Consider the following 57,671-nt stretch of genomic DNA (forward strand, 5'->3'; position numbering starts at 1 on the left):
TTAATTGTTGGTCCTAACAACAAATGTAGGTGTTCTAAGCACGTAAGGTGAGCCAAGAGCATTTCTATTTCCTGGTCTTCGAGTACATCAATCAGTTTTTCTACTAGATTGAGTTGTATACAAGCTTCGAAAAATGCGAAGAAAACTTTTTCTTCTTCTGTCAATTGACTCAGATGCTGACGCGCGTTTGGCAACTGCTCACAAGAGCATCGGATTTGCTTCAGAAGTTCATCCGGTTCAACTTTATCTATCTCGAGCAGAAGATAGAAGAAGTCTGTTAAATGCTTTTCGATTGGATCTACTAAACTCTGGTGTTTAAAGTTCGCAGAAAACTTGTACTTGTCAAAAAGTGCACGGGTGTTTTTGTAATTCGCGTAGATTTCTCCGCCAAGTCTATTTTTGTGATTTTCTGAAAGCCTTCGAGCGCAAGAAAGGCTATTACCTAGGACTTCTTCAAACACTCTTAGGAGGTCTCTTTCTGAAGCGTACCTTGTGTTTCTCTTCCAAGCCTCTAAATCTTCTTCGAGCTTGCAAGAATCAACAAAAAGTTTTCTTTCTAACTCCAGCTGAGGATCTAACATAAGCTCTTCGAAAGTATTGTCAGTTTGGAGCGCGAGAGCCAAAGCGAAATTCTTAGATTCAAGATAGTATGGTGAATCAGCGCCCCAAAGTGGATTTTTTCCTAGGTACAGTTCCAAGAGATTGATCTCGGTGATTCGACATATGTCTAACTTTTCTTCTGCACAGTGTTTCAGGTAAGGTATGAAGAGATTTTCGAGCAAATCTTTGCTTCCAAGAATCGTTGTGTCTCGAAGTATGCGAACCGACTTTTGGTAGCGTTCTTCCAAATGTTGTATGTAAAAATACTCTTGAAAGCGCCTGTGTCGATAAACATAGGTAGGCTCAGAGCCGTTCTCGCCCTCGCAGTCGAAAAACAGAGAGGCGATATAGGAGAGTACATCATTTGTAGAGCAGTAATCATTCCTCGGATATCTATCGAGAAGTATCTTTTGGATCTCGTACTGTGGAAATCGAAACTGATAGCTCTCTTGAAATTTAGTCGAGATTTGACGATTAATACCAAGAATTTCTTTTTCTTTAGGGTAAGGAAGACTCAAAGAGGCGAGTTGCTTATGGAGTTCGGTTGCATAGAGCAAATGCCGAATATGAATGTCTAACAGTTCAAAAGCGCTGCTACGCTCGTCGAGTTTTTGAATTTCTTCCCAAAACAAATTTAGAATCAACACATCTCTGATTTCGTCGACAAGATTTGGATTCGTTTCTTGCAACGATTTGAGCTTTTCTGTCTTCTCCTTGTTTTCTCTCTTCTCGAAAAATGTTGTCACATGGTCACGATTAAGCTGACCAATGTTGACCTCATTCAAATCCGGGAAATAAGTTCTGGCTCTTGTCTTATTGCGATTTCCCGTCCGGCACGAAATAAGAATCTTCGAGACATTATCTCTGTCGCAGAGCTCCTTAACAAAAGATAAAGTGCGATCAGCTACATCTTCTGCCAATTCGTCTAATCCGTCTAGCAAATAAAAGAAATTATATTTTGCACCTTGGATCTCACATTCATTTTGTCTTTGCGACAAAATTGTTTCGAGGCTAGATGAAATGCAGTTTTTTAAGTTTACGATAACTGGAACGCCATGATTCAACATTTGAGTGTTCCAGTTGGAGGACCCATCGGAAAATCCAGCTAGTTCTCGAAACAACTTATGAACAAGAACGCTTTTACCGGAGCCAGGGTGGCCTGTAAGCATCATAAGGGTAGACGAAGAACCTACCAATGAGTCCTTCAAATTTCTAATCACGCAATTATCTGCGCTAATCGGTAGATCGACAAAATGTTTGGATGCAACTAGAGTCTGGTATGGTGGATGAGTACTATTTTGGATAAATTTTAGGATATCTCCTTTTCCAAAGTACAAGCTTGCGAGGTCAAGGTTACTTGGTTTGTTCAGTAGGGATTGGAAGCAGCTCGGAACTATCCATATGATATCTATCTTGTGGTTTTTACCAAGTTTATCAACTTGTTTTTTTTTCTTATTCCTAAAGCTGTTTCCGGGAGCCCGATTCGTGTAGACCTCGATGTGATCTAGTTGTTTTGGGTATGCATTGATTGCTTTGCTTATCGAGTCCTGAATTTGATCGTAGTCGATCTTGGTGTCGAAAAACTTTGCTTGGAATCCGTACCACTCCCCATTTACACAGATCGGTTCGGTTTCTAGGCCAACCTGATTGAAATCCGCATAGATACCTTTACTTTGTCTATGTTCCCTGCAAAAAAGATGATAGCAAAGCTGCTCGAAAGCCGAATGGTAGGCTTTGTTTTTGGCTTTAAACGAATTCCAATCTATTTCGATCATTATGTTCTTTGGTGTCTGATGCTTACTCTCACTTCTAATGGCTGACTTTCCCTGAGGAATGAATTTGATTCTAGCGAAGAACCATTGATGGTATTGGTTTTTGCTATCAGAAGGAAAATGCTGCGGGACAATGATGTAATCAGTTCATTCGGTTCTGGACATTGAGGCAACAGTGTCTTGGCTGATGGCTTTATATAATGGCAGCAAACAGTTATTTTGCTAGTTGGAATTTAACCGTGTGTCCTAAGGCGAACAGCTAGCATTAATCTTCTTACAACTAGTTTTCTTTTTCCCCATCCTCCTTGAGTTTCGTTATCCGAGCCGGCACCCATTCTTTATCTAAGGCGCCAATTTCCAGCTTGGCTGGCGACTGAACAGCGTCTTTTGTCTGTCGGTTTTCCAAAAGCCGCATGAGCTCCTTCATTTCTTTTGCCGCACGCTCACGTTTACTTGGTTCTGGTATATTTCCTAGGTTTACGACCACTTTGTCTTTTTCCGGTTTTACAATTCCTGAGTTTAGGAAAAAGGAAGAAAACCGCCCTTTTATTTCGAATATTTCTTTGGTTAACTCGCGATTGTTCGCACGGATTTCTTTGTGGACACCATCCATGTGGAAATAAAGTCCAAAAAAGCCGGAAAGCAAAAAAAATCCAATAGAAACCACTTGTGCCCAGGACAGGCCAATTGTTTGTTTCATGTAAAAACCTCTCAATTGTTCTGACAAAATTCGTAAGTTAAGTTTGCTTATTCGCCACAATAACCACCGCCATTGGGACATGGGGCGCTTACTGTACATTGAAGGCTATCTCCACAAAGATAACTGCATCTTGTAGGTGCTCCATTCACAGTCCTACAAATTGCCGCCGTTGTGGGAGTCGGTGTGCCGTCAATGATGCACTCGCCATCTTGAGTACATGTTTTGTTGAATGCTAGCATAGCGTCGCAGGTATTTAGATCTTCACTAATCCCGCAGAACTGTTCTGGAGGATCATTTTCACTAGTGAGAACGCTTCTTTTAGTGATAGGTACTTGATAAGGTTCAGCACAACCTGCACTCAATAGCTTCATGCAAAACGTACCGTAGTCTGCATCTTGGTAGAGCAATGGTACACACTTGTGGTTGGCAATGCATTCGGTGTCGGTGACGCAGGGTTCGCAGGTTCCTACGTCGTTTAGTTTTGTGGTGGTGCAGGCGAAGGTGTTGGGGTTGCAGCTGTTGCCGTCGCAGACGTCTTCGTTTTCGACGGTACACTCTACGCAGGTTTCGTTTTTGCAGAAGGGTTTGCCGGTGATGCCATCGCAGTCGGCGTTTTCGGCGCAGCCGGTGCAGGTGAAGGTTGTGGTGTCGCAGACTGGGGCTTCGGGGGTGGTGCAGTGGGTTGAATCAATGCACTGGACGCACGTTGATGAAGCGGTGTCGCAGTATTTGTCATCGCCCATGCATTGGGCGCTTTCTAGGCATTCGACACAGGTGTTGTTGGGGATGTCGCAAACGGGTTTATCGCCCGAACAATCGTCGTTTGTGTAGCATGTGAAACAGCCGGCAGGAGGGTTATCGCTTGTGCACAGGTCGGTTTTTTCACATCCGATAAAGGTTGTTGCTGTCAGCGTTGCGAGAGAAAAAACAAAGGCGATAAAAAATGTTTTGCTTTTATTTAGACTGTTAAGCATTAAAACGTTCCTGCTAGTTCGATAGATGTTGGGCTAAGACGCACTTGAATATCGTTCGTGGTTTGTTTTTCTGTTGGAGCACGTGTTTGGTATTGGCCGATGAAAAACCATACGATGCCTGCGGTAATGGAAGCTGCACCTAAACCGAGAGATGTCCAAGCAAGAGCAGGAATAGGTTTTGACGTTTCTAAACAATCTCCAGTAACAGCATCGCTTCGAGTGCAGCTGTCTCCCTTTGCAAGCCCGATAATTCCAAGTGTGCTCAATGCTGCACCCGCTCCCACGAGCACGCCCGACATCAGCCACGGATAGTGCGTCTCCATGATGGGCTCTAGTTTGGCTGATACAGTGCGCTCGAAGCTTTTGTCTTTGGGGATGGTGAGGGTTGTGCTGAAAGTCTCGTAGCCGTTGAGCTCGACGGTGATGTGGTGCTCTCCTGGCTCGATGTGTTTGTGATACGGGAGGATGCCGGTGGGTATGGTGTCTATTAAGAGGCGGGCGCCGTGGGTGCCATCGACTTTGATGAAGGGGCCTGAGCCTTTTTGGAATTTGCTTAGGGCCTCTTTACAGGCTTCGCGAGCTGCAGTAGCGATGTCGCTACCCGAGATGTCGTATCTTACGGCGTAGTTTGAAGCTGAGGGGGCGGTGAGATTTAGCGCGATGGAAGTGGGCACAGCTTCTTGGGACCAAAGGGTCCAGCTTAGAGCGGCATCGGCGCCTGCATGCTTGGCTGCATCATCGGCGCAAAGCACCGCGGTGCAGCGCCTGTCCTCTTCACTTAGCTTGCGCTTGAGGCGTCTGTCTGAGACGTGAAGGACGGTATGGCCGTAAGAGCTTAGGGTCTTTTGGATGGACTCAAGCGCTTTTTGATAGTGCGCTTCTGTGACTTGAGGATTATCGGCATGCTGAAGAACAAGCACGGTATCAGCATAAGCGCTTTGCGTGAAAAAGCAAAAGCCAAGGAAAAGACAAAAGGTAGCGCTGTGAAGCTTCAGCATAAAGCTTGGAATGAATCGCTGCGGCAGCTCCGTTTTCGGACATAACTTTGCGCGAGGTTTTCGTAGCTTCGAGCGCACGTGAAGAGCGAGGAGGCACGTACGACTGTACTTGCCGACGAGCGATGAGCCTGAAAGCCGAAGATGCGGAAACCTCGCGTAAAGCCCTGGCATGACTAAAACCTGCCCGACAAAGACAACATAAAACCATCACGGCTGGCGCGCGCTGCTGGAAGAGGGGCATCGTCGCTATCATCAAAGAGCGCCCGAATAGCGTAGATGAAGGGCACGGAAAGAAGCGGGACGGCGTGCTCCATGAGTAAACCGCCTAAGGCTTGAGTGTCGCGCGTATTGGTGCAGACGCGTCCAACGCAATCTTCAGACAGCATCACCACAGCGCCCGTGGCCGCAAGGGCAGCTCCTGCTCCAAGAAAAGCAAAACTCCACCACGGAAGCGAGTCATCGCTGGGCAAAAACATAGGCAGCGCAAGAGTCGTGAGCAGCGCGCCCGAGCCGCCAATCAACAAAGGCGGAAGCACGGAGTTATTGGCGCTGTTTTGCAAGGATAAGTAATTCGTATCCGACGGCAGAGCTTTTTCAAAGTCGCTGACTTTGGATGCGGCGATGCCGTAAAACACCCAGCTGCTTGCAAGCGCAGCTAAGCCAAGGCCTCCAAGCACATAGCCAAGCACACCGGGCGAAGAGTCGTCTTCAGGAAGCGAGCCATCCTCACTAAGCTCCGAGAACTCAAGCGGGCCATTCGGCTGCCAGGTCGCGGTCTCTTTGGGCGAGGGGCCGGTAAAGTCCATCGAGACTTCGTCTTTCAGAGCCTTGGCCACTTGGCTAAGCGAAGGCTCGGAAGTATCCGAAGTTCGAAAGACCACCGAGGCCAAGACCTTGGCATCACTGACATCAATGCGGTCAATGCGAATCACCGTCGGTGTAAGCAAGGTCGCAATGAAGACTTCTTTGGCCTCAAGCGAGCGGCCCAAAGAAAGCGCATCGAGCATACGCATCTCATCTTCTTCGTTCACATTATCGTAAGTCAGATGAAGGTCACCGCGTGTGCGCACATGCGCATCCACACGCGTATCAATGTGCACCGTCATATTCTCTGCCGCCAAAAGCACCCGATGCACCCGGCCCACCTTGCCCTCTTCACACTCGACTTGAAGGCGGTATTCACCCGGCATCAGATTTGGCTCGGTCATCGGCGTTTTGCCAAATCGGCGGCCATTGAGATAAGCATCGCAGCCCGATGGGGTGCTCTCGATGCTCAGGGTGCCATGCGGCTCTGCGGCAAGCTCGGCCTCGGCCTTTTTCAGCACCTCCAAGACTTCCGGCGGATGCTCAATGTAATCGGCTTCAACATCCGGCACCAAGGTCCTGCACTTTTTCGCCTGAACAATCGCGCCGCCCTCATCGCCGTTTTCCACCATCGCGCGCGTGAGATACATGCAGCTATTAAACACATTGCGAGCGTTTTCAAGCTGACGGTTCAGCGACTCAAGCGTCAGGTCTGCCTTGCTCAAAATCTCCAGGACCATTTCCCGGGCGCGGTCATAGCGCTGCATCGCCACAAGCTCCATGGCTTTATTGGCATCGCGCGCAAGCTGGTCGACCTCGGTCTTTTCAATCGGTGTCGATTCGAACGATTCGCGAAGCTCGTACTGCGCCCGCACTTCATCGGGCTGCATGATGGCCACGTTTTGGCGGCGCAAAACAATCGCGAGCTTGTTGATGGCGTCGGCGCCATCCAGGTTTGATTCATGCGGCAAGGAGCGCACAATAATCGAGCGGCCAAAGCGCTGCGCTTGGGCACTTAAAGGAAGCAGCCAGGCGACGCAAAGCAGCCCACAAGCCATAACCACAATCAGGCGTTTCATGAGTGCAAATGCGGAGGGGGCCCATGCAGCTGGGGCTTTTGGCCGGGTTTTCCGGCGGTGGGCCGCGGCGCCGCGCGGGGGGACGGGGGCCCTCGGGCCCGAAAAACCGGTGGGGCGCCACCGCCGGAGGGGGGGGGGAGGAGCATCGTACGGTTAGGGCGTAAAAACAAGGGTATACTGCATAAAGCATACCCGGTTATCGGTGTTTCCATTGGAATGTTGCGGACAGAATAGGGGGCGGGGTCTCAAAGGCTGGCGAATTCCGAACGATCCAAGGAAATAGAGGCAATTGGCTGGTACGCTCCCGTCAGCTGGGGCTCTTAGGCAGTGTTTGGCTTGGCGGTCAGCTACGCCATCTTGTCGTCAGAACTCGCGATCGAAGCTGCCGTCGTGCCTGTTGTGCTGGGTTGGCTGGACGATGCACGATACCTGGCATCTGACTGCGTGAATAGGTGGGGAGTTCTTTGCCTGCCAGCAACCAACTTTGTTTGGCTAGGGGCCACATCATGGCGAGCCGCTGCTCGGCGGTGTTTGTGCTGCAGGCGGGCAGGTCGGGCTCCTCGCCGAGACGATAACGCCGAATGGGCCAGTTGCCTCGTTTCTTACGCCGCGCGTTGCTATCCATCTGTTAACCATAGCGCATCTTTTTTAATTGAAACCAATCGACTGCTCAAAAACGCTGGGATTTCGGCACTCGTAAGCGTTGATGTGGCATGACGCTATTTTAGCGTGTTGTTCAGAGTCCAGCGGCAGCGTTTGCTGATGCTTTTTTCGAAGTCATCGTAGACTTGGTTGTCGGCAAAGTGCTCGGTGAACTGGGCGCGTGCTTGCTTGGCTAAGCTGGGCAGCTCGTCGGCCATATGGCGAAGTGTTTCAAGCAGTGTTTTGGCGGGAACCTGGATGGATTTTGCAAAAAGCAGCCAATCTTCTTTTGAGATTTGTTCAGGCTCGGCATGCTCGCCTATCAAAAAAGCAAGCGAGCGATCAAAACTAGTCACGCCAATGAAGTTTAGAAACTCGATGCAAACCAAGTCGTAAAAAGGAGCAAGTTCGGGCGTGCTGCGATTCGGTCGATAGAGCAGTGAAAGGTTTTTGGCGTGACCATCGGAGTTGCCCACTAAGTAGTTGAAGATCTGCCATGTGCTAAGCCGCACGATGTCGCGTGCGGGCTGATCACAGTGCTCACGAATGACAGTGGCGATTTGAGCAAGTGATGGTCCACCATCTTGCTCGTATTTTGTCTGGCTCGGATACCCCATCGCTTGTGCGAGGTCTTCTTGATGCAAGCGCTTTATGTTTCCAGAGGATGGATGTTCGCGATCGTAGCGTGAAATGCGTAGATAGGGCATCTTCTCGTGTTCGCAGTAGGTGATTTCGGCTGTGGTAAGTTTCAGGGACCGTGCGAGTTGATGGGCCATGTATTCAGCAAAGCACACCCATCGGATCGTTTCGAACTTAATAATGTGGGTGGATGGTTGATAGGCATTGGGCGTGAACAAGCCGTTGTTGTTGATGATTACCGCTATTTTATCTTGCGCTCCTGCGATTGAAAAACGCTGCGGCGCAGCAGAAATAGAGCTTTGTCCGCGGCTTTGCAGCAAGCGTTCAAGATCATCGAGGCTGATGGGCTGAGCTTTGAGCTCTTTGGTTGATGGCGACTGTTCAGTCGGAAGAACGCTGAGCGCTCCTGCGCAATCACCACCGATTCTGAGAAGCAAACCAAGTACATCGTGCGTTGAGAGTTTGTACTGCCGCGATAAGCGTTGCCGAGTTGCACCTTCGGGGAGTAAGCCTTCAAAAAAAGCATGGGCCGCAGAAGTGTGTTCCTCACGATCAAGCGGTAGGTTAAGCGAAATTGGAAAACCACTTTCTAACCAGCTTGCATCATATGAAAAGCAGAGCTGGCCTCTGGCGTTTTCGCTTAGTTCCCCAACCAGCTTTGTTTCATGCCAGACTTTTGCTTCTCGTTTTCTCATGGCTTGCTTTTGGAAGTGTCATGAGGCTCAGAAGAATGCTTCCATAGACGAAGCAGTTGTTGCGCCTCGTTGCGCGGGAAGACCAACACGTCAAGACCCAAGCTTTGAAGGGCAAGCAGGGCCTTACTGAGTGAGACGTGCTCTTTGCCGTGCTCGAACTCAGAAAGGAAGCGCGTGCTTAGGGCAGAGCTTGTATAGAGGTCGACTTGGGTAAGACCTTGGCGTTTTCGCTCAGCGCGACACAACTGACCCGCATCTTTGGCAGATCGGATTTGACCATAGTGAGGAAGTTTGGAGCTGGCTTTCATAAATTTTACCAATTCGTAAATTACTGGCTTTGATGAGCTATTTCAAGAAAATTTTACCGATTCGTAAGTACATGCATTTTGACAGCTTTATCTATAAATTTACGAATCGGTAAAATTTTACTCCTCGAAGCGCGTTGACGCAACTTGCTTGGCGGCTGGTCGATACAGGTGCATGGCGCAAAGAAAAGAGCAGTCGGCTGAGCCCCGGGCGAGGCTTTATCAACATACTTCGCCGGCCGAAGTGCATCTTTGGCGCTTGCTTCGCAAAGGACAACTGGGTGGCGTGCTCTTTCGTCGCCGGCAGCCGATTGGCCCGTACATTGTTGATTTCTATTGCCCGGGCGCTTCATTGGTGATCGAGATTGATCTGAGCGATGCAAGTTCGGCGCTTGCGGTGCAGCGTGCGGCGCTCCGACAGCATGCACTTGAAAAACGTGGCTTTGCGGTGCTGCGTATCAAAGCGGCCGATGTTTTTTTTCGCACATCCTATGTGCTCGAGCAGATTGCAGAGGCTGCCGGCATCGAATCGAGCGGCTTGCACAAGCGCTGAGCTTTGAGCTTTTTCAAGACCGTTGCTAGGACGAGCGGTGGGCCGCTTTTCGTGGTTTCGAAGCGCTTTTGCCCTTGGGGCGTGGGGGTTTGCCGCCACCGACTGGTTTTTTCCTTGGACCGCCCTGGCCTGGCCGAGGGCCACTGCCGGGTTTTTTGCTTCCGCTTCGCCTGGGGCGATCATCGGGGCCGCCAGCGCGACGTGGAGGTCCTGATCTGCCCGGTCCGCTTCGGCGTCCGCGGGGTCGTTCTGAACGTGGTTCGGCTTCAAGCTCGCCGATTTCTTCAATCGGACGTTCGTGCTCTTCTTTGCGCGCTAGCCATAGCGCTGCGGCAGCAACATCTTCTGCGCTGTGCCCGTCGTGCATGAGTTTTTCAACGAGGCCTTTTTCAAGTGGCACGTCGCCATCGTTGAGGATGGCGCTGATTTTGTCTTGCCAAAGTTTGTTGCGGTGCTTGCGAATGGCTTTGACGGTCGGCAGGCTGCCTTGTTCAAGCTCGCCTTTGGTGTAGCGCTCAATCATCATCAATCGACGTCGCTCACCCGGCGTGAAAAGCGAAATAGCAATGCCGGCGCCGCCTGCACGGCCGGTGCGACCGATGCGATGCACGTAGATTTCTGGATCGCGCGGTACATCAAAGTTGATGACGTGTGAGACGCCATCGATGTGAAGACCACGCGCTGCAACGTCGGTGGCCACAAGGATTGAAATGCGCTTGTCGCGAAAGCCTTGCAGCACGTATTCGCGCTGGGCTTGTGATAAATCGCCGTTGATGGGGGCGGCCGAAAAACCGCGTGTGTTTAGACCATCGGCGATTTGTGTGGTGGCTGCGCGCGTATCGCAAAAGATCATGGCGCGATCGAGGTTTTCCATTTCAAGCACACGCACCAAGGCGCGCTTTTTGTCGCGGCTGGGCACGACCACGTAGCGCTGCTCAACGTTCTCGGCAGTCAGCTCGTTTGCTTTGACTTTGATCATTTCTGGATCGGTCAAATAGTTTTTCGCGAGCCGTTGAATCTCTTTGGGCAAGGTGGCCGAGAAAAGCGCCGAGACTCGTTCTTTGGGCGCGCCTTTGAGGATCTCTTCGATGTCTTCGATGAAACCAAGGCTTAGCATTTGGTCGGCTTCATCCAGCACCAAAAAGCGCAACGCTTCGAGTTTGATGACTTTGCGATTCACCAAGTCCAAAATACGACCGGGGGTTCCGACGACAACATCAACGCCGGAGCGAAGCTCACGCAGCTGCGGTCCGTAGGCTTGCCCGCCGTACACGGCTGCGACGCGTATTTTGAGAAAAGCTGCGAGATTCGTAAAAGAATCGGCGACTTGTAGCGCAAGCTCGCGCGTTGGGGCCAAGATTAAAGCTTGCGGTGGTGGATGGCCTTTTTCAAGAAGCTGTAAAATCGGAAGTGCAAAGGCAGCTGTTTTTCCGGTGCCGGTTTGTGCTTGGGCGATCACGTCGCGTCCGTCACAAAGCAGAGGAATGACCGAAGTTTGCACTGGGGTGGCTTCGGTGAAGCCAAGTTTATCGATAGCCTTTATCAGCGCGGGCTGTAGACCAAATGTGGAAAAATCCTGAGGCATGAACGGCAGCACTGTGACACAGAAACGCGCCAATGCATGCCCCATTTTTCAATTTTAGCAAAAAACAACGAAACAATGGGTAAATGCCCGAGAATGCAACGTTCAAGCCCAAGAGAAAATGGATAAAAAGACATTGAACGGGAATATGACATCGTAAATCGCTCCGATTAGACTCAAAACGCATGCGTCGTAACTCTGTCTTACTGTTCTTCCTACTACTTTGCTTGAGCGCTGTATTTGTGTTCTCGCTCTACCTTCGGGACAACTATGTCCTTGATGATGCCTTTATCTATCAAAACTACCTGCGTTCGATCTTAAATGGTCATGGCATTCAGTATGGTCCGGGAACGGTAGCCGAGGGCTACAGTTCGCCGCTCTGGCTTTTTGTGTTGGTTGCCTTTGGATGCTTGGGTGCATCGGGAATTCTCTGGGCGAAGGCTTTGAGTGCACTTGTGGGTTTGGCGACGGTGCTGCTGCTTAGCGTCTGGCTCTATCGCCGGTGTGGGCTTTGGCAAAGTGCTTTGCTTGGCTTTTTGTGCGTGCTTCAGCCGGCGCTGCTTTGGGTTTCTTTCACGGGCATGGAAAGTGCGCTTTTCATGTTTTTGCTTACCGCTTTTGCAATCGCACTTTTGGATCGTTCGCAAATCGGGGTGGTGCTGAGTGCAGGCTTGCTTGCGGTGGTGCGCCCAGAAGGGCCAATGTTTCTTTTGCCAGCGTTGCTTTTTGCGTACCGTGAATACAAAGCTGGAAGGCTAAAGCTTGATCGCTTTGTTGGTCTTGGGTTGCTTGCTTGTTTGCCTTTGCTGAGTTGGCAATTGTTTCGTTGGGTTCACTATGATGCACTGATTGCCAATAGTGCATACGCCAAGATGGGCCCGATTATGAGTCGGGTAAGCCGCTTTCGTGGCGTGCTGTACATTGTACACTCTGTCCTTCTCATGCCAGCTGCATGGATTTTGCTTGTCGCAGGACTTGCTGCAGTCATCGAAAAGCGCAGCCATCTATTTAAAGATGTGAATAGTGCACTTGTATCTTTTTTTGTTCTGCCTTTGATCTTTATTGTCTCTGCGAAGGGCGATTGGATGCCGTGGCTGCGCTTTTTGGTGCCGCTTCTGCCCGCTGCGATGTTGGTTGGTTTCGTGTTGTTGCATGAGCAATGGCCTCAGCAAAAGAGCTGGATCATCGCGTTCTTTGTGCTTTGCTTTTTAAGTACGCTGACTTTGCAGGCGCGTGACTGGGAAGAAATTTATGCAGTGCATTGGCCGAGCCATCACAAGTTGCAGGCCAAATGGCCCAGCAAAGATCAGCCTTTTGTGCATGCTGTTGAAGCCGACCGTGGGGCTCATTTTTATGCGCGGAATATCTATCGCTATACCAAGCCAGGGGAAGCTGTGGTGCATATTGATATTGGACAATCCGGATATTTGGCCGGTGACATCCATCTGATGGACTCCTACGGTCTTGTTTCGCGTTTTGAATGTGAATACATGCACGGTCGGTACAGTGACCAAGCGATGCTGGAGCACTTTCGTCAGCAAAATCCAAGCTTGGTATTTTTCCTCTGGGACGAGGAAGAAAAGCGTGCGGTCATGCCTGCGCAAAGACCTTTGGTAAAAGAAATTAACGCGCGTTATCAAGAAGTGGAGCATGAGATTTGGTGGGGCGATTACACCATGCGCGCGATGGTGAGACGCGAGCTGTTGGAGCGCAAAGGCGATCCTGAACGTCGAAAGAGCTGGGAGGCTGCTGCTCCTGGACTGCACTTTAGCCCAGACTGGTGTCACAAAGCCGAAAAAAAATTGGAAGGCTCGGTATGCAACACGCCGTAACATTGCCTTTTCAGCTTGGCAGTTGTTCATTGTCTAAAATGGTGTTGCTGGCACCCTATTCCGGCCCACTATCGTCCGCCGTGGACATTTCACATGCCAACGACAGGATAAACTTGTGCGCGGGGTAAATTTGACCCCACCCAGTGCGTAGTACAACCACCGATATCGCGCTTATTGCATACTTTGTCATGAAATATTGATCCCGAAATCCCCGTCTTTTTTTGTCCAAAATGGAGAGAGCTCTACCTTGTAGACGATGGCACTTAAATTGCAATTGAACAAAAGATGCACGCAGCGTTACAGAGAAAGTTGGTTCTATTCGCAACATGTGTGCTCACCGGTTGCATTCCTTTGCTCGGCGAGGATGTGAGCGACGATGGTTCTGCCTCGCAGTATAAGCAATACCCCGCGTGCGAGATGGGTATGCATTCGCAGTGTGCCGCGCTGCGCGAAGGCGAAGCGCCAAGCGTGTGCACGCTGGTTTCCGAAGATCCCGAAGCACCAGAGTATCGCTGCCTTCCAGGAGATGGTAGCGCCGCGCAAATCGTCTTCAAAGATGCTTCAGAACTTCGCGCTGAGCTTGCACCGCCACCATTGCACCCTGTGGCGATTGAAGCGGGCATCGTCGATGAGCAAGAAGTCATCCTCAAAGAAATAAACGATATCAATCAACGTGAGGACCAAAGTGAGTGGAAGATGGGCGCCACGATGCGCTATGTCGAGTTAACGGCTCGCTTTGCGCTGCCCCTGCTTGCCAAAGAAAAAGAAGCAACCGCGCGTTTCGAGCAAGAGCTTGCCTATGCGGCGCGCGAACGATATGAGCCCTATTTTGAAGATATCGCCGAGCGGATGATGCAACAGTACCATGCGCAGCAAAAGCACGATGCGTTTTTGCAGCCAGTGGTAAGTAGTCTCGAGGAGCAAAGCACAAACGGCAGTAGGTTGCAGCAGTGCGCCGATGCTTTTGAGATGGACGCCATCAATATTGGCTCAGCGGAGCTTCAGCGCTGCAGCGACTTTTTCACCAGGCTGCTGCCTAGGCTTCAGAACATCAACGCCAAGCGCGGTTACTTTGAGCTCGGGGTGCTTGACCACTTGTATGAAAGCGCTTTTTGGCTCAGAGAACGCACATCCAGGCTTGAGGATGATTATAGCATCCCCAACACACAAACTGCACTGTATGCACACCTGCGGCAGCTCGCTGCCGAAGTGCTCGCAGTGTACCACACCATCATCGACTCAGAGCTAGCAGGAGCAAACATGTACCCGCACCTGCGCATGCACGTCAGCCAAGACATTCCGCGCAGCCCCGATGAAGGCGCCATGACACAGCCCACCATTTGGTCGCTCGGCATGTGGGCGGAAATAGCCGTCTCGGCGGTGGACTATAACGGTCATCCCAAATCAGTGCGCGTGAGCTGGTTTAAAAAGGCATTGGCGGACGTCATCGCGCAGCTCAAACTCAACAACGCCGAAGCCGCCAAACTGGTCACGCCAATTTATACGGATGTCCCTGAAACCATGGAAAAGGCGTGGAAGCTTTCCTACATCATCGAGCAGAGCGGACTGCTCTCGGTCTTTGGCGGCTACGACGAAGAAGGAAACCCCAAAGGTTTTCAGCGCATTCATGATGAGCTTATTGCTGAAGCCAGAGCCAAAGAGTTTGCGGCGCCTTGGGCAGGCTTGATTTCAGCGGGCGCGTGTATTGGCGCTACTTGGTACCTTGGGCCCACAGCTTTTCCTGCGCTTTTCGCCTGTGGTCTTGCAACCGGAGTGGGCATCTACCAGTACATGCGCCTTGCCACGCTCTCTGCCGCCATGAACACCTTTGCCTATGTGGGCATGGACGATGCCTTAGTGCCCCCAAGAGAAGCGAAGCGCCTTTCAGCGCTCACTTCACTCACAGGAACCCTTGTGGTCATCGATGTGCTGTTTTTCGCCATCGATGTTGGCACCAAGCTTTCCGAAGTCTACGATGCGGCCAAAGCAGCAGGCCTGCTCGATGAAGGTGTTGACCTTGGGCGCATCCGCAGAGCTTTGAACGATCATGTGCGCAGCATCCTGCGCTCGGGTGATATTCCGGTGGCATACGCAAGAGAGACAGATTTGCTTTTGCGCGATACCAAGCTGCGGCAATTCGTCATGGAGTGGGAACAATCAAAAGTCCCGTTTTATTTTGAACAGATTCCTAACTCAGCAGAAATACTCGCGGAGGGAATTTGGAAGAGTGCGGGTGAACTAAGTGGAACGCAAGTTCGCGATATATTCACGAATGCACGCGCGGAACTCAATGTGGTTGAATACCTCGACGAAGCCGCAAACTACGATAACATCGACCACTTTGAAGCTGCTTCCGCACTACTGGATCGTCACGGAATCGCAAATATCCATACTGCGACGAACCTTGGTGATGGAGTTTTTGTGTCGGTGCCGCGCAGACTTCCAAGCGATCTCTCCGTGGAATTGATTGTTGATGGTAATGAGCGGCTCCTTATCACGGGCTATTATGCGCATCCCGATATTCATATGCAGTATTGGGACGCCTTAGCTGAAATCTTAAATGAACTTGTTGATATCAAGCGTTCCGGTGCACGGGATTTAGATAGGATTTATGATCTGCTAGCGGATTACACACTGATAGCTACCGGGTTTGATCCCTATCTCAGCTTAAATTTTGGCTTATTCTATCAAATCAATCTCCAAGCACACCAGCTCTTTGGACTTCCGCTCCAGTATACCTATGCACTTGACCACCTTATGTGGGCCAGTCTGGACGTCGATACTGGCCGGCAGATCTACCGAGCCTGGGCAACAAACCCAGATTTTTTGGAGGACGTCAAAAACACGCCTGTTTTGTTTTCAAGATACAGCCAATAATTCCTTCTTCAGTTGAAACATGGGGATACTTTGGATTGAAACCGATGAGGTTGACAACACATTTTCTACGACTTGTGTTTTCTTTGAAACTATTCCAAGTTTTCTCTTGGACTCTGATTGAAACGCCTTTTCAATAGTTCCCTGATTTGGTGGGGTGATTACACCATGCGCGCGATGGTGAGACGCGAGCTGTTGGAGCGCAAAGGCGATCCTGAACGTCGAAAGAGCTGGGAGGCTGCTGCTCCTGGACTGCACTTTAGCCCAGACTGGTGTCACAAAGCAGAAAAGAAGTTGGAAGGCTCGGTGTGCAGCGCCTCTTGGCGTTCAGCAGGTTCTCGTCGCGGCGAACGCTAGAATTCATTGCATATATCAAGTATCTGCGAGCTTCCTTGAAAACGCCTTGGCACAAATTCCCGGCACAAATTACCTTGAAAACGCCTTGGCACTGAGGTAGGCACTGAGGTAGAACCATTATCCACCGAACCATGAAACGTGCACTCGTCACTGGCGCCTCAAGCGGTATCGGAAAAGTTTTTGCGCAGAAGCTCGCTGAGCAAGGCTCAGCGCTTACCTTAGTTGCCCGGACTCAAACAAAACTCGAAGAGCTTAAGACAACTTTGACCGGAGAAGGCCATGAAGTTTTGACCACGGATTTATCCAAGCCAAATGAAGTCACAGCGCTTTGCAAGCATATCGAGCAACGCAGGCCTGGGCGTTTATGGCGATTTCCCGGAAAGCAGCCTCGATGATCTCATGTTCATGCAACGGGTTAACTGTGATGCGCTGCTTTAGTTAACGCACGCTTATTTGCGTAGCGCTGGGCGCGGCGGCGCGCTGATCAATGTAGCATCGGTGCTAGCGTTTTTGCCCTTCCCCCACGGTGGCGCCCTTTATGCTGCCACCAAAGCTTTTGTTAGCTCCCTTTTACTTGCCCTTTGGGAAGAGCAGCGCGCGCGGGGGGTGTATGTGATGGGCCTTTGCCCGGGCGCGACCTCTACTGAGTTTTTTGACCGCGCAGGCGGCGATCCAAACGAGCCGCCACCCGAGGCCATCATGCAAACTCCGCAGCAGGTGGTTTCCGAAGCGCTCCATGCACTTCACCGGCGAAAAAAACCGATTGTGGTCACCGGCGGGATGAATCGTGTCTTTGTATTTCTCTCCCGACTCATGAGCTTCCGCACCCAAACCAAAATCATGAAGAAAACAGCACCCAAAAAGCGTTAGAAAGCAGATTTTGGAGGGGAAAGAAATCCCAGGAAAAGCAATCTTTGCCCATGGTGCAAAGCGAAATGGTGTTTTCGCACGTGCCCAGTGCAGAGTTGGGTCAACGGCTCATCGAAGCAATTGCATCAAAAAACATCTTGAGGCCTGAAACAGTCAATGGTCGTCTCGATTCGGAAATTGGACTCCACCAAAAACCGCTCGGCGTGAAACACATCTAGGTTGTATTCATTTCCTGACTCGATCCCAAGGTTTGCGGCTTGCGCATCAAAATCGATCGTGCGCTCCAGCGCCTCATGCAAGCCGCCAAGGTCAAGCGCAAGCTTTCCATTCACGAAAACCCACACATCGTCATCGCCACGGAAGGTGAAAATCTCTCCACCATTGTAGTCAAACTTTGTGTGTATCTCGGTGGTGAAATGATAATTGTGCTGGTTTCCTTCCTTGCCGAAACCTTCGTCATCGAGCGGAAAGAAACTGGCGCTATCGAAGGTGTAGGTGCCTGCATTGCTCTCATTCAACGTGAGCTCGCTTTCGACGCGGATATTTACGCCGTCAACATCCTTGTACCACTGGGCAAAGGCATCCGGACCCGTGGTTGAATCCGTCGCGCCAGCATGCGCATAAACCGGTTTGTTGTCTTCGCCCAGATTGGCTTGCACAATCCCGGAGTACACCTCGTCCGCAGGAGTCACTAGATCCGGATTCTGAAAATCTGGATGGTTTTTTTAAAAATCACGGAAAATCACAGGAATTTGCGTGCAGTTTTCCGTGGTTGAGCCCCCTCCGTTGCCTGCTGAACCGTTTCCGGATCCGGCGCCCCCGGCATCGTCCGTGCCTTCTTGCGTCGAGCCTGAACGATCTGCTTCTTGAGGATCGGGCCCGCATGCGCCAGCCAGCGCAAAAAGCATTCCAAGACCGACTAAATATATAAAAATCTTTGCCGATTTCATGCTTAAATTATGACGGACTTTTCAAGAAAAGCAAAAAGAAAAAAAGAAGACCTCTCGCCGGATAGAGCGCACACGCACCCACAATGTAAACCGATAAAAGGCATATTTCAGAGCGAACAAGGGTTTTGCGTAGATCAGGACGAAACCGGAAACGAACATGGTCCTTGCGACCTAGGGTCCGAACACCTGAGCGCTTAGCAAAAAAGCGAATTTGGGCGTGCAAAACGCGCACATGCTTGCAAGGCCGTATTCTTTCCCTCCAAGCACCGAGCAACAAAAACAAATTTAGGCTTGTAAGCCTATGAAAACAAAATGCTTTTAGAGGCAGATCCTGTCCCGCTTTTAGTGGGGGAGGATGCGGAACTCGACCCGGCGGTTTGCAAGGCGCCCTTCGGGAGTGTCGTTGGAAAGGCCACCGGCGATAGTTTTGAGCGTGAATACAAAGTGGGCGACGGGCGTTTCATTGTAGGTATCGGTTTAAGGATGAGCTCCCATGATATCGCTGGCCTAAAAGTGGTCTCACAACGTTGGGAACTAAGCCGCTAATGCTAGGCGGAAATAGCTTCGTCCCTGGCAATGCTTCCAAGGCGTTTCTTTAATTACCCTATCGGGTGCTAGAGCGTTCTATGGGGCTCGTGCTCCTGAGCTTTCAAGTCTACTTGCTCAGCGCATAATCCAAGCTTCTCTTAACAATTTTTCATCCTATAGCGCTCTAGGCAGATGCTCATACGCACGAGCCCCATAGAACGCCGCTCAAAACCGCCTCGCAAAAAAATCCCTAAAAATGTGCTTGGCACCTTGTTGCCTTTTTGGCCATGACACCAGATTTCCCACGCTTGCCGAGCATAAAGAATATGCTAAGTTGGTCGGCTCGAGGGAAAAATGAAACGACCCGTTGTAAAAACGTTGTTGTGCACAAGGCCACAGATCCATTGCCTGTCTATTTTTTGTGCTCTTTGGGTGATACCAGCGTGCGCTGAAAATAACGCGGAACCCCAAGTGCCCTTTAGTGGCGATGCGGGAGACGCTTCTAGTGCAACCGATCAGGACGGCAGCCTTGGGGATACGGGCGTGGAAAGTGAAAACACACCGCAGGTTTCCCTGAGTGATACACAAATCTTTATTAGCAAGGATAAAGAAGGCAGCCCTGAAAACATTGAAGCCGAATACACCTGCCCGGAAGGAAGCATTGTGACAGGATTTGGTGCTCGCGCCTGGGCTGAAAACATCACAACATTGCGCGTGCGCTGCCAAGACGTTAATCCGGATGGGACGCTAGGAAGTCCCACGGAACATCGCGCCGGTAGTGAGCCGGATGAAGGGCTCGAAGCCAACCTTGATCTCGGCGAAGCCCAGGCGATGACCGGGGTGGGTGCACGCGGAATTGAATTTTACGATGTTGGAAAAATTGGAGCCTGGGCACGTCGCATTGAAACCAACGGAACACTTGGCACAGAAGAAATAATAACCGACGGAAAGGCCACCGGCGATAGTTTTGAGCGTGAATACAAAGTGGACGACGGGCGTGTCATTGTAGGTCTCGGTTTAAGGATGAGCTCCCATGATATCGCCGGCCTAAAAGTGGTCTCACAACGTTGGGAACTAAGCCGCTAATGCTAGGCGGAAATAGCTTCGTCCCCGGCAACCTCGCAATATCCAAGTTCCGATCCACTCAAGCAGGTTGTGTTCCTGCACTGCTTTTTTTTGTAGCCGGTGTGGTCCTAGCTTTGTCGGCTTGTACCGCATCCGAGTTTGATCTGCTTGACCATGATCACACGGCCCAAACCGACGATGCAAGTCCTTGGCAAGGTATTATAACCACCACAACCCGTGAGGCATCAGTTTACCAGTTGCACCTTGATAGCTGGCAGTTACAGCCCATCGACATTTATCCACAAGGCAAATCCGTGCAGCTGCTCGGACAAAGTGGACTTGATGCAAGCGGTATCAGTGACGATTGGGCGCAGCTTTGGGATGCCGACGCGAATGAATTCAGATTCATCGCTCTTGACGCTCTTGCCACAACCGTCGATACGAGCTCATCTGTAGCCACGTCGGCTTTCACACAGATGAATTGCAACATCTATACACTCTCTGCCCAAGGAGGACGCCATCGGATTGGGACGGTTGAAGCGGGCACACAAGTTGCCATATTCCATCGGGACAAAAACTACGTTCAAATAAGCCAATGGCTGCACTGGGTTCCTCTGAGCTGTTTAGAAGGCGAAGCTGTCGAGGACTATGCCACCTTTGAACCGGTGGGTGTCGCCGGAAACGCCGCGATTTCTTTTACTGTGTATGGCAATTCCCTCGAGGAATCGAATCTGTTTTTCCTCGATCCTCATGCTGAGAAAGTTATTGCTTTTGATCTCGACATAAGTGCGACTGGCAAAAGAACTGCACAACGCTACGAGCTAGATATTCCAAAAGAGTTAAGAGGACTCCCGATTGTAGGAGCAAGTGGAGAGGCCGATGATTTGATGGGCAAGGTGCTGCACTCGAATTTGTTCTTTCAAAAAGACGAACACACTATCGTCGGAGTAGATTATAGATATTCGATATGCGCATCGTTGGTAGAATGCATCAACGCACCGAAACAAGTCGAATTTTCCATCCCAGAAAACTTGGTAGGCCTTTATGTTGTTGGCGCAAGTGGGGCTGCTAACGATATCCAGGCAAAATTTGAGCGCTCAAACCTGTTTTTTCTAAAAGACGACCATACGGTGATTGGCGTGGATTACAGCAGCCAATGCAAGTGGATAGTCGCTGGATGCGAGTCAACTCAAACTCAGTTGGAATTCGAGATCCCAGAGCGACTGCAAGGTCTTGATGTAATCGGTGCCAGCGGCGAATCAGACAATCCACCTATAAAATTTGAGGAGTCTAACCTTTTCATCTTTTCCGATAACCAAATCACGGTGCTCGACTACGCTTGCAGCATTAGTTCGGGTTGTAATGAGCCGCCAACAGCATACGACATCTCATTTCCGAAATTGACTCAGTAACCGGAAATTGCTTCCAACGCATTTTCTACGACTTGTGTTTTCTCTTGGACTTTGATTGAAAATGCTTTGTCAGCAATTCCCGGGTTGCTGATTTCGTTGAGCTAACGCTATTGAAGTACAAACTCGAGTGTGCCACCGCAATTGCTATCCCAAGGATATACTCCCGGACCTGAGCATGAGCCGCCATTGCCACCGATTTGTACAATGACATTTCTAAACGCATCGTAAGCGATGCCTGACGAGTCACGGGCGCCGGGTGTGGACGCAGCGCTTAGAGACCAGCTTCCTTGATATTCCCAAGTGCCAGCGATTTCTGTGTAGCCTATCCAGCCACCGGTTAGTGCCACACGGCCACTGGCTGGATCATAGACTAATGCCGCCATCGATCGCGCATCGCCAGTGCAGTTGTTACAAATTTGAGTCCAGGTCTGGTTTATTCCGTCCCAGGCCCAAAAATCATCGTTTAGGGTTGTCGGAGGATCGCCAAAGTCTCTGGCTCCTCCAAAGATCACGAACTTGTCTCGCAACGCTGGATCAAGGGCTTGATGATTTACAAAAGCTGCAGCGCTGCCGCCGTCCCATCGTGTATTGGGCCTTGTGCTTGGTGAGTAGGGGCCGTACCAGCTGCTTCCATCGTATTCATAGACTGTTGAGAAGGCCTGATTGCTGTTGCTTTTGCCGCCGAACAATATCACCCTGCCTCGCGTATCATCAAAGGCCATGTATGCGCCATTTCTACCGACGGGTGCATCGCTCAGTTGCTGCCATACGCTGCCGTCCCATTCCCATAAGGCAGCTGAAGCGTTGTCATCCGAATAGAGCAGCACGCGATCTCGCCAACTATCGTAGACAAAACCATGCCCTTCGGTGCGAGCCCCCGGTGCACATGAACTGCAGATCGTCGTCCACGTGCTACCCTCGTACTCCCACATCGATGCGATAGAATTGCCATTTTGATCGACACCGCCGTAGGCGAGAATGCTGTTCCGCGTAGCGTGATAGAGTAATTTGATACTGTGAACGCGACCGGGTGGTGAACTAGTGGCTGTTTGCCAGCCTCGTGACGCTCCTGAATCGGCGCAGAGCAAACAGGTGCTGCCTCCACAATCAATATCTGTTTCGTCTTGGTTTTGAAGATTGTCTGAGCAAGTGGGCGACTGACATAGATTGCTTGTGCAGATGCCCGAGTCACAATCGGTACCGACAAGACATGCGCCTCCCGGCGGGCATGGCGAGCAAATACTGCCTCCACAATCGGTTGTGGTTTCATCTTGGTTCCAAACGCCATCTGCACAGGTGGCTGCTTGACAGACGTTCGTGGTGCATACAAAACTGGTACAGTCGCTACCTATTGCGCAGCTCTGACCTGTTGAGCAATTTCCGCAGACACTTCCACCGCAATCGACATCGGTCTCATCGAAGTTTTGCGCGCTGTCGCTGCAGGTGGGTGCTTGGCAAATGTTGCCTGTGCATACGCCTGAGTCGCAATCTCCTGCTGTTGAGCAACCTTGTCCCGTTGTACACATCCCACAGGTGCTGCCGCCACAATCAACATCAGTTTCATCCTGATTCCAGGTGCCATCGGCGCAAGTCGCTACTTGGCAGACGTTGGTGGTGCATACGCTGGATTGGCAGTCGGTGGCGATGGAGCAACTTTTTCCATCGGTGCATGCCCCGCAGATCGCGCCGCCACAGTCGACATCGGTCTCGTCTTGATTTAAAGCGCTGTCGGAACAAGAGGGTGCTTGGCAAATGTTGGTGGTGCATACGCTGGATTGACAGTCGGTGGCGATGGAGCAACTTTTTCCATCGGTGCATGCCCCGCAGATCGCGCCGCCACAGTCGACATCGGTCTCGTCTTGATTCAGAGCGCCATCGGAACAGGAGGGTGCTTGGCAAATGTTGCCTGTGCACATAGCGGAGCTGCAATCTTCAGGTAACTGGCAGTTTTTACCATTTGCGCAAACGGCGCAACTGCCACCACAGTCCACGTCGGTTTCATCCCCGTTCCGTTTTCCATCACTGCATCCTGTTGGCATGCATGTCTTGTTGTCGCCACAGATCAACGACTGGCAATCGTTGTTGTTCATACAGCTTGCTCCGTCGGAACAAAGAGGGCAGCTTCCACCGCCACAATCGACGTCGCTCTCCGCAAAATTGCTTCGCCCATCCGAGCAATAGGTATCGGTATCTTCACTGTCTGGAATTCCGTCTCCGTCACTATCGGTGTCTAAAAAGTTAGGTATGCCATCGCCGTCCAGATCTTCAGCAAGTTCTTCGGCATCTAACAAACCATCGCCATCGGAATCCAAATCCAGATACGCAAAGAGGCCATCGCTATCGATATCTTCGCCAAGCAGATTTTCTTGCGCCAATTCGACAGAAGTCGGAAGGCTATCGCCATCGTCATCCGGATCAAATACGTTTAACAATCCATCACCGTCGGTGTCTTGCAATAACTCTAGCGAATCGGGCACACCATCGCCGTCGGAATCCAGTGCGCTTTGATTCTCGGGTGAATCACTTGGATCGTAACCCAGGCGACCGCACGCTGTAGAAGCGACAAGCGCAAAAGTAAGCAGGTAACGAGCATGCATGTAACACGACCTCAACATGTTAAATGTAGCATGTTTTATAATAAAGAAAAATTACAGTATTTTTGTATTTTGTCGAAGGAAGTACCGTTTAGGACGCAATACGCTGCCAAGAAAGCCTTCAAACTGAGCAATATTGTACCCAACGAGGATTGACGATTTGCACACGAAATAACGTTGGGCTGCCCTTTGGGTGTGAGCGAGCGCAGCTTTTGAACGACCACCAGCTTGACCCAAGACCTTAGCGTGCTAGCCCTTCGTTGCGACCACCGAAGGGAATTCATATGCGATTTTCATGTTGTGTCTTGTTTTCAATGCTCGTGTTTGCTTGTTCGCTCCAAGCATCGCCTGAATTGAATAGTTCAGCGCAGAATGCAAAGTCACAGCCGACTAAGCTCGAGGAGCTTTCGACGCGGCTTCAGCTGGATGCGGAACCCATTGGGGTTGATGAGATTCGCACAAAGGTGTTGTTGGAAGGCCAGCAATACGAGCTGTTTGCCTTGCGTGAAGGTGCGGACTCGCTCGAGGAAATTCAACTTCAGGTTCCGGACGGATCGGACTTGGATTTGCTGGTGTTTGACGCAGATGAAACCTTGATTGCATCGTCTGCTCTTTTTGGAAGCTTAAATGAAGGCATTCGGCTTTCGGAGCACGGAATCACGGACGAGGTGAAATACCTCATGGTTTTTAGAAACTCAAGCGACGCTGAAGCGACCTATACTCTCTCTACCTTTGCTCATGTGCAAACACCAATCGGTGGCGAGGATATCGGCGCCATCGATGAGTTTGGCATTAGTCAGATTCGTTTCCAGCGTTTGCCCCTGCACTTTGCCTTGCTTGGACGTTTCAATCAGGATCAAACAGAGGCGTCAGATGATATCGGCGTTCCTGCGGCAAAAGGCTATCTCCTTGAAGTGCCGCCGAACACAGGTTTTGAACTCGAGCTCAAGATGTCTCGTCCAGAGTCTTCTTTGCAACTTGTGGTTATTCCTGTTCTCGATTTTCGTTCCGAGAGTTTGGTGTTCTCCGCAGAAGCAGGCAACCCGCAAGTCATTGGGTCCAATGCGGTTCCACAATTTCAGTACTACGAAGTCTACGTGCGCAAGCTAGTCTACTATCCCACAGAAGATCCCGAGCTTGGTGTTTTCCGCATTCAAGCACGTCGCCTCTAACCTATTGAAATCAATAAAGTCTGAGCGATGAGAGCGTGCTGTATGCTTTGCTTGTCTACTCGATGGGGATCCGGAAACGGAAGGCGTCGGTTTGGACGAAGTTGCGGATCAGGTCTTTGAAGTTATGGCCACTGTTTTCAAAGTCAGCGTTGAGTGCATCCAAGGTGCAGCTATCAGCCACGGTGTCTTGCAAGCGTCCAAGCGACCAGTGAAAGAAGTACTCGACCATGCAAGCCGGGGTCTCAGGTGCTGCAGCGAGTTTTGATCCAAGCTCGGCCACATTTTGGAAATCCGGTTCATCGAAGCCATCAATGTAACCAGCGCCGGGTAAGGGGCTGTCGTCCGGATAAGCGTCTCGTTTTTGAGCGAGCTGATCGAACATTTCTAAACCGTTGCCGATTGGATCCATCATCGTGTGGCATCCAGCGCAGACCGGGTCAGCCAAGCGATCGGCCTCTGGCGAGACCTGCAGATCGGCTGGCACTGGCGGGGGCGGATCACACAGCACCACGTCTCGGATGTATTTACCGCGGTGAACGACTGGAGGTTTGCCCACCGGAGCGGACATGATCAAAAAGGAAGCTGTGCCAAAGAAGCCACCACGGCCGCTTGCGACAAGCTCGGTTTTCTCAAAACCGGATGCGCCCACGCCGCTTAGACCGTATTGATTGGCCAAGGTGCTATCGACGTAACCGTAGCTGGCATTGAAAAGTCCAATGGCGTCGGTTTCGTTCCAAAGAAAATCTTCGATGAGTCGTGAGGCTTCTTCGTGGGCTGCGCTCTTGAGAGTCGGATCGATATCAACTTCGCCAGGCGTTGCGTTGTCCGCAAGGGGCAAGCGCAGCCACTGATCGGCAAAGACGTGCATGGAGTTTTTGGCGCGTTCATCGGCAAGCATCTGCTCAGCGTAGCTGGTCACACCTTCTTTTGTATCAAGTTCACCGGCTTCGGCCGCATCAAGCAAAGCATCATCGGGGCTGCTTTGCCAGAGCATAAAGGAAAGGCGCGAGGCCATTTCGTAACCGGTGATTTTTAGCAAATCAGGTCGCTCGGTGTTGTTTTCTCCGAGCTCGGTGCGGAAAAGAAAACGAGAAGATTGCAGCATTCCTTCGATGATCAAGCGAATTGCGCCATTGGCATCGGCAGGGTCGTGGGTTTGTCCAAGGGCTATCAAAGGCGCCAGATCATTGTGCTGCTCATCTTCTCGCAGTGGGCGACGGTAGACTTTTCGGCCAAGGCTGCGAGCGGCTTGCTCTTGGCAACTTTGCTCAGCGACATTGCATCCACCGGTAAGTTCGGCAAGCTTGTCGGGCGAACTTAGCACTTGCTCAGCAACATATTCGGCAATGCTTTGGTAGGTGGCTGCTTGATCCACGCTGATGGTCAAAAGCGTAGCGTTGTTGCGAAAACCTTTCATGACGGGATCCAAAGGAAACTCTTCGGCCATGCTTGAGACATCCACTCCGAAAATGTCGGCAATGCTGTTGATGTACTCGCGTTTGGTGAGTCGGCGAATGGGCGCGGGTCCGGGGCTGTGTTTGTCTGCGGTGCAGGTCAACGCTGCGGCCACGCTGCTAGTTCCACTTGTGTTCGTGTTGGCACCGATCGAACCGCTGCAGCTTGTACTAAGTAGAGTAACCGACAGGATCGCTAAGCTAAGGTATCTCATATCCAAAGTCCTCCAATCGTGCCCGTGGAGTTTCCGATACTGGCTTCGTCGGATGCCGAAACACCTACGGCGCGCATGGCGGTGAGCCAAAGATTTGAGATTTGCGTTCCGGAAGGCGCAGCGACTGTGCCGCCGCCGGTCATGCCGCCGAGGTTTCCAGCGACAAGAACAGGGAGCACATCGTCGCGGTGATTGACGTCGCCCATTTCGCTGGTGCCGACCACTGCGCAATGATCCAACAAAGTCGTATCATCCCCCAAAGGTACATTAAGTTTTTCAATAAAGTGTGCAAAGCGAGAGACACGCCAGCGGGCGAGTTCGGCAAACTGAGCGTATTCTGCAGGAGAGTTTACGGGGCTTGAGTGTGATAGGCCGTGCTCGTTGCTCGTGTGTCCGAGAAATGAATAAAGGTAGCTGTCCGAAGAGCTGCACAGCGAAACATACATCACTCGCGTCAAATCGCAGATAAACGCCATTTGATGGAGCGTGAGCAAATCTTCAACGCGGTTTTGATACTCGATCGCTTCGTTGTTTGAGGGCGTGCTTGCTGCAGGTGTTGCGGGCGACTCGCAACTTCGTGGTCCTGTGCTTAATCGAAGCTCAAGTTCACGAATGCTTGTGAGGTGTTCTTCTAGTTTTTCGCGATCGGATTGTCCGAGTTCATTTTGCAAGGTTTGGATATCGGTGTCGACGTAGTCCAAGACGCTGCCGCGCTTTGCTTTGAGCTTTTCAAGCTCGGGATCCGGCTCGCCGGTGTTTCCGCTAAACTGCGTGAAGATGTCATCGAAAAACTTTCGAGGATCGACGAAGTAGTCTTGGAACTGACCGCCCTCTCCGAAGGAATAGGCCCGGCGTACAATGGTGATGTCGCTTGCGCCGCCAATGTTGCGTGCGCAGGAATTGATGGAGCCATAGGGAGCATCACCACGGATGTGTTTGGCGATGGCTTGGTCTACTGAGATGCCTTGTGCGCCTTTGACTTCAGCTTCGAATTTACCTCGAAAGGTTCCGCTCTCGGTTTTTGCAGGCAGACCAGTTGAGAAACTAAAGCCACAAGCAGTGTGGCGCTCGAGGCTTTGTGTTGTCGAAGCGACATCGTTTCCAATGTTTGTGATGGCATTGATCAAGGGGGTTACGTCGCTAGCGACTGGTGCGACCATGGGAGGCGCCGAGACCAAGCCGTCCATCCCACCGACACGCAGCCCATTGAGAATCGAGTCGTTTGCAAGATTGCTAAGCGATCCGGTTTTCCAATAATCCATCGCTGCGCCATCGCCCCAATGAAACAAAACGAAACGCTTTGGTTGATCGACGTTTTCACTACGTGCAACGCGATGAAACTGCCCCTTGCTGTTGAGCATGGCCTCCAGTGGTGGCAGAGCAATCGCGATGCCTGCGATACCCATGCCGCGAAGCACTGCACGGCGATTAAGTTTAAGCTTCTTATGTGGTCCCTTTCTCACAAGCCCTCCCTCATGAAGATGGTAGTTTGCAACACTCATGCCAGCTATAAAAAGGAGCGGTTCTTGATGTAGCGATCTAAAAAAACCGGACAAAATTGTCGTATTGCTCGGAGCATGGAGCGTGTCATGCGCCGAAAATCGGCCAATTTTACGCAATATTTGCAGGATATTTCCAAGGACGGAGCCATCCAAACGCACTGCATATAAAGGCGGATCACGCCTCCAAGGGATGTTACACTGCTGTTATGCCTTGTCTTACACGTTTGGGAGGCCCCGAGGGCAGTCAGCAGTTCGCTGTGTTTAAAGCGATTACTTCTATTGGTAGCGCACCATCAAACGATGTTGTGTTAAACGACGGCAGTGTTGCTGAGTATCATGCGCAGTTGGTGTTCGATGGCAAACACTTCAACTTGGCCGAAATAGATGGCGAAGCGGAGCTGAAAATCAATGGTAAACGAAAACGACGTGCTCGTTTAGTTCATAACGATCGGCTTCATGTCGGAGATGTTGAGCTGGTCTTCTCATTGCTTGACGGTACCGGTGTAGGTGATGAACGCGAAGACTCCAATGCTCCGAATGGCAGCGAACTCTCCGGGCTTGCACGCCTGCATGAGTTTAGCATGCGTTTGATGGAGATACGTTCGGTAGATACCTTGCTCGAGTCATTGCTTGACGCCGTCATTGAAATCACCCACGCCGATAAAGGCTTTGTGATTTTGCTTGAGGATACGCGACCCAAAATAACGGTGGCACGTAATTTACGCGGCGAAAACCTTAGCGATGGGATTCGGCATCTGTCCGACAGCATCATTGCCAAAGTGATCGAAAACAAGCGAGCAGTGATTGTTAGCGATGCACTAAAAGATGAAGTGTTTAGCAAGAGTGAGAGCGTGATGAGCCTCAAACTGTGCTCGGTGATGTGTGCACCTTTGATGTCCCAGGGACAGTTGTTGGGTGTGCTTTACGTGGGCAACGATAGCGTGGCCAATTTGTTTGTGGAATCATCGCTGGATGTGATGAGTGTGTTTGCGGGTCAGGCCTCGCTCATTTTACAAAATGCACTTTTGTTGGATCAATTGCGCACCGATCGCGATCAGCTGGCCGAACAACTTGAAAACAAGCGTTTTGGCGACATCATTGGAAGCTCGCCCTCGCTGCTCGAAGTCTTTGCGCAAATTGAAAAAGTCGCGCCGATTGACATCAGTGTGCTCGTTACCGGTGAAACCGGTACGGGCAAAGAACTGATTGCTGCTGAGATTCATCGGCGCAGCGGGCGCGGGGCGGGGCCCTTCGTTGCGGTCAATTGTGGGGCGATTCCAGAGAATCTGATGGAAAGCGAGCTTTTCGGGCATGTAAAGGGCGCATTCACAGGTGCGATTGCTACCCATCAGGGACGTTTTCAGCAAGCCAATGGTGGCACCTTGTTTTTAGACGAAATAGGTGAGTTACCACTTTCGCTCCAGGTAAAACTATTGAGAGCTTTGCAAGAACATGAAGTCAGCAAGGTGGGCGATAGTCAAAAGGAGAAAGTAGACATCCGGGTGATTGCGGCAACGCATCGTGACCTTCAAGAAGAGATTAAGAAAAGCCGCTTTCGAGAAGATCTTTATTATCGTCTCAACGTGGTTCACTTGCATCTGCCTCCGCTGCGTGAACGCGGAGAAGATGTGATCGTGCTTGCTAAATACTTGCTTGAAAAGTTTGTTCAAGAATTTAAAAGCGAGGTTCGAGGCTTTACACCTAATGCGATAATCGCATTGCGCAAATATCCATGGCCAGGAAATGTCCGGCAGCTTGAGAACCGCATCAAAAAAGCGATTGTACTCTGTGATAAGACTCTTGTTGGCCCTGAAGATCTTGAACTTGGCGAAAAAGCACTTGAGCCCATCAAGACCTTGGCGCAGGCGCGTGAGGATTTTCAGCGCAGCTACATCCACGAGGTGTTGGAGCTCAACGGCGGCAACCGCACCAAAACTGCCCAGGACTTAGGGGTCGATCCACGCACCGTCTTTCGCTACCTAGAAAAGGGTGGTCCCGACATCGAATAGGCGGTATGTATGGGCGGGTGCGGTCAATTCTCATCAGACTACAAAGTGCGTGGATGACATGCAAAAGCTGACAGGATTGTCAGGGTAAAAGAGCTCACAGGGTCTTTAGCGACATGCGGCAAAGCTATAATTTCAAACGCTTAGCGAGAAGTCACCGAGTTGGCCCGGCCTTTGCTTCATGGATAAGCATGTGCGCTTTAATTTCCATTTTTAACAGCGGCTGCTTGGTTTTGGAGCGCGAAAAAGGGGCGGAGGAGAAAAACTTTCCGCCCTCGATTGTGAGCCCTGACAGCGCGCAACATCCGCTAGGCAAACTTGTGCGATTGGATTTGCCCCAACTGACCCAGAGAGCACTGAAGAAGTGTTTGAATTTATAGTACGCGATCCCAACGTTGAGCAGGTTTTGCAATACCGCGTGTTTTTAGATCGTGTGAGTGGTTTTGGGGAAAACAGTTTGATCGACCAAGATGAGCTTCAGCCCATTGGGCAGACCAATCGACCTTGGGAGTTTCGAGTTGAGCGTGAACAGTTGCTAGCAAAGCCCTGCAGAAAGCTTGAATTAATCGTGGTAGGACAGTTTGATTTTCCAGACCTAAAGCCTGTGGAAGAAAATGATATTGACGTTGCCAATTGGTGGGTTGTCTCGAGCGACTCCGTTAACCCTGCGGAGTGCCCCCCATGATACTACGTCGATGGTATAGTCTTTTTGTTTTTGTTGCGGCATGTTCATTTTCTGGAGACGCCTCGCAGTCTGCTGTGAATTTTTGTGACGAAGACACCGACTGCCCAAGTCAGCAATGCGATCTTGAAAAACAGGTGTGTGTCGCATCGAGCAGTGCAGATAGTTTTCAACTTGTCATTGAGACCATGCGTTCAGCCGGTGTCGAAGGAGCCGGGAGCTCCGTTTTTTCAGAAGTGCTTTCTTTGGGGGAGCTTGATACTAGAGATTTTCAAATTGCCAATCCTGTTGATGTCTTTGGCACGGTGCGCGGAAAAGATAACAACGATCAACCGATTCGCGTATTGGGTTCACTGCGTTTTGTGCGTTATGGCCCTATCGAAGGCTTAGAATCGTCGGTCACAACGCAGATATTCACCGAGGCGCAAAAGACAGAGAGTGGCCAGGAGTTTGATTTCTCAGTCAAACTTCTTCCTGGTAGCTATTCGGTGTTTCTTACGCTTGATAGCAATCAGAGCAAAGAACTTCCTCCAATACGTTTTTCGTTGGAAGTTGCCGGTGCGCTAAGCGAGCCGATTGATTTTCCGTATCCAGCGGTTAATGAGCTGTGTCGTTTAAGAGGTGTGCTCAAGAGTATTGCGGGTAATGGTATTAATCGTTTGGAGGTTCAGGCCGTAGACCGGCAGACCGAGCAACCTCTGTCGACGATCGATGTGACAGCTAACGTGGCTGGCATCAACGGAAAATTCGAAATTAGATTGCCACAAGGCTTAAGTGATTACGTGCTTAATGTCGTTCCCAATTCGGAGGCGCTCGTATATCCAGCAGTGGTGATCGATCCCGATTATTTGTTTCCCAACGACAACTGCCAGGACGTTCACGAAATCGATGTGCCTGCGCCCCAAAGCGCGGTACAAATTAGTTATGTCGTGAAAAAATGGACGAAACCTCCACGGGAGAGGTTGTTGTGCAGGAGGCTACCGTGCGCTTGTTGGGCGAGGTCAATACCGACGAGCCTGGAATTCGTACGGAGCTTCGACGTTCCGTCGTAACAGACGCTGTTGGTAAGGCGGTGATTGATATCTTGCCTGGAAGCTATACCGTGGTTGTGATTCCCCCTGCAGGAGAGTCGTCGTTAACGATATTTACGGAACAGATTGAAATCGATGCTGACGGTATTGTTGGGGTGGGCTCAGAAAAGTCCGTCCTGCTTAATGAACGCGTGCAGTATTCAGGCTTTGTCTCAGGCGCCGGAGGTCAGGCTATGCGTGGCGCTACTGTGCAAGCTCAGGCGCAAAAAAGCGATGAGGGGCTAACGGACCTTTTAAGTGCATTGTTTAATCGTTCGGTTCAAAGCCAAACCGATACCGACGGTATTTTTTATTTGGATTTGGACTACGGTCGCTATGATATTGTGGTGCAGAGTCGAGAAGACAGTGGTTTCCCTTGGGTGGTTTTGAAAAACCAAGTTGTTTACACTGACTTTGATGCATCGGCATTCAAGACGATTGAGTTGCCAGAGCCGCAAGTGATTTCGGGCACGGTGTTTAATGCCGAAGATGTCGGGATTTCCGCTGCAGCGCTTGTTGTGCACGGCGTTGTTATGGATGGAGAGAAGCAGCGCTTGATTCAGGTCGGAAGCGCTAGTAGTGATGAAAATGGGGGAGTTTAGTTTGCTGCTTGCGCCGCCTCAGGAATAAGAGCGAGCACAGGCAACGCTGAGGTAATTTGGCTTAGCCGGGGTTGATGTAAATGCATTGGCTTTCTACTTTACCGCAGTAGGTAATGCTGTCAGCGGGATGAAGGAGATCTTGTTCAATGCTGAGAAGGACCGTGTCTGGGTTTATTTCTGCTTGCTCCAATTGACGTACCGCGTATTGGAAAAAGGCATCCGCAGCGTCGCTCCCTTCTTGCGCAGCGATTATGTTGTAGAAAAGAGCGAGCCAGGCCCGTACGCGCGCTTCATTTGCTGACCAATTTGAGCGACCCCAGCCAATGAAGGGAAAGCGTCCAAAGCGAGCTACAATGCTTTGTGTACCGTCGTTCATCATAAGGTATGGACGATCGTCTTGCACCCAAGAAGATGGAATGCACCATGCAATGCATTGGTATTCACTTGGCCAGTCGTTGTGCTGTTTCGTTCTAAAACGGCTTATGTTCAACGGAAGACCCGAAGCTTGACCACCGCGCATGACTTCTTCGGTAAAAACAGCCCCTGTGCTCCACTCAATTTCAGGTGCAATACTCAGTGATAGTTCCGGCGCTGGGAAAAGCGCGGACCAATCGATGCGACTGAGTGCGGGAATCAGTACGTATATACTGAGTGCGGTTAGCGCTGCGACTGCGAAGGCTAGTGCTGTTGTGCCGATCAGCAGTGAGGCGCCTCCATCCTTTGCAAGAGGATGAGCCGACAGTGCGCCCTCAGCAAAACTGGTACTGTTAACGGAAGTTAAGGCATCGGGTGACGAACTCGTCCAGGTTTCAGTCCAGGCTGCTAGCTTGGGCCAGCTTCCCCAAAAACCTTGCTCGCTTGCCTCACAGAGCGCCTCTTCAAGTTCAAAATAAGCTTGCTTGGGCAGCGCGGTGTTCCCGAGCTCGGCAAGACCGCTCTTCATGTGCTGTCCGATGCGCAACTGAAAAGCCCAGTCCCAGCCCGCTGGCGTGCTTAGGCAACTGTCTTGTTGCTCGACGTTTTGGGCTTTTTGCGCTTCGATATATTCTGCAAAGCATTGTTGCTCAGGGCTTCCAAACCATTCGGGCCGCAGCAAACCGATATTGCTTTTAAGTGTGTCGAGATTAAGACTCTCGGCAAAACTTTCGGGTCGAGTAAGAAAATCAGCTGCCCCTTGCTGACACAGCTCGATTTTTTGCTCGTCAGTCGCGTAGTGCTGAGCGATGCTGGCTTGGACCAGTTCGAGAAACGAGAGTTGCTGGGATGTGCTTGCGCCGTCTGCCTCGTTGAAAGTTGGCGCCTGTCCGAGGCAGCCCGGCAAGCAAAGCAGGTAGATAAGAACAAAGCAGGTGAATTTTTTTCTCATACAGCAACGGCAAAACAAGCAAAAGTTGTGCCAGTGCTGCTTTACTCTTTTTTGCTGACAGCGCTAGGCTTTTTTGCAGAACATGAGCGTTTTTCATGGGGCTCTACAGGCCCCATGGGGTTAGTTAGCGCTTACTTCTAGGCCTCAGGAAAAAGGCGGCAAGTAGGAGGCTTAGCCAGCCGGGCCACTCGCCCGCATAGCTGTAAAGGCTGCGGCCTTGTAGCATGGCGACTTGGTTTTGGATGGCTTGTTCTTTGAAGAGCTCGGTGTGTTTGATGAGTCGGCCGACCGGATCGACAAAAGCGCTGATGCCACTGTTGGTAGAGCGCACAAGAAACCGTCGGTGCTCAATGGCGCGAAACTTGGCCAGAGCCAAATGCTCCCAGGGCTCGGTGGTTTTGCCAAACCAGGCGTCGTTGGAGATATTAACCAGCAGGTGCGGATTGTCAGCGTTCACGAGTTTACGTACAAAACTCGGTAAGATGTCTTCGTAGCAAATCAAGGTGCCAATGCGCCATTTGCCAAAGGGCAAAGAGTGCAAGCTTGAGCCTTTGGTAAAGTGCCCGCTGTTGGGCGACCATTTATAGAGAATGGGAAAGGTATCGCCAAAAGGAAGGTATTCGCCAAAGGCAAGCAAGTAAGTCTTATCGTAGCTACCGAGGATGTCGCCCTCTTGATTGGTAATAAAAGCGGTGTTGAAAACCTGTTGTTCATCCGCGCTGCTGCGTCGTGAAACCGCTCCGAAAAGCATGGGAGTGTCAATCGAGCCCATTACTGCGCGTTTGACGTTATGCATGTTTTCAGGAATTGAAAAAGCATAGGCGGATTCGGGCCATACGAGCAGATCCAGTTTGCTTTGTTCTTCAAGCTTTTCAGAAAGACGATGATGGCGCCGTAAGCCTTCGAAAGGATCGTTGCGTTTGCTGAGCAAACCCATGTTGCCTTGCACCATGCCTACGTTGATTTTAGGTGCCTTGGCTACCAGAGCGTCATTTTGTTGGATGCGCACAGCTCCATAGACAAGGAAAAGAGCAACGAGTCCACCTTGCAATGCGAGCCGTTGCCATGCTGAGGCGTCTTTATTCTTTAGACGTTTCAGCGTTTCGTAGAGCGTGCCGTTAATCAAAAAACACAAGCCTGAAACGAGCAATGGACCGCCAATATCCGCGCTTTGCATCAGCAAAGGAACGCTGTGGAAACTGGCGGAGTAGTAGTAAGGAAAAAGCAGTGGATAAATAAACTCTGCACTGATCCCGGAAATAAGCAGCGCAGCGGTGGCGCTTAGTCCACGCTGCACTAAGCGTGCATAAAGCCAAGCCAGCAAAACAAACAAGCCAGCCATCTGAACAACAAGAATGGATGCGAGCAAAACACATAGGGGTAGCGGAAAACCTGAGAAGCGTTGCAGGACGTGAATCAACCAGTAGTAGCCGCCAAAGATGGCGACAAAGCCGTTCACGAGACCGATCTTGATGATGGCGAGATGGCCTTTGGGCGCTTCGTGCTCAAAGGCAAAGAGCAAAGGCACAAAAGCCACCAACGCAAAAGGCCATAGATCGATGCCGGCAAAGCCTACGAACATTAATACCGAGGACAAAAGGGCTAGAGCGTAGGATGACAAAAATGGCTTATTTTTAGCTTTTTTCATGACAGAAATGGCGTGTTTTTAGGTAATTTCATGCCAGTTCTGGCATGTCAGCAAAGTCCCCGGATCGTGGGCGCTCAGGACCATGGCGCTTTTTCATAGGCGGCGTCAATGGAGGCGGCGATGGTCGCAAGCAGCTCTTCTAATTCATCGTTGCCGATGACAAGTGGCGGAGCAATGTAGACGGTGTTGCCCAAGGGGCGAAGGTAGACACCTCGCGCTTTGGCTTCTTCGTAGACAAGCCAGCCAGCGTTGCCGTAGTAGTTATTTTTGCCGAGGTCGGCGGCGGCGACCAGACCCAGATGACGCGTGCGCGTGACCCCTGGATGTGCACCAAGATCGTCGAAGGCTTGGGCGAGCAGAGGCGCTTTTTGATTGACCTGTTCGATGATCTTTTCGTCGCGATAGACGGCGAGCACTTCACGCGCAATTGAGGCGCCTAGCGGATTACCATAGAAAGTATGCCCGTACATGAGCGCGCGTTCTTTGCCGCCTTTGAAGCCATCGTAGATGCGATCGGTGGCCAAGGTTGCAGCCATGGGAAAGGCCCCGGCGGAAAATGCTTTGGCGGTGCAAAGAATGTCGGGCGTGATCGTGGCGTGATCGCAGGCCCACATTTTGCCAGTGCGGCCGTAACCGGTGAAGACTTCATCGGCGATCAAAAATACATCATGCTTTTTGCATAGCGAGTGCAGACGGGCAAGCAAGGATGCGGGCCAGATTTGCATGCCGGCTGCACCTTGAATCAAGGGCTCGACAATCACGGCCGCAAAGCTTGTTGCGTTTTGTTTGAGTTCGACTTCGATAGCGTCGATGGCTTTTTCCCAGCCTTGTGCATCGTCGGCTTCGGGTGTGCGTAGAACGTCAAACAAAATGGGACCGAATACTTTACGAAAAGCCTGCACACCGCCAAGGCTGGTGGCGCCGAGGGTATCGCCGTGAAAAGCATTACTTAGACTAATAAAGCGCGTGCGCTTGGGTTGACTGTTTTGCTGCCAATATTGAAAGGCCATTTTGATGGCGACTTCGATCGAGGTTGAGCCATCGTCGGAAAAGAACACGCGCGATAACCCCTTGGGAGCAACATCGAGCAAATCTTTTGCAAGCAGCACGGCGGGTTCATGGCTGATGCCCGCAAAGGCGCAATGCATGAGCGATTGAGTTTGTTTTACGAGCGCTGCTTTGATGCGCGGATGCCCATGACCCAAAGTATTGGTCCACCACGAGCCGTTGGCATCGATATAACTTTGACCATTTACGTCATAAAGGCGCACACCCTCGGCACGCTCAATGACAAGAGGCTCTTGCTCTTGATGATCTTCAAAAGCAGTGTAAGGCCGCCAAAGAAGCTTACGATCCAATTCAATTAAGCGCCGTCGTTCCATAACGGCCACTTTACACCAAATTGGGGACATGCTTTATCGAAAATTTGCAAATATTTCCAATCATTTACAGTTGCGATCGCGGAACCGTTCTAAAGGGCGCTGGATCGGTCGGGTCGCTCAAAGCGCCGACCAACTCGTCCGTTTTCTAGCTTCCAACGGGCTTCGAGTTTTTGGAGATAGCCGATTCCTTTTTTATGTTCCAAATACTCGCGTGCAAAGCTTTCGTAGGCGCTTTGTCGATTTGCTTGCGTCGTGCCAAGACTGGTGTACCAATCTGAGGGTGTCCAAATCTCTGGATCAACGCGAAAGAGAGAGTTTCGTCCAGTGTGAATGCCAAAGGTCGACCAACGATGCCACAGGCCGTCTTCAGGGTATCCATCTTTTACGGCGTTCAGATCAATGTATGCTGTGACGATGGCAAGGTGTTCGTCGCTCTGTATTGGAACGGAGAAAAAACGTTCTTCAAACAATTTGCCATGACTTTGACGACGGATATTACGATGTCGAGCATAGCGCTGACTGACATCCTTGATGCAATTGCTTAGCGATGGAGCGTCGAGGGGTGTTCCGAGCAAGTGAACATGATTGGGCAAAAGGCCAAGACTGTGGATTTTGATGCGGGTCTTTTCAATGGCTTTACGTAAAAATTCGACAAACAAACGGCACTCGTTTTCGTAGGAGAACAGTCGGCGACGGTTGTTTCCACGAAGGATGACATGGTGTGGAACGCCTGCAATGATTTGTTGTGCACGGGGGATTCTGGCCACCTTGGGGTATCGGCCAAATGTGAGTGGAGTTTCTAAGAAGCTTGAGTTTTTACACGGTCCCGCGATCGCATCCGTATCACATTAGAATTATTTAGAAAATTTTGAGGAAGCATGTCCCCAAATAATGGAGCTTGCTACGAGCCTGACGCGATCGGGGTGTCATAGTGCTTTTGGGAAAACATCTCGTTTCTTCAGTGTTTTACCGTTGGTACATCTTTTGCTTCTGTACTTAAGTATGACGAGTTCAATGGGTCAGGCAACTTACTATCCTATTGTCCAGGTGCTCCTGGGGCTGTTTTTGGGAGCGTGCAACTCGGGCAATGTGGGCGGCAATGATCCGAATGGCAGTGATGGAGGCGTGAACAATTCGGATGGGGGAGATTTGCTTTCCGATGGCGGTGTTATCGGCGATGGAGGCAATACCTTACCGCCTGTATCTATTGATGGTTGCGAGCCGGTCGATTTGTCCAATCGAGTTCCAGCGAGTGAAAATGAAGTAGTTCTGCCAGCGGGCTGCTATGGACCGACCTGCAGTTCGATCGGTTTTACACCGCTCATTGATCTTGGCGTTGACACCTACCGCGATCTTCAAGGCGGGCTTTATTGCGGAGGGAGCAATCTGCGGCCTCCGGAGCACGAGCAAGCGGGTCTTGCTATTGCTGAGCAGATCCAGCCTCTCAATAGCCAAGGTAATGCAGATAGTGGCGGTAAAGTGGTATTGATCTCGATTGGGATGTCGAACACCACGGGGATGTCTCAGCAGTTTATTTCGGCCTTTGATGCGCAACGAGATGGTCTTGGGGTTCGTTCCGAGATGGTAGTGGTTGACGGTGCGCAAGGTGGCAACGCAACTCAGGAATGGACGGACAGCGGTGATGCTCCGTGGAGTGTGCTTTTGGATCGTTTAGACAATAGCGGTGTTACGGCGGAGCAGGTGCAAGTTGCTTGGATCAAGCTTGCGCGCAAGAATCCTGACTTAAGTTGTCGTCCAGTTGTGGGCAGCAATGCACATTGCTTTCCTGCCGATGCAAAACAACTTGCCGATGATATTCGCATCGTTATCGACAAAGCCATGGGCTACTTTCCAAATCTCAAAATGGCCTATCTGACCAGTCGTGTGTATGCAGGTTGGGCGACCGGCCCTCTCAATCCTGAACCCTATGCGTATCAAAGTGCTTTTGCAGTCAAACATCTTATTGTCGCGCAGATGACAGGTGATACATCCCTGAACTACGATCCAGAGCGCGGCGCAGTGAACGCTCCTTGGCTGGCTTGGGGTCCTTATCTTTGGGCCGATGGGACGACACCTCGTAGCGATGGGCTGACGTGGCCAAAAGACTATTTCATTTCCGATGGAACCCATCCAAGTGCGGCCGGCTACGAACGCAACGGTCAGGCTTTGCTGGATTTCTTTGCAGAAGACAGTACTGCTCAGGCATGGTTTTTGGAATAAGGTTTTTTTGGTAGGCTACTAGCATCTCCAACGGTGCACCCTTTGGTATCGCGTCACAGACTGCCTCTTATTGCAGACACGGAGAGGTGGAGTCACCGAGTTCTTCTCGGATCCAATCTGCAGCCTCTTGGGTGTCGCTAAAGAGACTAAGCTCGCGCACAAAGCGGTAGGCTTTGATATCCAATCGTAGGTCTTCAAGGCTGTTGCCATGCTTCCAGTCGCAGAGGCATGGATCCGTAGCGCAGTCGATACGATTGCACTCTTCTGACGTGTAGCCTGCGCTTGCAAGGATCTTAAGCAGTTCTGTATCGCGCTCGCTGCCTTGATTTTCGGTATCGTAGTCCAAGGCTCGTTCAAAGGCTTCGATGTCTTCTGCGCTCGCGCTTTTGTATTGCTCGATGTAACTGCCAATTTTTTGAGCGAAACTCACATCGCCAGGATCCGGTATTTTTTCGTGCCCTACCATCAAACGCAGTACGGTTGTTTCTGGATCTTCATTGTTCGGAATGGGAAGCAGAGTGCGAAGTGCGAGATTCTTGGCGAGGCTGGGATCGAAAGCAAAGTGCACGCCGGTGAGAAAATGGCCGATTTGTCTGTATGCAAAATCCGCTCCGCCTGCGTCCCAGAGATCGTCGTAGAGCCAGGTATCGTTGAAGGCTTCGGCAATGTCGTCCGTCCCGAATTCGATAGCGTAGTGCACGCCGGGAATGTCCCAGCCGGGCCTACCGGCCGTGATATCGAGCACAAAGTCTAGACGCGATTCGGGCGTATCGCCGACAAAACGAAGCCAGCGACTCAACGTTGGATGATCAAAGAGACGCGCCAAAGCTTCAACGCCGCATTGGATATCATCACTGTAATCACGCGCGTAGGAGACAAGACAATTGGCGATATTTTTGGCGAGCCCGCGGGTTTTTAGGATTGGATCGTATGCTTCCCAGTCATAGTAAAGACAGTCTGTTTTGGGTCCGCGGCCACCGATAACCGCATCCTGCTTAGCATCCACGTCCTTTGTCTGCTCCGACCCACAATGGATGCACAAGGTTAGAAGCAAGCTTATCAACGAAAAACTAAAACGATGCCGCACGATGCTAGCCTAGCAGCTGCGTTTTACTAGGGACAGGTTTAGACGGCTGACTTTCCTTCGTTAAATGACATATGAATTGCTCGATTTTTACTCGGTTTCGCGGTCGCCTCTGTATAACGTCGGAATCACAGAGAAATTTTGGAGGAAGCATGTCCCCGATCAGTCCCCGATCAGGAGGCCCCAAGAAACGACTAATCGAGTTGCCATGCACATCAATAGAAAATATCTATTATTAGATAATTATAATCTATTTCACAAATCGTTGCTGGGGGCTTAGTTTGCCTAAAAGGGAGGTTGTGATGAACAACGCTATGGAAGGAAAAGAAGTTCCTGAGGTTACTTTTCGGGTTAAGAACGAAAAGGGTGAATGGCAGGACCTAAAGAGTAAAGAGATTTTTTCGGGCAAGACGGTGGCGGTGTTTTCGTTGCCGGGAGCGTTTACGCCGACCTGCTCGACGGCTCACGTGCCACGTTACAACGAGCTTGCGCCGGTGTTTAAAGAACATGGGGTGGATGATATTGTTTGCGTTTCAGTGAATGATACTTTCGTAATGAATGCATGGAAGCACGATCAAGGCGCGGACCGCGTACGATTTATTCCGGACGGTAATGGTGAGTTTACCAAGGCGATGGGCATGCTTGTGGATAAGCGTGAACTTGGTTTTGGGCCGCGCTCTTGGCGTTATTCCATGCTTGTTAAAAATGGCAAGATCGAAAAGATGTTTGTTGAGCCGGAAGTGCCAGGGGATCCCTACAAAGTCTCCGATGCCGATACGATGTTGAACTATATCGCGCCGAATGCGAGCAAAACCAAAGATGTTTTACTGTTCACCAAACCAGGTTGCAGTTTTTGCACCAAGGCAAAAGCGATGCTCAAGGAAAAAGGCTGGGAGTACTCGGAAGTCACAGCTTCACCAAGAATGCTACGTGCGGTTTCTGAGAAGGCCACGACACCCCAGGTATTTATCGACGGCAAATACATCGGTGACTCGGTCGCACTTGAGGCTTACCTTAAGAACAACTAAATTTTGAGCGTATAGGCACTCGATAGCCCTGGGTCTGCCGGAACAGACCCAGGGCTATCGATGCTTAAATAACCTTGGAATCGAATTGTATTTTCTGCCAATAGCCGTGGCAAAGGAGCCATGGGAAGCATACGTAATCGTCGCTCCAATACGATTGCAGATGATTTAAGCGTCTAAGCTAGTAGGTCTGCGCAGGCGGACCTACTAGCTTAGAGCGCCTATTCGTGCACAACATGCTGAAATTAATACGATTGAACAAGGACTTCGCGTCGGCCGCCGGCTTTGCCGCTGGGCGGACCTACGACGCCGTCTTTTTCCATGCGTTCAACAATCAAAGCCGCTTTGTTGTAGCCGACGCCAAGTTGGCGTTGGATGTGACTGATGGAGCAGTAGCCGGCTTCAGCGACAATCGCTACAGCGCGATCGTACTTTTCATCGTCGCCTTTGCGCGCCGGACCGCCGCCTCCGCCGTCTGCGTCTTCTTCGCGTGGCTTCAAGATGCGTTCGTCGTAAACGGGATTGCCTTGATCGCGCAAAAAGTCACACATGTTACGCAGTTCATCTTCGCTGATGAATGCGCTGTGTACGCGTTTGAGTTCACCTGAGCCAGGCGGAAGCATGAGCATATCACCCATGCCAAGCAAATGCTCTGCTCCACTGCGCCCCAAAATAGTTTTTGAGTCTTCGCGCTGAGAGACTTTGTAGCCAATGCGCGTGGGGAAGTTGGCTTTGATGACGCCGGTGATGACATCAACACTGGGACGCTGCGTGGCAAGAATAACGTGCATACCCGCTGCTCGGGCTTTTTGGGCCAAACGGGTGATGGCTGCTTCGACGTCTTTGGCGGAGACCATGATCAAATCGGCAAACTCGTCGACGACGATGACAACGTAAGGAAGCTTTTCAGGCTTGAACGGCTCTGGGTTCTTGCCTTCATCAAGCTCTAGCTGAAGCTGTTTCATTTTCTTCGGAGCGAGTTTTTCAAGGGAGAGTTCACCGCGTTCTACTTTTTCGACGCGTTCGTTGTAGCTTTGCACGTTACGTGCACCAGCATCGGCGAAGAGCTGATAGCGTCGCTCCATTTCATCCACGGCCCAGCGCAATGCAAGTGCTGCTTTTTTCATGTCGGTGACCACAGGCAACAGCATGTGCGGTATGCCATCGTAAGCAGCAAGCTCAACGACTTTGGGATCGATCATGAGCAAACGCAGCTCTTCTGGCGTTTTCTTAAACAGAAGGGATGAAAGCATCACGTTGAGCCCGACGCTCTTACCAGCTCCCGTTGCACCTGCGACAAGCAAATGAGGCATGCGAGATAGATCGGCATAGACAGGTTGCCCGGCGATGTCTTTACCAAGCGCGATGGGTAGTGCTGCTTCCATGTCTTGCCAACGACTGTCTTCAAGGATGTCGCGAATGCTGACAGTCTGGCGTTTTTTGTTGGGCAGCTCGAAGCCGACACGTGCTTTGCCCACGATAGGCGCGACGATACGCACTTTTTGTGCGGCTAGAGCCATGGCGAGATCGTCCGCCAACGAAGCGATCTTGGAGACTTTGGTGCCGCTGGCAGGCTCAAACTCGTACATAGTGACTACTGGACCAGGGTGAATTTCATCCACGCGCCCTTCCACACCATAGGCTTTGAGTTTTTGTACCAAACGCTCGGCGTAGTTTTTGAGGGTTTTTTCGTCCACACGTATGGAGGTGCTCGGAATCTCATCAAGCAGCGTGGTCGAAGGCAATGCAAAAGGCTTACCGGTTTTGCTGCGGGGTGCTTTTTGAGTAGGGCTTATACTACTGCTTTTACCGTTCGTTCGAGGACTTAACTTGGGAGGAACGATAATTGGGCCTCCGGGTGCATCGGTTTTTGCTTTGGCAGCAGAGCGGGTTGGTGGAGTGCTTTCTGAGCGACTGGGTTCTTCCTCGGTTTCGAGTTCCTCGGGAATGGCCTCGTCATGAACGGGGGGATTAGGCTTTTTGCTAACTTTGATAACCGGCGCCTCTTCTGCCTCAAACTCGGCCTGCTCCAAGCGACGTGCTTCTTCAAGGCGCTTGGCCTCTTCCCAGGCGGCAGCAACGCGAGCCTTGACCTTGCTTAGCTGAGCGTTGCTCCAGCGCATGGTCGATGCGATCGAAAAGGGCGTGCGAAGAAGAATGGTGACGATCAAGATCGTCGTGCAAACGATGTACGTTCCAATGGTGCCCAAGAGGGAACGGAGCACTTCACCGGTGATTTCGCCAAGCAGCCCGCCACCCGTGTGACCACCAAAAAACAGGGTCTCCCCGAAGGCAAGATGCATCATGGCGCAGCTGATTAGTACGATGACCAGCACCGAAGCTGCCCGCGCAGCACCGAGCTGAACGCCGACTCGTCCAAAGAGGCGCAGGGTAAATAAAAACAGTTCCAGAGGAATAAGCCAGGCTGCGACACCCAAAAGCCCACTAAAATGCCTGAAAGGCCGTGGCCGACCGGACCAATCCAGTTTTCACCGCCTCGGTAGTCATAGGATAGAAGGGCGAGCGTAATTAATATGCCGGCCGCGGCGATGAGTACGCCAGCAACTTCGTGTTTGCTCCCAGAGTTTGTTACTGCTTCCGTTGAGTCCATAGAGGTGGTTTTAGGTAAACGTCTACCCACTTTGTCTTACCTTGGGTTAGAATAGGCGAGGCATGGCAAATTCGTCAAAAATTAGGCCTCTTGCGAGGCTTGGGGAATTATCTACACTGCGAATCCTGGCTATCCCAATTAATTCAGAGGAAAGGTTTCATATGCGTTTACGCTTATCTACGATCGGGTTTTTGCCGCTGTTGGTGTTTCTTATAGGGTGCCGTGTTAATTCCGGAGATATCGAAACCTGGAAAGGGACAGTCAAAGGGCCTGCCAAAATCGTCGCTGTGGCCTTGGCCAAAAAGTACGATATGGATCTTAGGGTGGAAGCCGCATTGGCTCTTGTTGAGATGGACCGACAAGATGTAGATGGCGTAGCTGAACTCGAGTCTGTGTTGCGAGCTCTTGATGAAGAGGATCGCGCAATGATTTCCGATGGTGTTGCTCAGGGACTTGAAAAGATCTTGTCGGGCGAGACGGCTTCGAGCGCCAAGCAGGGTGACACAGAAGGGCCTGCGCTGCTCGAGGTGCGAGCAAAAGATGCTTCGTACATGCTCTTTTCGCAAGCTGCTGCCGCGACTCGCGAACGTCTATCAAAAGCGATTGTGAGTTGGTTTGCGCGTGACTTTAATGGTCGAAACTTGGCCGGTAATTATAGTGCCGAGCAAGTGATTCAGAAGCTTGGATCGGCGGCTGCTCACCAGCTGATTGCCGCACTCGACCCGCGTATGCCGCAGGTCGCTTTGGTTAAGCTTGCAGGTCTTATTGGGCAAACGGGTGACGATAAAACCAAAGCAGAAGCTGCAACACGTTTGGTTGAAATTGAGAAGGAAATGGAGGGCCCCAAATTCGTAGCTTGGCTTGAGCAACGCATCCAAGAGCAGGCGAAAGAAAGCAAGCAGGATGTTAAGCCTGAAGCCCTAAAGCGGGCTGCCCTACTGCATCAAGAAAACTTTATTAATACAGGGGCCATACCGGCCATGGGGCAGCTTGCCGATCAAAAAATTATTGCGGATCGCTTGCTCAAGATCGCTGCCACCCCATCGAATGACGAAGACATGGTCGAGCGGCGATGGCGTGCGCTTGCCGCACTTGAGGGCAAAGCGACCACGGCACATGTGGATACCTTGCTTGCTCTGGCGCTCAATGCCTCGAATCCTAGCAAAGTTCGGGATTATGCTTTTGATCGTCTCGGAGATGTGCGAAGCAAAAACGCTTAGCCGACTGTGGCCATTGGTGCAAAGTTCATCGAATCAGCGAGAGCGGTGGCGTGCTGGAGAACTTGTCCTTGCCATCGGCGGCGAGGGTGTCGTTGCTGAGTTCTTGAAAAAACTGCCTTCGACGAAGGGTGTGGCTTACGAGCCGGAAGAGCTTGAAGGTTATGCTAAACGTATGGGGCAGATGAAGCCGCTACCCAAAGAACTTTTGCGTGCTCAGTTGAGTTCTCCTAACTGGTGGCAGCGTGTCATCGCCCTACGCTTTTTCGAGCGGAAAGGTGATCAAAGTGACCTTAAGGCGATGAAACGGCTCGTGAATGATGCTGCTGGTGTCAATGGCGAGCACTGGGATGCCAAAATGACTGTTGGAAAAGTGGCCAAAAACTCCGTGGAATATTTGGATCAGAGCCTAAAAACGGATAAATCTTCTTAATGGGGGAGCGGAACTGCTATAGTGCAATAGCCCCTGGAAAAAACGTATGAGTCGCGATCAGATTTCAAAAAGCCCGAGGCAAGTTCAATGCCGCGATTACCTATGGGAGCTTTTCCAAAAGATGAGCGCTGAGCTTGAATGCTCAGTGGATTATCTGATCAATGAAGCGATGCGTGTTTACGCAAAATCGTATCAAGAAGGACATCCAGGTCAGGTTTCCGCGGAGACCACAGCTTCAAGTACAAACGTGGCACGTGGTGCAGCGCCACTTCCGCCATCAAATACGGCAAGTGGGATACCCTCGCTTGGCGCGATGCGCTCGAGTATATCCAATGCCACTGGACCGGTGCCTCTTCCGCCGCCACCTCCTTCACGCCCTTCAATGAGCGCTTTTCCGGCAGTCTCTGCTCCAGCGCGATCGTATGTCCCAGGTCCAGCCTCATCTGCGGCACCTTTTCCCCCACCGGAGCGTAGCAGTGGCGGTTTTGGACAATCGGGCCCGCCTTCTCATACGACAGGACCCTTTGCGCCGGTATTTCCTGCTGGCCCATCAAGCATACCTACGCAAGGAGTGCGTCCGCAGCTTTATGCGGTCTACGGTGGACAGAAAGTCCCGGTGCATTCCGATGAATTTATTATTGGTCGTGGTTCAAAATCTTCAGATCTCACCATAAAAGATGGCAATATTTCTCGGCGTCATGCGGCAGTCGTTTTTGAAAACGGCGCTTATTACTTAAAAGATCTTGGCAGTACGAACGGGGTTGAGTATCAAGGTAGGCGAATTGGTGGAAAACGCATCGATGAGGGTGATGTTTTCCTTCTTTGTGATCACGAAGTACGCTTTACGTATCTGTAATTTCGTGTTGCATAGTCGAAGCCGCTAGATGCGTGCAGTTTTTGCAGCCCATGATGATTTCTGTTTTGTCCTTTATAAAAATGCTGCGCCCACATCAGTGGGTTAAAAACCTCTTTGTGTTTGCTCCAGCTTTTTTTGCAAAACAATTTTTCGCGCCCCGTACACTTTTGTTTGCTTCGCTTGGCTTTATTGCTTTTTGTTGTGCCGCAAGCTCGGTCTATATTCTAAATGACCTCGTTGATCGCAGTGCTGATCGGGCTCATCCGGTAAAAAAAAATCGACCCATTGCTAGTGGAAGTATTGCGGTGCCTGTCGCTGTTGCGACCATGTTAGCGCTTACTTTGATCTCCTTTGCCATTGCGATTGGTCTGCCTCGTTTAACAGGATATTGCATCGTGGGCTATTTGGCTCTCAATATTGCCTATAGCTTTTTTCTCAAACGCATTGCTTATGTTGATGCTTTCGCGATTGCTTCTGGTTTTGAACTGCGGGTGCTTGCTGGTGCAGCAGCTGAAAGCATCAAGGCATCGACCTATTTGTTGGTCGTGACCATGGTACTTGCTCTTTTTTTGGCTCTTGGCAAACGCGCTCATGAGTTATCGCAGGGAGAACCTGCGTACGATCGCCGAGCAGTGCTTCGACACTATTCAAAGCGCACTTTAGCTATTTTACTTTACTTTGCTGCTAGTTCAACCATAGCTGTCTATTTGGCCTATGCGCTCGATCCTGAAACGGTTTCATCTTTTGGAACGAACCTGCTTCCGTGGACTACCGTTTTTGTGGCAATTGGCGTGCTACGTTTTGTATGGCTTGTTAATCATGGACAAAGTGCGGAGAGCCCCACCGAACGCATGCTCTCAGACTGGCCTTTTCTCACTAACATTGTCCTGTGGACCATCGCCGTTTTGTTTCTAATCTACGCAAAATAGGCCACGTTTCTATTTAATTGTAGGCAAGAAAGACGATGCGGACGGAAGTGCTTTGTTTTTTTGATGATTGCGAAATGAAAAAACTATCTGTCGAGACCTTGAGGTCTTGAAAAGCTTGCAAGATAGCTTTTTTTCGCTCCTCGTACTGTTGTTCCGATGTTTGTTTTCTGAATGGCGAAGAAGCTATTTCGACTAGGATTGGACCGTGGTTATACGTGTTCAAAAGTTTTGAGAGTTTCTTAATGATCTGTTTGCTGGTATTGGGCAAATCACTATTTCCGGAGCGGAAAAAATTTGTCGCTTCGATGACACTTCCATAAACACCATTGATAGTACGAAATCCAAGAGTCATGGCGTCATCATGAAAAGCTTGTCGTTCTGCATCACTGGAGGATGTCTTGGTTTTTTGTGCGGCGCTCAAAACAGAAAGCGTGTCCTGAAAAGCGCGTTGCGCATCGTCGAGATCACCAGTTTTTTTAGCCTTCTCGAGAGCTTCAGAGGCTGAAGTGATCGCATTCGTTTTTGCGCTTAACGCTATTGCGGCCGAAAGGTTTAGTGTTGCACGATCAATGAGAGTCAACGCTGCTTCTTTTTGCTGCTTTACACTGAGTTTGTGTTTTTCGTCTTCTAAAGCAAGCTGATGGACACGTTCTATTTCATGGCGTGCTTTATCTGCAGCTAGCGCCTTGGCTTTTTTGTCGTGTAATTCACGTAAAGCATTTTCATAGTGGTCGATTTGCTCTTGAATGTCCGCTGATTTTTTTAACAAGACGGAGGTCTTTGTTTCCATTTCAATGCGGTCGGCTTCGATTTCAGCGGCCGCCAAGTAGAGTCGAGCCATCGCCATGTAATCACTATGGGCTTCGTTGTGCTCCTGTTTGGCATGCTCTTGAGCTAGGCGCAAAGCAATCTCGGCTTTGGCATAAAGATCGGGTGCATATTTTCTGGCTCGCATCGCCTGTTTGTCTGTTATGCGTTCTTCCAGGTCTTGGTGCCTACGCGTTGCCGCTGTGCCGCATCCAGCGTAAGCGATGGAGAAGCTAAGCATCAGAGCGATGCTGATTCCTGCGACGACTTTGTTTGAACCCAGTATCGACGCGGAGCGGTAGAAGATCTCTTTAGGCACTACAACACCTTTCCAGATTGTGTGTCTGTGTCAGAAGGTGCACTTTGCAGTTCTTTTAGCAAGGCTGTTTGCTTTTCTTGGGACAATTTTCTGATGTCATCAAGGCCCTTCTTTGCATGCAGATAAGGCTTTTGAGCATGATTGCGAGCAAGCGTAGTCGAAACCAACTGCATCTGAGCTTGAGCGAGATCGAACTTTCGCTGACTGTCGTCTCGTCGTGCTTGCTTGAGAAGTTCAAGCGAACTTTCAAGGTTCGATGCCGCTTCAAGTGTAAGTTTTCTTAAGGAAGCGTTGTCTTCTGTTTGACGGATTAGTGTTCGGTTTTGCTGCTTAGCTGCACGCAAATCCTGTTCAAAATCAAGTGATGCGGCACTGCTTACAGTGGAGTAGACGAACAACAATAGTGATATGGCGAGTACGCGGATAAGCATGCTGCTATTGAATATATTCTTGTTCTTTTTTTAGCAACGTCCTAACCTGATTGTCGCTCATAGGCTTTTCTGGCATAGGGCGTCGTTCAACAATTTCAATGCGGTTTCGACTTTGATTTATGGGTTGAATCCACACATCGAGTTTGACCACTCCGCCTCGTATGCCTTTAGGAACAGCTGCTTCGAAGGTAACGCTTTGACCTCGACGCTCAACCACGCCGGTTAGCAAACGTTTCCCAAAATATTCGTGCAAGGCTGTAAGTGGGGCTGGGCTTTCATAGATATGGCGTCGTTCTTCATCACGCACTAGCTTCAGTGTCGTTGGAAGGCGAAGTCCAGCTACTATTTTATCCGATTCTAGAAGTTCACCATTGCTTCCATAGAGGCTTGATATCTTTTCTTCCTCTAAAACCTTGCCTTGTTCTTTTCTTTCAAGTGCTTCGGTGTCGCCTTCGTTTGTTTGCTTGTTCGAGCAAGAAGACAGACTTAAAGCAAACGCCGCAAGCCAAATGATTTGTCGCTTCATTCTATAGACGATACCTTAGATAGAATGCGAGTTGTAGAGGTTGGGGAATTAAGCGTGCGGGTAATTGAGCCGATGGCTTGTCCCGTGGACTTTTCAGCATCACCGCCTGCTAGGGCAACCAACTGGAACTGGCCACCACCCGAATCATTAACAACCGTGCGGGTGCCGATGTAAGGGTCGGTTTCTTCGCTTTCATCGTAGCAGGTGGGGCGCTGGGTTACCCCGACTCCCATGACCAGCACATTGGAAATCGCCGGAAAGTGCCGTACCATGGTTCCAGAATCTGCGGGGTATTCAATTTCTGGCATAGGCAACGGCATGTCTTCCGTGCCGGTAGGATCGGCATCTTTGTAGTGCACTCCCCAGACGCGGCTTTCTCCGAAATCACAGGCATCGGATGATCCACTGATGGATTTAAAGCTTCCAAAGTAGACACGGCCATCAAACAAATCGAGGGGACCGGTGACAAGCTCACCGTCATCGAGAGTGATCTCCCAGTTTACGGCCGCTGCCCAGGTCGTACCGGTATCACCAAAAGACAGTGTTTCGGTAAGAGAAACAACTCGGTTGGGCAAAATACCATCGAGCACGTCGGTGTTGCCGGTGCCATGAATTATCACAACGTTGCCGTCTTCATCGACGGTCACCAGAGGCGCTTCGTAGGAAGGTTGACCTTCTTTGGGTAAGGCATCCCAGTAGATATCGTGAAAAGGATCGATGCTCCATTCTGTTGAATTTGCGGACGACATATCAACGCGCCACAGAATACCGTCAGCGTCAGAAACGTAGGCACGCGTTGCAATGGTCCCTACTTCGCCGGTGAACATGGCAGGTGTGCCGACGATTGGTGCGTTGATGTCACCTTCATCGAATTGTTTAAGTACATCCCCGCTTTCGACATCGACGATCCAAAATTGCCGGCCTTCTTTTGCTTTCCAACAGCTATGCTTTGAGCGAGCATTGGTGGTACCGGATGTTACAGGAGGATTGCCTTTACCATTGGCGTTGCAGCCGATGGGTCCATGATCTCGTGAGGTGTCAATGGCGCCACTGCCTCCGGGGAGCAAGGCAACCGCACGCTCTTGCAAGGTCCCGTTGTAGTTGAATAGGGCCTGACCGATCGCGGGTTTTCCATAAGTGAGACCCAGGTTAGTGTCGGTGAACTGCCATAGGAATTCAGGATTAAAGGGATCAGAGACGTCCATGGCGATAAAGCCTTTACCGCCACCACGCAGTCCCATGATGAGCACGCTATGATAGGCGTTGGCGTTGGAGGCCATGCCTGGTGTGCGGCTAAAGAACACGTCTTTGACTACCGGCGTACTATCAACCATGTATTGTCTGGCGGTGACTAGGTCATCAAGTTTCGGCACAAGAAGTGGTGGCAGAAAACCCCAGAGCTCAGTTCCGCCGTCCAGAGTGCTGCCATCAAGCATTTCATGATCTTCTACCAAAAACGCGTGAAGGATGCCATCGTTGCTACCGACATAGACCACCGGTGGTCGATTGATCACATCGTCGCGTTGTCTGAAAAGGTTATACGATTGATCTGCGATATCGGCATTTGGTTTTCCAACCACAACAGGCGAAGAGTGATAAATGTCACCTAAACGTTTGCCTTCGCGCGCACTTCCCGTTTCACCGTGAACCCAGTTGATTATTTCGACTTTGCGTGCCGTATCGTTTTGCTTGGCGCCCACAAGTTTATTTGCGATATCGGTATTGCCAACTGAAAAGCTTGCCAGATCGCCCCCTTGAATTACGCCTTCGAAGGCGCTGGTATTGTTGCCTGGTATGACTGTGTACAGAGTACGTGCAGTGACGCGATCGTTTAGGACTTCTTCAAAGCGATCATTTTCTGCAGAGCTAATGGCTTGAAGTTCTGGCTCAAGGGTATCGGGATTGCACATGTAGCGTTTGCGTTCCAAAACTCCTGTCCATGGTTCACCACCACTTCCAACAGTAAAGCCAGTGGAAAATTGATACTGCCCCTGGGTTGAACTGTTTGCCGGGCCTGCGAATGCCGGAGCAGATCGGGTCGTTGTTCCAGGTGCTGCTTTATCAAGGGCTTCGGAAATACGCGCACGCAATTCATCAGCATTATCTGCAAAGAGTGCCTCAGTGGTACCCCCAGTTAGAGCGATGTCGTTTAGGGTGCTTTCTGCGTCGTCACCAACGTTAAAGCCAATCACAAACACCCCTTTGACGATACCAGTGCAGGCGCCCGAGCCCGAGTCGTAATCGCAGAAGTCCGATGCAATTTCAGTGGGCAGTTCGTAGGGGCAGCTGTAAGTCGGGTTGCCGAAAGCATCGAGTCCGTCACAGTCAAAACGAGCATCACGGTAGTCCTGATCGGGATAGCCATCTGTGATCAGCATGATATAGCGCGGCCGGCAGTTTTTGAATTCGTCTGTCTGAATATCGGCATGGTTATCGTAGTAGTAGCGCGCATCATCCAACGCACCGGCAATTGGCGTACCACCGTAGGGCCGTACGCCTAAAATGCCATCTTGAACTTTCGAGTTAATGACAAGGTAGTCATCGGCGCCAAGACCCACCGAAATCATGGCACCTGAGTGCGTGCCCTCGTTTCGTACACCGTTATCAACCATGTAATCAGTGGCGCAACCGGGGAAGGTCAAAAGCTTACGTTCACCGTAGGAATACATGCCTTCGGCGCCTTCGCTTTGTGCAATAAATGACGCTTGCTCAAAGGTCGATTGAGGTACAAGCGGATCAGCCGTGGTGAGTGTGCCCACACTATCAAAGGTCATCAAACCAAATTTCACACGTTCTTTATAGGTATCAATGACGCCGTCTTCTTGCTGTGCAACATCAAGAGGAAGGGCGTGATGTGGTATGAAATAGCCGTAATCGTACTCGCCGCCAAAATCGGTACTACGGCGGTCCTTGGAAGTGCAATAAAAATTTTCATCCCAAGAACCCGTCAAAATCTCAACCAAGCTGGCCCAACGGTTACGTTCCGAAACAGTAGCATCGCCACACGTGGGATAACATTCGCTGCATGAGGGGGTAGTGCAAGCGCAACCCGCTTTGCGCTCCATGGAACCGGAAGTGTCTAAAATCAGCATCACAGAAGGGCGAACGTCTCGAATATCCGGTGCGCTTTGTGCGTGGGATACGATGGGCCACCATGCGATGGCCATGAACAACACTAGGTATAATAGTCGGTACTTCATCTTGCTGTCCTTCATTTTGCCATAGGTCCTGATCGTGCGATGACGCGACCCACGGATACAGAATCCATGGCTGAAACTTTGTCGCTGCTTTGTCCAGTTTGCGGGATGTATGTACGCCCACGAATTGTATAGGTTGCAACCATGTACTTTAATGCGCCGCCGCCATCGAGACGGTAGCCGGGAACGGTCCCTGTGTAAGTGTAGTTGTCGTTGACATCGACAGTGAAAGTCGGTTGATACGGGACATGGCCAAGCGAATTGTCCGATGAGCCAATCTCAATTGGCGAGTGGTTTGCAGATTGAGTTGACTGATCCACTGCAAAGTCAGCGAGTGTGAGACGAAAGCCCTGTTTGCCACTCAATAGACTTGGTTCGTTTGTAAGTGCAGGTGCTGTGGAACTTGCCATAATATGTGCAAGAACGTTTGGTGAGGTTTGATCTACCCAGGACATCGCTGATTCGATGCCAGCTTCGGTTATATAGTGTGTTTGAATAGCTTGACGCTCATGTCCTGCGGAACGGATTTCAAGACCGGTCGATTGAATAGCGAAAGTCGCAGTAGCGGTGCTCATGAGTAAAATGAGCATCACGATGAGCATCGCAGCGCCTTCTTCTTTTCTGTGTGTCTGTCGTTTCATTAGTTCACCATGTTGGGCATGAAAATTTCTGTTTCAATAGTTCTGACACGAGCTGCGCCGGCTGCCGAGGCATTTGCGCGATAACGCGTAAGAGGAGCCCCGCTTGCGCGTGCAACCCAAGGGAAACGTGCATCTTGAAAAGGCGTACGTGCTGATAGCCTTACAATGGCGCTTCGAACCTGTTCAGGATTTGCGGCAATAGCGGTTGCTGCTGCTGCGTCCGATACGCGTGCCAAACTTGGAGCAACCCCGGGACCAGAAGTATCCAAAATAAAATCGACGTTGAAATCAACAACGTATTCCATAACCACGCGTTCGCTGTTTGCAACGGCTGTGCCGCTTGAATTAAGCTCTCGGCGAATAAGTTGCACGCTTTGGGAACCCATGGCTGTAGCGGCGGTGCTGCTCAGAGGGTCGAGGTTACCGCCGATGTTGCCAACGTAGTATTCGACTCGAGACAGCGGAGCGACCGTAGCTCCCACGCCAATGCCGCCAAGGCAAAGACTTCCTACGGTAAGCGCGGGTGAGAAAGTAACGCTGGCATTGGTAGCGCTTTTTGCTGTGATGTTTCCGAAAAAATGAACGCCTTGCAATGTTTCAATATGAAGGACGCGTCCTACCCGGAAAGCATCATCATACAAGGTTGAGCTAAAAGGTGTTCCTGTTGTAGTCAGATGAAAACTGCGACGGAAGCCTTGCCAATCACGTTGCAAATAAACCAGATTTCCGGCGCTATCGAAACCCGAACTAAAATAGTTATCGGAGGTTGCGTAATTTCCGGTGAGTATTAAGCGGTCCGCTTGCACACCGTGTGCTGAGGCGTTTGGTATTTGAGCAGAGTCCGCATTGTTGGTAAAGGCGACAGCCTGTACACTAATGGCAGTGGTTCCACAGGTGTTCTCGTTAGCGGAGTTGGGCGTTCCCAAAAAACCAGCGCGTGCAATGTCTCGGCGTATTTGCTCAACGGCAATGCGTAGTGAAAGTTGGGTTTGAGCAATGCGTTGCTGTTCTTGAAAATGTTTTGCAGACGCTCCGCCAAGCATATAGACGGACGAAACAACCGTGGCACTCAGTGCAAGCGCAACCATGAGTTCCAAGAGCGAAAAGCCAGAGCGATGTGATTGAGTGTATCTCATATGGGATACCACCTCACGACATTTGCCGCAGAAATGAAATGAAGGTCTGTGTTTCCTGTAAGTGTTTCAGGATCTGTCCCATCAGCACACGCAGCATAGGGACTCGCGTCAATACTATTTTTAGGCCACCATACGCGAACTTCCGTTCGTAGAGACTGCCCAGGGGTAACCCACTCCACTCGGACGTTTATACAAAAACGCATGCTGGCGTTTGTACTGGTATCGAAACCAAAATGATCGAAGGCATGGGATTCGCTAGCGGCGGCAGGGTCGGGAACAAACCAACCGTTTCCTACTTCAGAGAGGTACCTTGTAGAGGTCAAGTTGGCAGCTCCTGCGCCATCTCCACCGATGTTCCAAAGTAGAGAATCGCGTTTTAGTCGTTCCATCCACGTACGCATGACATTGTTGGCTGTGGAGATCTCACGAGCAGATAAGTTGGCGTGAGTTGAGGCTTGGTGCAATCCCATGATGCCAACGGCTCCCATTTTTAGAATACCCCTGGCCATCATGACCTCAACCAGAGTGTAGCCGAGTCGTTGGCGCATTTTTTTGCGATGATTGTTTTGTAGTGCAACTCTCATTGCATCACCCTCGGTGCGCCGCCTAAAGGAAATACGGCCCACCTTCTGACTCCACGAAAAGCTGTGCCAAGTTTACCTTGAAACCAAAAAGCATATCCTCCGCTTACTCCGTTAGTATTGTTTTGATCGGAAAACGGAGCCGTTGAAGCAATACGGTGCCACAACATGCCTGAGCTTGTATAGCAAAGGTCGACCAGTGCTTCATCGGGGGAGCCTTCCATTTGCACAAAGTTCGTGGCTGAAAAGCGATACTTGCTATCACCTAGGTTTACTTCAGCGACACAGTTCGGTGCAGTGCAGCTTGTTCCTGATGTGATAGTAGACCAGTCAGTGGTGTTACAGCCGCTATTGCTGCCGCGGTACAAACGAAGCATGCCAAGTGAATCAGGATTTGAAGCTTTCGTAAAACGAAGCAGGTGAGCCGTACCTAGAGCCAGTGCTTCAGAGCGAGCTTGGCGTCCAATACGCAACGCATCCAGTTGAGCTTGTGCTACGCGCCTTTCAGCCATTGCGGTTCCAATAGCGGGCGCAGCAAGGGCTGCGCTGCCACCTATAATGGATACAGCGATGAGAAGCTCTAACAGCGTAAATCCTGAGTTGTATTTCATGCCACCCCTATGAGAATGCAATGCACGTGCCTCTTGTGTAATAACTCTAAGTTAATGAATTTATAGGAATTTACGAATTAGCTGTAGTTCTTGGGCCCTGCATCGGATGCGGCACTATGAAAAAGTTGCTTAGTTGGGCTCAATGTAGGGCCATGTGGCACTTTGCAGTTGGCAAGGACAGCATTGTTCCGCTAAAGTAGTCGCCCGAACACGGCCAGTGGTTTTTGATGTTCTGAATGCGAGAGTGGCGGAACTGGCAGACGCGCAGGATTCAGGTTCCTGTGGGGGAAACCCCGTGGAGGTTCAAGTCCTCTCTTTCGCACTAAGGTTAGTTTTAGCTGTTTGGACCGCTTTAACTGTTTGTACCGCTGCGTAGCAGCGCTCCAAAGAGGGGATTCACGCGAATCCCCTCCCGAGCGCGCTATGCGCGTCGGCTCCCTCCCCTGCGGGCTCGCGTTGCTCGCGGAGTGGTTGGGTAGGTAATTTTGGAACTGGTTTGGTTTTTGGCTTTAACAATTTGGACCGCTGCGTAGCAGCGCTCCAAAGAGGGGATTCACGACAATCCCCTCCCGAGCGCGCTATGCGCGTCGGCTCCCTCCCCTGCGGGCTCGCTTTGCGAGCGGGGTGACTGGGTGGGTAATTTTGGAATTGGTTTGCTCTTTAGCTTTGACTGTTTGTACCGCTGCGTAGCAGCGCTCCAAAGAGGGGAGACACGCGAATCCCCTCCCGAGCGCGCTATGCGCGTCGGCTCCCTCCCCTGCGGGCTCGCGCTGCTCGCGGGGTGGTTGGGTAGGTAATGTTGGAACTGGTTAGGGTGTTTACTTAATTTTTTTGGGGTTTAGCCAGTTGAAGATTGATTTGGTGAAGCTGGGGCTTGGGGTGATGTTGTGGACGCCGTTTGTGATGGTCCAGAGTTGGATGTCGCTCGTAGTGCTGCAATTGTGGTTGTAGAGGCGAGTGAATGTTTCATCGCCCGGGGTGTTGGCGTCAAGATCGAGCTTTGGCCCTTCATCAAAAGTGTTGCCATCACAGCCGGCGCGGTTGGCCCAGCGCACAATGGTTTCTTCGGCGCCAGGAAAGGGGCCATCGCCCACGTAACTTACGAGTTCGTCTTGATCCCCGTGAATATGAAGAGCATGGATGGCGTCTGGATAGGCGCATTGACTCGGATCCGAGAAGCTTGCTCCAGCGTAGCTTACTACTGCAGCAAAGGTGTTTTGCAGTTCACAGACCATACGATAAGCCATAAAGCCACCGTTTGAGTGTCCTACGATATAAATGCGAGATGCATCGATCGTGTAATTGCTTTTAGCTTCCTCAATGACGCTACTTAAATACGCTACATCGTCGACCTTTTTTCCTGAGAGATTGCAGCATTCGTCGGTAGCATTCCAGAACTGAAAACCATTGCTATCTTGCGAGCCTTGCGGTGCAATCATGATAAAACCATATGCTTCAGCTTCCGCGCCGTAGGCGAAGTGGTCGTCTATATTCTCTGCTGTATCGGTGAGTCCATGAAGAAGCAGAAGCAAAGGCGTAGGCACGCTATCATCGTAATCAGAGGGAATGACAACAAGTGCTTCGCTTCGAACGGGTGTTTCCATACTATTGTCATGGCTATGCTCCGAGCAAGCCGATGCCGAAACAAGGACCAAAACAATAACAAGGAGAAGAAAATAGCTGATGTTAGAGTGAGATTTCCAACAGAATGAACTTGTTATTCTCATCAACGGTGGTGATTTCATTAATCGTACGGCTTGCGCCCATCAAGCGCTTAAAATTAGCAAGACGTTCGTGTTGTAGCACAAAAAATGCACGCTGACCTTTGTGCTCTTTGACCCATTTGGTAATGGCTTTGTTATCGAGCTCAATGAAGGCATAGACACGGTTGCCAGTATAGAAATTTTCACCTTTCCAATTCATCTGCCATGCGAGCAGTGGTTCATCGGGGCCACTGCGATGCTCGTAGTATGCTTTGATGAGCTCACGCTGTCCCCAGTGTGGTCCTAAATCAATCAGATAAAGGTCGAGGCCCCACACCGCAAACAAAAAAGCGCAAGAGAAAAAGGCCATCAACATGAGTCGTCGCAAGCGTGTGAACAAAGCGAGACTGATGAGCACTG

General features: G+C 50.7%; 50 protein-coding genes and 1 tRNA gene (2 of these 51 cut by a window edge). 21 read left to right on the forward strand and 30 right to left on the reverse strand.

Annotated elements, in window-relative coordinates:
• The 8 genes from IPJ88_04900 to IPJ88_04935 all read right to left on the reverse strand — a co-directional run.
• A protein-coding gene (locus tag IPJ88_04900; protein QQR91073.1) for an NACHT domain-containing protein crosses the window boundary here: on the reverse strand, nt 1-2,375 show its 5' portion. 1,294 nt of this gene lie to the left of the window's left edge; the window shows 2,375 of its 3,669 coding nt (coding positions 1-2,375); it begins with the start codon at nt 2,373-2,375; its stop codon lies off the left edge, out of view.
• Between the two features lie 277 nt (nt 2,376-2,652).
• Nucleotides 2,653-3,099 carry a hypothetical protein gene (locus IPJ88_04905; protein QQR91074.1) on the reverse strand — a complete coding sequence of 149 codons (447 nt, stop codon included), beginning with the start codon at nt 3,097-3,099 and terminating at the stop codon, nt 2,653-2,655.
• A gap of 20 nt (nt 3,100-3,119) precedes the next feature.
• Nucleotides 3,120-4,046: a hypothetical protein gene (locus tag IPJ88_04910; GenBank protein QQR91075.1), complete on the reverse strand. Its 927-nt coding sequence runs from the start codon at nt 4,044-4,046 to the stop codon at nt 3,120-3,122.
• On the reverse strand, nt 4,046-4,966 hold the full coding sequence (locus IPJ88_04915) for a PEGA domain-containing protein (GenBank protein ID QQR91076.1): 921 nt from the start codon (nt 4,964-4,966) through the stop codon (nt 4,046-4,048). Before IPJ88_04915 ends, IPJ88_04910 begins: the two co-directional genes overlap by 1 nt.
• A 251-nt stretch (nt 4,967-5,217) precedes the next feature.
• Nucleotides 5,218-6,927, reverse strand: a complete 1,710-nt coding sequence (locus IPJ88_04920; protein ID QQR91077.1) for a PEGA domain-containing protein — start codon at nt 6,925-6,927, stop codon at nt 5,218-5,220.
• A gap of 343 nt (nt 6,928-7,270) precedes the next feature.
• Nucleotides 7,271-7,552, reverse strand: coding sequence for a hypothetical protein (locus IPJ88_04925; protein QQR91078.1), 282 nt, complete (start codon nt 7,550-7,552; stop codon nt 7,271-7,273).
• A gap of 94 nt (nt 7,553-7,646) precedes the next feature.
• Nucleotides 7,647-8,903: a type II toxin-antitoxin system HipA family toxin gene (locus IPJ88_04930; protein ID QQR91079.1), complete on the reverse strand. Its 1,257-nt coding sequence runs from the start codon at nt 8,901-8,903 to the stop codon at nt 7,647-7,649.
• Nucleotides 8,900-9,211, reverse strand: a complete 312-nt coding sequence (locus tag IPJ88_04935) for a transcriptional regulator (protein ID QQR91080.1) — start codon at nt 9,209-9,211, stop codon at nt 8,900-8,902. The genes IPJ88_04930 and IPJ88_04935 overlap by 4 nt, the downstream gene beginning before the upstream one ends.
• Nucleotides 9,212-9,383: 172 nt before the next feature.
• Here IPJ88_04935 and IPJ88_04940 point away from each other — a divergent pair, with 172 nt between their 5' ends.
• The gene (locus IPJ88_04940; GenBank protein ID QQR91081.1) at nt 9,384-9,761 is read left to right on the forward strand and encodes a DUF559 domain-containing protein; all 378 of its coding nucleotides are present in this window, start codon (nt 9,384-9,386) and stop codon (nt 9,759-9,761) included.
• A 25-nt stretch (nt 9,762-9,786) separates the two neighbouring features.
• On the opposite strand, the gene IPJ88_04945 is transcribed toward IPJ88_04940, so the two are convergent.
• Nucleotides 9,787-11,391 carry a DEAD/DEAH box helicase gene (locus tag IPJ88_04945; protein ID QQR91082.1) on the reverse strand — a complete coding sequence of 535 codons (1,605 nt, stop codon included), beginning with the start codon at nt 11,389-11,391 and terminating at the stop codon, nt 9,787-9,789.
• A gap of 137 nt (nt 11,392-11,528) precedes the next feature.
• On the opposite strand from IPJ88_04945, the gene IPJ88_04950 reads away from it, so the two are divergent.
• The 5 genes from IPJ88_04950 (at nt 11,529) to IPJ88_04970 (ending at nt 17,276) form a co-directional block, all read left to right on the forward strand.
• Nucleotides 11,529-13,175: a hypothetical protein gene (locus IPJ88_04950; protein ID QQR91083.1), complete on the forward strand. Its 1,647-nt coding sequence runs from the start codon at nt 11,529-11,531 to the stop codon at nt 13,173-13,175.
• Nucleotides 13,176-13,505: 330 nt separating this feature from the next.
• Nucleotides 13,506-16,052 carry a hypothetical protein gene (locus IPJ88_04955; GenBank protein QQR91084.1) on the forward strand — a complete coding sequence of 849 codons (2,547 nt, stop codon included), beginning with the start codon at nt 13,506-13,508 and terminating at the stop codon, nt 16,050-16,052.
• A gap of 117 nt (nt 16,053-16,169) precedes the next feature.
• Nucleotides 16,170-16,406: a hypothetical protein gene (locus tag IPJ88_04960; protein ID QQR91085.1), complete on the forward strand. Its 237-nt coding sequence runs from the start codon at nt 16,170-16,172 to the stop codon at nt 16,404-16,406.
• Between the two features lie 131 nt (nt 16,407-16,537).
• Complete coding sequence (locus tag IPJ88_04965) at nt 16,538-16,801, forward strand: SDR family NAD(P)-dependent oxidoreductase (GenBank protein QQR91086.1); 264 nt, start codon at nt 16,538-16,540, stop codon at nt 16,799-16,801.
• A 58-nt stretch (nt 16,802-16,859) separates the two neighbouring features.
• On the forward strand, nt 16,860-17,276 hold the full coding sequence (locus IPJ88_04970) for an SDR family NAD(P)-dependent oxidoreductase (GenBank protein ID QQR91087.1): 417 nt from the start codon (nt 16,860-16,862) through the stop codon (nt 17,274-17,276).
• 125 nt (nt 17,277-17,401) lie between these two features.
• Here the strand turns inward: IPJ88_04970 and IPJ88_04975 are convergent, their stop codons facing one another.
• Both IPJ88_04975 and IPJ88_04980 read right to left on the reverse strand, forming a co-directional pair.
• Complete coding sequence (locus tag IPJ88_04975; protein QQR91088.1) at nt 17,402-17,968, reverse strand: fibro-slime domain-containing protein; 567 nt, start codon at nt 17,966-17,968, stop codon at nt 17,402-17,404.
• 33 nt (nt 17,969-18,001) lie between these two features.
• Nucleotides 18,002-18,226 (reverse strand): hypothetical protein, encoded by a 225-nt coding sequence (locus IPJ88_04980; GenBank protein ID QQR91089.1) that lies wholly within the window; start codon nt 18,224-18,226, stop codon nt 18,002-18,004.
• A gap of 312 nt (nt 18,227-18,538) precedes the next feature.
• Between IPJ88_04980 and IPJ88_04985 the strand changes: the two genes are divergently transcribed.
• The 3 genes from IPJ88_04985 to IPJ88_04995 all read left to right on the forward strand — a co-directional run bounded on the left by IPJ88_04985 (nt 18,539) and on the right by IPJ88_04995 (nt 21,231).
• The gene (locus IPJ88_04985) at nt 18,539-18,772 is read left to right on the forward strand and encodes a hypothetical protein (protein QQR91090.1); all 234 of its coding nucleotides are present in this window, start codon (nt 18,539-18,541) and stop codon (nt 18,770-18,772) included.
• A 336-nt stretch (nt 18,773-19,108) separates the two neighbouring features.
• Nucleotides 19,109-19,840 (forward strand): hypothetical protein, encoded by a 732-nt coding sequence (locus IPJ88_04990; GenBank protein QQR91091.1) that lies wholly within the window; start codon nt 19,109-19,111, stop codon nt 19,838-19,840.
• The gene (locus tag IPJ88_04995; protein ID QQR91092.1) at nt 19,840-21,231 is read left to right on the forward strand and encodes a hypothetical protein; all 1,392 of its coding nucleotides are present in this window, start codon (nt 19,840-19,842) and stop codon (nt 21,229-21,231) included. The genes IPJ88_04990 and IPJ88_04995 overlap by 1 nt, the downstream gene beginning before the upstream one ends.
• Before the next feature lie 107 nt (nt 21,232-21,338).
• On the opposite strand, the gene IPJ88_05000 is transcribed toward IPJ88_04995, so the two are convergent.
• Nucleotides 21,339-23,828: a hypothetical protein gene (locus tag IPJ88_05000; GenBank protein QQR91093.1), complete on the reverse strand. Its 2,490-nt coding sequence runs from the start codon at nt 23,826-23,828 to the stop codon at nt 21,339-21,341.
• A 281-nt stretch (nt 23,829-24,109) separates the two neighbouring features.
• Here IPJ88_05000 and IPJ88_05005 point away from each other — a divergent pair, with 281 nt between their 5' ends.
• Nucleotides 24,110-24,997 carry a hypothetical protein gene (locus tag IPJ88_05005; GenBank protein ID QQR91094.1) on the forward strand — a complete coding sequence of 296 codons (888 nt, stop codon included), beginning with the start codon at nt 24,110-24,112 and terminating at the stop codon, nt 24,995-24,997.
• A gap of 55 nt (nt 24,998-25,052) precedes the next feature.
• On the opposite strand, the gene IPJ88_05010 is transcribed toward IPJ88_05005, so the two are convergent.
• Together IPJ88_05010 and IPJ88_05015 are read right to left on the reverse strand one after the other, a co-directional pair.
• Nucleotides 25,053-26,666, reverse strand: coding sequence for a DUF1592 domain-containing protein (locus tag IPJ88_05010; GenBank protein ID QQR91095.1), 1,614 nt, complete (start codon nt 26,664-26,666; stop codon nt 25,053-25,055).
• Nucleotides 26,663-28,129 carry a DUF1552 domain-containing protein gene (locus IPJ88_05015; protein QQR91096.1) on the reverse strand — a complete coding sequence of 489 codons (1,467 nt, stop codon included), beginning with the start codon at nt 28,127-28,129 and terminating at the stop codon, nt 26,663-26,665. Before IPJ88_05015 ends, IPJ88_05010 begins: the two co-directional genes overlap by 4 nt.
• A 245-nt stretch (nt 28,130-28,374) precedes the next feature.
• Between IPJ88_05015 and IPJ88_05020 the strand changes: the two genes are divergently transcribed.
• The 4 genes from IPJ88_05020 (at nt 28,375) to IPJ88_05035 (ending at nt 32,528) form a co-directional block, all read left to right on the forward strand.
• Nucleotides 28,375-30,177 carry a sigma 54-interacting transcriptional regulator gene (locus tag IPJ88_05020; GenBank protein ID QQR91097.1) on the forward strand — a complete coding sequence of 601 codons (1,803 nt, stop codon included), beginning with the start codon at nt 28,375-28,377 and terminating at the stop codon, nt 30,175-30,177.
• A gap of 361 nt (nt 30,178-30,538) precedes the next feature.
• A complete protein-coding gene (locus IPJ88_05025; protein QQR91098.1) occupies nt 30,539-30,859 on the forward strand; it encodes a hypothetical protein in 321 nt (106 codons plus the stop codon).
• Nucleotides 30,856-31,908 carry a hypothetical protein gene (locus IPJ88_05030; GenBank protein QQR91099.1) on the forward strand — a complete coding sequence of 351 codons (1,053 nt, stop codon included), beginning with the start codon at nt 30,856-30,858 and terminating at the stop codon, nt 31,906-31,908. Before IPJ88_05025 ends, IPJ88_05030 begins: the two co-directional genes overlap by 4 nt.
• Nucleotides 31,824-32,528: a hypothetical protein gene (locus tag IPJ88_05035; GenBank protein QQR91100.1), complete on the forward strand. Its 705-nt coding sequence runs from the start codon at nt 31,824-31,826 to the stop codon at nt 32,526-32,528. The genes IPJ88_05030 and IPJ88_05035 overlap by 85 nt, the downstream gene beginning before the upstream one ends.
• Nucleotides 32,529-32,589: 61 nt before the next feature.
• On the opposite strand, the gene IPJ88_05040 is transcribed toward IPJ88_05035, so the two are convergent.
• The 4 genes from IPJ88_05040 to IPJ88_05055 all read right to left on the reverse strand — a co-directional run bounded on the left by IPJ88_05040 (nt 32,590) and on the right by IPJ88_05055 (nt 37,691).
• The gene (locus IPJ88_05040; protein QQR91101.1) at nt 32,590-33,894 is read right to left on the reverse strand and encodes a hypothetical protein; all 1,305 of its coding nucleotides are present in this window, start codon (nt 33,892-33,894) and stop codon (nt 32,590-32,592) included.
• Between the two features lie 124 nt (nt 33,895-34,018).
• Entirely contained in the window at nt 34,019-35,542 is a 1,524-nt protein-coding gene (gene lnt, locus IPJ88_05045) for an apolipoprotein N-acyltransferase (protein ID QQR91102.1), read from the reverse strand.
• Nucleotides 35,543-35,616: 74 nt separating this feature from the next.
• A complete protein-coding gene (gene bioA / locus IPJ88_05050; protein ID QQR91103.1) occupies nt 35,617-36,924 on the reverse strand; it encodes an adenosylmethionine--8-amino-7-oxononanoate transaminase in 1,308 nt (435 codons plus the stop codon).
• Nucleotides 36,925-37,013: 89 nt separating this feature from the next.
• Entirely contained in the window at nt 37,014-37,691 is a 678-nt protein-coding gene (locus tag IPJ88_05055) for a transposase (GenBank protein QQR91104.1), read from the reverse strand.
• 235 nt (nt 37,692-37,926) lie between these two features.
• On the opposite strand from IPJ88_05055, the gene IPJ88_05060 reads away from it, so the two are divergent.
• On the forward strand, nt 37,927-39,144 hold the full coding sequence (locus IPJ88_05060) for a hypothetical protein (protein QQR91105.1): 1,218 nt from the start codon (nt 37,927-37,929) through the stop codon (nt 39,142-39,144).
• Between the two features lie 67 nt (nt 39,145-39,211).
• Here the strand turns inward: IPJ88_05060 and IPJ88_05065 are convergent, their stop codons facing one another.
• Entirely contained in the window at nt 39,212-40,231 is a 1,020-nt protein-coding gene (locus tag IPJ88_05065) for a hypothetical protein (GenBank protein ID QQR91106.1), read from the reverse strand.
• Between the two features lie 299 nt (nt 40,232-40,530).
• On the opposite strand from IPJ88_05065, the gene IPJ88_05070 reads away from it, so the two are divergent.
• Nucleotides 40,531-41,256, forward strand: coding sequence for a glutathione peroxidase (locus IPJ88_05070; GenBank protein ID QQR91107.1), 726 nt, complete (start codon nt 40,531-40,533; stop codon nt 41,254-41,256).
• A gap of 242 nt (nt 41,257-41,498) precedes the next feature.
• Here IPJ88_05070 and IPJ88_05075 read toward each other — a convergent pair whose 3' ends face one another.
• Complete coding sequence (locus IPJ88_05075; GenBank protein QQR91108.1) at nt 41,499-43,691, reverse strand: DNA translocase FtsK 4TM domain-containing protein; 2,193 nt, start codon at nt 43,689-43,691, stop codon at nt 41,499-41,501.
• Nucleotides 43,692-44,025: 334 nt separating this feature from the next.
• Between IPJ88_05075 and IPJ88_05080 the strand changes: the two genes are divergently transcribed.
• From IPJ88_05080 to IPJ88_05095, 4 genes are read left to right on the forward strand one after another with little or no spacing between them, the layout of a single operon-like run.
• Nucleotides 44,026-45,084 (forward strand): hypothetical protein, encoded by a 1,059-nt coding sequence (locus IPJ88_05080; protein QQR91109.1) that lies wholly within the window; start codon nt 44,026-44,028, stop codon nt 45,082-45,084.
• On the forward strand, nt 45,062-45,514 hold the full coding sequence (locus tag IPJ88_05085; protein QQR91110.1) for a hypothetical protein: 453 nt from the start codon (nt 45,062-45,064) through the stop codon (nt 45,512-45,514). Before IPJ88_05080 ends, IPJ88_05085 begins: the two co-directional genes overlap by 23 nt.
• A gap of 46 nt (nt 45,515-45,560) precedes the next feature.
• Entirely contained in the window at nt 45,561-46,370 is an 810-nt protein-coding gene (locus IPJ88_05090) for an FHA domain-containing protein (protein ID QQR91111.1), read from the forward strand.
• A gap of 50 nt (nt 46,371-46,420) precedes the next feature.
• Nucleotides 46,421-47,299, forward strand: a complete 879-nt coding sequence (locus IPJ88_05095; GenBank protein QQR91112.1) for a UbiA prenyltransferase family protein — start codon at nt 46,421-46,423, stop codon at nt 47,297-47,299.
• Nucleotides 47,300-47,312: 13 nt separating this feature from the next.
• Here the strand turns inward: IPJ88_05095 and IPJ88_05100 are convergent, their stop codons facing one another.
• The 8 genes from IPJ88_05100 to IPJ88_05135 are packed head-to-tail and all read right to left on the reverse strand — an operon-like array spanning nt 47,313 to nt 55,548.
• The gene (locus tag IPJ88_05100; GenBank protein QQR91113.1) at nt 47,313-48,425 is read right to left on the reverse strand and encodes a hypothetical protein; all 1,113 of its coding nucleotides are present in this window, start codon (nt 48,423-48,425) and stop codon (nt 47,313-47,315) included.
• Nucleotides 48,425-48,856 carry a hypothetical protein gene (locus tag IPJ88_05105; protein QQR91114.1) on the reverse strand — a complete coding sequence of 144 codons (432 nt, stop codon included), beginning with the start codon at nt 48,854-48,856 and terminating at the stop codon, nt 48,425-48,427. Before IPJ88_05105 ends, IPJ88_05100 begins: the two co-directional genes overlap by 1 nt.
• 4 nt (nt 48,857-48,860) lie before the next feature.
• A complete protein-coding gene (locus IPJ88_05110; protein QQR91115.1) occupies nt 48,861-49,382 on the reverse strand; it encodes a hypothetical protein in 522 nt (173 codons plus the stop codon).
• A complete protein-coding gene (locus IPJ88_05115; protein QQR91116.1) occupies nt 49,379-52,582 on the reverse strand; it encodes a hypothetical protein in 3,204 nt (1,067 codons plus the stop codon). Before IPJ88_05115 ends, IPJ88_05110 begins: the two co-directional genes overlap by 4 nt.
• An 11-nt stretch (nt 52,583-52,593) precedes the next feature.
• On the reverse strand, nt 52,594-53,220 hold the full coding sequence (locus tag IPJ88_05120; protein QQR91117.1) for a hypothetical protein: 627 nt from the start codon (nt 53,218-53,220) through the stop codon (nt 52,594-52,596).
• The gene (locus IPJ88_05125) at nt 53,220-54,356 is read right to left on the reverse strand and encodes a prepilin-type N-terminal cleavage/methylation domain-containing protein (GenBank protein ID QQR91118.1); all 1,137 of its coding nucleotides are present in this window, start codon (nt 54,354-54,356) and stop codon (nt 53,220-53,222) included. Before IPJ88_05125 ends, IPJ88_05120 begins: the two co-directional genes overlap by 1 nt.
• Nucleotides 54,353-54,940, reverse strand: coding sequence for a hypothetical protein (locus IPJ88_05130; protein ID QQR91119.1), 588 nt, complete (start codon nt 54,938-54,940; stop codon nt 54,353-54,355). Before IPJ88_05130 ends, IPJ88_05125 begins: the two co-directional genes overlap by 4 nt.
• Nucleotides 54,937-55,548, reverse strand: a complete 612-nt coding sequence (locus IPJ88_05135) for a type II secretion system protein (protein QQR91120.1) — start codon at nt 55,546-55,548, stop codon at nt 54,937-54,939. Before IPJ88_05135 ends, IPJ88_05130 begins: the two co-directional genes overlap by 4 nt.
• Before the next feature lie 238 nt (nt 55,549-55,786).
• Between IPJ88_05135 and IPJ88_05140 the strand changes: the two genes are divergently transcribed.
• A tRNA-Leu gene (locus IPJ88_05140) sits at nt 55,787-55,870 on the forward strand.
• A gap of 496 nt (nt 55,871-56,366) precedes the next feature.
• Here IPJ88_05140 and IPJ88_05145 read toward each other — a convergent pair.
• Nucleotides 56,367-57,152, reverse strand: coding sequence for a prolyl oligopeptidase family serine peptidase (locus IPJ88_05145; GenBank protein QQR91121.1), 786 nt, complete (start codon nt 57,150-57,152; stop codon nt 56,367-56,369).
• An 82-nt stretch (nt 57,153-57,234) separates the two neighbouring features.
• Nucleotides 57,235-57,671, reverse strand: partial view of a glycosyltransferase family 39 protein gene (locus IPJ88_05150; GenBank protein QQR91122.1) — the end only. The gene runs 2,107 nt beyond the window's last position; only the last 437 of its 2,544 coding nucleotides appear in the window; its start codon lies off the right edge, out of view — the gene reads right to left on this strand; its stop codon occupies nt 57,235-57,237.

The organism is Myxococcales bacterium, from assembly GCA_016699535.1.
Taxonomy (GTDB): Bacteria; Myxococcota_A; Polyangia; order Polyangiales.

Bases quoted from the DNA above. Each gene is read 5' to 3' on its own strand.
- IPJ88_05095 (QQR91112.1), top strand. From the start codon at position 46,421: ATGATGATTTCTGTTTTGTCCTTTATAAAAATGCTGCGCCCACATCAG.
- lnt (QQR91102.1), bottom strand. From the start codon at position 35,542: ATGAAAAAAGCTAAAAATAAGCCATTTTTGTCATCCTACGCTCTAGCC.
- IPJ88_05105 (QQR91114.1), bottom strand. From the start codon at position 48,856: ATGCTTATCCGCGTACTCGCCATATCACTATTGTTGTTCGTCTACTCC.
- IPJ88_05080 (QQR91109.1), top strand. From the start codon at position 44,026: ATGCGTTTACGCTTATCTACGATCGGGTTTTTGCCGCTGTTGGTGTTT.
- IPJ88_04995 (QQR91092.1), top strand. From the start codon at position 19,840: ATGCTAGGCGGAAATAGCTTCGTCCCCGGCAACCTCGCAATATCCAAG.
- IPJ88_04925 (QQR91078.1), bottom strand. From the start codon at position 7,552: ATGGATAGCAACGCGCGGCGTAAGAAACGAGGCAACTGGCCCATTCGG.
- IPJ88_05030 (QQR91099.1), top strand. From the start codon at position 30,856: ATGATACTACGTCGATGGTATAGTCTTTTTGTTTTTGTTGCGGCATGT.
- IPJ88_04985 (QQR91090.1), top strand. From the start codon at position 18,539: ATGCTTTTAGAGGCAGATCCTGTCCCGCTTTTAGTGGGGGAGGATGCG.
- IPJ88_05005 (QQR91094.1), top strand. From the start codon at position 24,110: ATGCGATTTTCATGTTGTGTCTTGTTTTCAATGCTCGTGTTTGCTTGT.
- IPJ88_04910 (QQR91075.1), bottom strand. From the start codon at position 4,046: ATGCTTAACAGTCTAAATAAAAGCAAAACATTTTTTATCGCCTTTGTT.
- IPJ88_04950 (QQR91083.1), top strand. From the start codon at position 11,529: ATGCGTCGTAACTCTGTCTTACTGTTCTTCCTACTACTTTGCTTGAGC.
- IPJ88_04980 (QQR91089.1), bottom strand. From the start codon at position 18,226: ATGAAATCGGCAAAGATTTTTATATATTTAGTCGGTCTTGGAATGCTT.
- IPJ88_04945 (QQR91082.1), bottom strand. From the start codon at position 11,391: ATGGGGCATGCATTGGCGCGTTTCTGTGTCACAGTGCTGCCGTTCATG.
- IPJ88_05135 (QQR91120.1), bottom strand. From the start codon at position 55,548: ATGAAATACAACTCAGGATTTACGCTGTTAGAGCTTCTCATCGCTGTA.
- IPJ88_05090 (QQR91111.1), top strand. From the start codon at position 45,561: ATGAGTCGCGATCAGATTTCAAAAAGCCCGAGGCAAGTTCAATGCCGC.
- IPJ88_05020 (QQR91097.1), top strand. From the start codon at position 28,375: ATGCCTTGTCTTACACGTTTGGGAGGCCCCGAGGGCAGTCAGCAGTTC.
- IPJ88_04940 (QQR91081.1), top strand. From the start codon at position 9,384: ATGGCGCAAAGAAAAGAGCAGTCGGCTGAGCCCCGGGCGAGGCTTTAT.
- IPJ88_04990 (QQR91091.1), top strand. From the start codon at position 19,109: ATGAAACGACCCGTTGTAAAAACGTTGTTGTGCACAAGGCCACAGATC.
- IPJ88_05110 (QQR91115.1), bottom strand. From the start codon at position 49,382: ATGAAGCGACAAATCATTTGGCTTGCGGCGTTTGCTTTAAGTCTGTCT.
- IPJ88_05010 (QQR91095.1), bottom strand. From the start codon at position 26,666: ATGAGATACCTTAGCTTAGCGATCCTGTCGGTTACTCTACTTAGTACA.
- IPJ88_05060 (QQR91105.1), top strand. From the start codon at position 37,927: ATGACGAGTTCAATGGGTCAGGCAACTTACTATCCTATTGTCCAGGTG.
- IPJ88_04935 (QQR91080.1), bottom strand. From the start codon at position 9,211: ATGAAAGCCAGCTCCAAACTTCCTCACTATGGTCAAATCCGATCTGCC.
- bioA (QQR91103.1), bottom strand. From the start codon at position 36,924: ATGGAACGACGGCGCTTAATTGAATTGGATCGTAAGCTTCTTTGGCGG.
- IPJ88_05145 (QQR91121.1), bottom strand. From the start codon at position 57,152: ATGGAAACACCCGTTCGAAGCGAAGCACTTGTTGTCATTCCCTCTGAT.
- IPJ88_05000 (QQR91093.1), bottom strand. From the start codon at position 23,828: ATGCATGCTCGTTACCTGCTTACTTTTGCGCTTGTCGCTTCTACAGCG.
- IPJ88_04930 (QQR91079.1), bottom strand. From the start codon at position 8,903: ATGAGAAAACGAGAAGCAAAAGTCTGGCATGAAACAAAGCTGGTTGGG.
- IPJ88_05125 (QQR91118.1), bottom strand. From the start codon at position 54,356: ATGAGATACACTCAATCACATCGCTCTGGCTTTTCGCTCTTGGAACTC.
- IPJ88_05085 (QQR91110.1), top strand. From the start codon at position 45,062: ATGTGCGAAGCAAAAACGCTTAGCCGACTGTGGCCATTGGTGCAAAGT.
- IPJ88_04965 (QQR91086.1), top strand. From the start codon at position 16,538: ATGAAACGTGCACTCGTCACTGGCGCCTCAAGCGGTATCGGAAAAGTT.
- IPJ88_05130 (QQR91119.1), bottom strand. From the start codon at position 54,940: ATGAGAGTTGCACTACAAAACAATCATCGCAAAAAAATGCGCCAACGA.
- IPJ88_05070 (QQR91107.1), top strand. From the start codon at position 40,531: ATGAACAACGCTATGGAAGGAAAAGAAGTTCCTGAGGTTACTTTTCGG.
- IPJ88_05115 (QQR91116.1), bottom strand. From the start codon at position 52,582: ATGAAGTACCGACTATTATACCTAGTGTTGTTCATGGCCATCGCATGG.
- IPJ88_05120 (QQR91117.1), bottom strand. From the start codon at position 53,220: ATGAAACGACAGACACACAGAAAAGAAGAAGGCGCTGCGATGCTCATC.
- IPJ88_04920 (QQR91077.1), bottom strand. From the start codon at position 6,927: ATGAAACGCCTGATTGTGGTTATGGCTTGTGGGCTGCTTTGCGTCGCC.
- IPJ88_05040 (QQR91101.1), bottom strand. From the start codon at position 33,894: ATGAGAAAAAAATTCACCTGCTTTGTTCTTATCTACCTGCTTTGCTTG.